Raw genomic sequence first — 41,395 nt, forward strand, 5'->3', positions numbered from 1 at the left:
GGGAGGTGTTCCGCAGCGGCTGCGCGTGGCGGCGCGGGCTGGGTCGCATCTTCTACTTCCGCCCGGGGCACGAGACGTTCCCCACCTACCACCACCCCGGCGTCCGGCGCGTGATCCTGAACGCCGTGCGCTGGGCCGCCCCGCCGGCCGGCCTCCAGCCGCCGGTGCGCGGAAAGCGGGAGCCGCTCGAACCGTTGAGTTGAGGGCCGGATGCAACACGGGCGCGGTCTGCGGCGTTAGTTAGATCCCAAAACAATTTGCCAAAACAACACCGCCACCATGAAGCGCCCGGCCGAAGACGACGGCCAGACATCGCCGCAGGATGCCCTCCAGGCCAGCCTGCGGCACCAGCGCCTCCTGACGGAGTTCGGCACGCGGGCTCTGGCGGAAAGCCGCGTGCCCCTCCTGCTCGACGAGGCGACGCACCGGGCGGCGAGCGGCATCGGCTCCGTCCGCTCGAAGGTCATGCGCCACCGCCCGGAGATGGACGACCTGCTCATCGTCGCCGGCGTCGGCTGGCGCGACGGGGTGGTCGGCCACGCCACGGTGGCCGCCGACCGGCAGTCGCCGGCCGGCCGGGCGCTGCACACGCGCCAGCCGGTCGCGGTTCCCGACCTGCGCGCGGCCGGGGACTTGCGCATCCCGCCGGTGCTGGCGCAGCACGGCGTCGTCGCCGTCCTCAACGTGCCCATCGGCACCGACGGCGCGACGTGGGGCGTGCTGGAGGTGGACGGCGACCAGCCCCGCCGCTTTTCCGAAAGCGACGTGCTGTACCTGCAAGGCCTCGCCCACCTGCTGGGCGCCGCCCTCCAGCGCGCGGGGGCGGAGCAGCGGGCGGGGCTGGAGCGCGCGCAGCTCGACGCCGTGCTGGCGCAGATGCCCTCCGGCGTCGCCGTCGCCGAGGCGCCGTCCGGCCGGCTGCTGATGCACAACGCCAGGGCCGTCGCGCTGCTCGGCCACCCGCTCCTCGAATCCGACAGCTACCAGGGCTACGTGCGCTATGGGGCGCTGAACGAGGACGGCACGCCGCTGCCGCCCGAGGACTACCCGATCGCCCGCGCCGCGGTGGCCGGGGAGACGGTGGTCCAGCAGCACATGCGCTACCGGCGCGGCGACGGCCGGATCACGCATTTCCTGGTCAGCGCCGCCCCGGTGCGCGACGCCGACGGCAACGTCGCGCTGGCCGTCAGCACCTTCGAGGACGTGGACGAGCGCGTGCGCATGGAGGCGGAGTTGCGCACCGTGCGCGACCGCCTCTCCCACGTCTTGGAGAGCACGACCGACTGCGTGGCGGTGCTCGACCGCGACTGGCGCATCCTCTACCAGAACCAGCGCACCCGCGACCTGCTCAACGGCGGGCGCGACGTCACCGGCGAAACCCTCTGGGAGACGTATCCGGCCGCCATCGGCACCGTCTTCGAAACGCGCTTCCGCGCCGCCATGGCCGACCAGGCGCCGGTGGAGTTCGAAGGGCACTACCCGCCGCTCGACCTCTGGCTGGAGTGCCATGCCCACCCCTCGCCCGACCGGCTGAGCGTCTTCTTCCGCGACGTCACCGGGCGCCGCCGCCAGCGCGAGGCCCAGGCCGAACGCGACGCCCGCTACCGCGCGACGTTCGAGCAGGCCGCCGTCGGCATGGCGCACGTCGACCTGGACGGCCACTGGATCCAGATCAACGAGCGGCTTTGCGAGATCACCGGCTACCCGCGCGAGGAGCTGTGCCGCATCAGCTACCGCGACATCACCGTGCCGGAGGACCTGCCCGCCGACATGGCGCACGGCCGGCGCCTGAAGGCCGGCGAGATCGACAGCTACACGCTGGAGAAGCGCTACCGCCGCAAGGACGGCACCATCGTCTGGGTGAACCTGACGGTGTCGCTGGTGCGCACCGCGGACGGCCAGCCGCTGCACTACATCGCCGTGATCGAGGACATCTCCACCCGCAAGCGCGCCGAGGCCGAGCGGGAGGAACTGCTGCGCCAGCAGGACCTGCTGATGCGGGAGATGAACCACCGCATCAAGAACTCGCTGCAGATGGTCGCCAACCTCGTCTACATGCAGTCCGTCGACCTGAACGACCCGGACGCCCGCTGGCGCTTCCAGGAGACGGCGAACCGCGTCACCACCATCGCCCGCGTGCACGAGCGTCTCTACCGCTTCAGCGACGTGACGGCGGTGGACTTCGGCCCCTACCTGCGCGACCTCTGCCACGACCTCGCGGGGTCGCTGGGACTGGGCGGCGTCCGGCTCACCGTCGACGCCGTCGGCGCGACCCTGCCGCCGGACACCGCCCTACCGCTCGGCCTGATCGTCAACGAGCTGGTGACCAACGCCGCCAAGTACGCCTACCCCACCGGCGCGCTCGGCCCGGTGCGCGTGACCCTCGACCGCACGGAGGGCGGCCGGCTGCGCCTGTCCGTCTCCGACGAGGGGGTGGGCCTGCCGCCGGGCTTCCGCCCGGAGGCGTCCAGCGGTCTGGGCATGCGCGTCCTCCAGGCGCTGACCGCCCAACTCGACGCCGACCTGCGCGTGGCCGAGGGCGGGCGCGGCACCTGCTTCCAGGTGATTCTGCCGACGGGGTGAGGGCGCGCCTGTTCACGTGGTGCGCCGGTCCCCGGCGCCGCGCCGAACCGTTTCGAGAACGACGATTTCCTCGCCATCCTCCAGGCTGATCCGGTATCGGATGTAGAACTGTTCATAACCGGCCACGGGAATTCTTCGCCTGCCGTTGGCTCGAGGCCGATGGCGCCGGACCATGGTCGCCAGTGAATTGCCGGTACGGATGATCGCGTCATAGACGCGCTCCGCCGCGAGTGGATCTCTTTCCCGAATCCAAAGGAAAAGCACCGCGGCAGATCGCAGAGCGGCGATCGTCCACTGCACACGCATCAGGCGCGCCGACGCACACCGGCAGGCCGGGAAGCCGGAGCCAGCTCCGGGTAATCCGCAAAATCGAAGGTGCCTGCGACGATCTTTTCGACGATTTCGCCGAGGTAGGCCTTCGCCTCCTCATGGCTCATGGTCCGCCCTTCGAGGAAGTCGCGTTCGGCCTCGTCGAGTTCGGCCTGCTCCTCAGGCGAGATATAATCGTCGTCGTCCTGGGGGAGCCGCCTGCCGTGCACCGCCATGTTTCCCTCCGCGCCAGCGTCCCATGGAATATGGCACGGCGGCGGTGGCGCTTGAAGCCCCGCCTTCGGATGCGCCTACACCCGCTCGCCGAAGCTTTCGGCCGCCGCGTCGATGACGGCGGGGTGGTTGCGCACGGCGTCCACCACCGCGTCCGGGTGGTCGTGCTCCACCCGGACCGTCACGATGGTGTCGGAGCCGCCGCCGCGCTCGGCGTCGCGCTCCTCCGTCTCCAGGGGCTCGGCGGAGCGGAAGCGGGCGCGCAGCAGGCCGAGGATCTCGGCCTGCACCGCCTCGCCCTGCTCGGTCGCGTAGGCATAGACCAGCTTCATGACACGCCCCTCACTCCTGCGGCGCGAAGACGACGCGCATGCAGTTGTCCTGCTTCTCCTTGAACATGCGGTAGCCGCGCGGCGCGTCGTCGAGCGACCATTTGTGCGTCAGCAGGTAGGAGGGGTCCAGTTCCCCCTTCTCGATGTGGGCGAACAGGCGGGCGGCGTAGCGCTGGCCGTGCTGCTGACCCATGCGGAAGGTCAGGGCCTTGTTCATCGCCGCCCCCATGGGGAACTTGTCGAGCCAGCCGCCGTAGACGCCGACGATGGACAGCGTGCCGCCCTTGCGGCAGCACTGGATCATCTGGCGCAGCACCGCCGGCCGGTCGCTCTCCAGCCCCACCGCCTGCTTGGCGCGGTCGTACCAGTACTCCACGCCGGTGTCGAAGCCGTCGGCCTCCATGCCCACCGCGTCGATGCACACGTCCGGTCCCCGCCCGCCGGTCATGGCGAGCAGCGCGTCGTAAACGTCGACGCGGGTGTAGTCCAGTGGCTCCGCCCCCGCCTTCATCTGCGCGGCGCGCAGCCGGTCCGGGTAGCGGTCGATGCCGATCACCCGCTCCGCCCCCATCAGGGCGGCGCTCTTCATCGCCATCTGGCCGACGCCGCCGCAGCCCCATACGGCGACGATGTCGCCCGGCCTGATGCCGCCCATGTCGGCGGCCATGTAGCCGGTCGGCACGGCGTCGGACACGAACACCGCCTGCTCGTCGCTCACCCCGTCCGGCACGCGGAAGCAGTTGTTGTCGGCGAACGGCACCCGGATGTACTCGGCGTGGCTGCCGGCGTAGCCGCCGAAGGCGTGGCTGTAGCCGAAGATCCCTGCGGTGCAGTGCCCGTACGCCGCCTCCTCGAAATGCGGGTGCGGGTTGGAGTTGTCGCACAGCGAGTACTGCTCGTTCTCGCAGTACCAGCACTTGCCGCAGCCGATGATGGAGATGGTGATGACCCGGTCGCCGCGGTTCAGCTTCAGGACCTCCGGCCCCTTCTCCACCACCTCGCCCAGGAACTCGTGGCCCAGGATGTCGCCGGGCTTCATGGTGGGGACGTAGCCGTCGATCAGGTGCAGGTCGGAGCCGCACACCGACGACAGCCGCACCTTGATGATCACGTCGTGCGGCGCCAGGATGCGCGGGTCGTCCACCCGCTCGACCCGCAGGTCGTTGACGCCGTTCCAGCACAGCGCTCTCATGGGGCAATATCTCCTGCCATCAGCTTCATCGTGCCGCGGCGCGCGCCGTGCGGCTGCCCGTCGATGGTGGGCACCTCGCCCGCCTCCATGACCTGTTTCAGCCGCCGCAGCGCCTCGCGCGCCTGCACGCCGGGCGACGCGCCGAGCATCCGGGCCACCATGCGCCCGCCCTGCCCGCCCGGCGGGTGGTAGGCGATGGTCAGCCGCACCTCGGTGCCGCGCCCGCCGGGGGCATCGCGGAACTGCACCTGCCCCCGGTGCGGCAGGTCGGCTCCTTCTTCCGTGTGCCAGGAGATCAGCTCGTTCTCCTGCTCCTTGTCGATTTCGGAATGCCAGACGACCTGCATGCCGCCGGGTCCCCGCGCCTTCCAGCAGGAGCGGGTGCGGTCCAGCACCTCCACCGTGTCCAGGTGGTCCATCAGCTTGGGCAGGTTGCCGAAGTTGCGCCAGTGGCGGAACAGCCGCTCGCGGTCGGCGCGGATGGTCACCACCGCCTGCACGGTGGTCGGCTCCTCGCTTGGCGAGGGGAGCAGGCTGGCGACGCGGGCGCCGCCCAGTTCGCGCACGCCCTGCACCACCGGCACGCCGGCCGCCCCGGCGAACAGCAGCCCGCCGCCCATGGCCGCGAGGCCGAGGCCCACCCAGTCGCCGCGCCGCAGCCCGGCGACGCCCAGCACCGTGCCCGCCATGATGGCGGCCCAGCGGTCGGCCGGGCCGGCGGTGCCGTGCCCGCCCGCCGGCCCGCCGCCCTGCCAGATCCGCTCCTCGCTCATGTCCGCTGCCCCGGCTGCTGCCCCGGCTGCTGGTCGCCGGGCATGAGGTCGAGCGCGAAGAGCCCCTTCATCAGATAGTCGTGCAGCTCGATCTTCTCGGCGATGTCGTCGTAGGCGGAGGCGTCCGGCGGGCTGGCGGCCCCGTCCAGCGCCTTGTCCCACTCGTTGCCGGCGTAATCGCCGCGGCCCACCAGCATGACGGCGCGCAGTTCCACCCGCTCCTCCGCCGTCAGGCCGGACAGCAGCTGCTGGAGCTGGTCCAGCGCCTCGCTGGCCTCGGCCGGCATGATGTTGAGCGCGTCGAGGTCGGTGGGGTTGCGCGAGCCGCGTTCCTGCTCCTGCTCGCCCAGGTCGATGTTGCGCATCCCGGCGACGTAGCGCTGGCGATCGGCCACCGCTTCGTACGCGAGGTCGGCGGCGCGCTTCACGGTGTCGACGGAGATCCGTTGGAGATTGGGCATGATCAACCTATGGATTGGTCGAAGAGTGTCTGGGAATGCCAACAGCGGAGGTGGGGCATCGTCGCACACGTTTTGCCCCGCTCCGGCCGTCCGCCTTTACGAACTCCCCCTCACGAACTGCGCCGCCGCGTCTCCTCCGACGCGCCGCGCGAGCCGCCGGAGCCGGCGCCGCGCTCGCGCCCGGCGGAACCGGACTGGTTCTGCTCCGGCTTGTTGCCGGCCTTGTCGGGGTCCACGTGGGCGCTCTTGGCCGCCTTGCCGGGGCCGCCGGACTGGTGCTTTTCCTGCTCGGTGTCGCGATTGTTGCGGCTCATGGCTTCGCTCCCGTCTGAGTTCCCGGTAATCTGGTTTTCAGCGGCCGCCGCCTCGGCGGCCGGCCGTGTCAGCGACAACAGGCCGGCGGCGGGAGCGTCCTGCCCGCCCTTGTCCGAATCCCGCCGCCCACCCTCGCAACCGCCCACCACCGCAACGGCCCCTCCCCGCGCGTGTTGAAGGGAGAACCGGAACGACGGGAAGCCTTCCATGCCGACTCAACCCGACCTCACCGCCGACGGCTTCACTTCCGACGGCTTCACCCCCGTCGTGCTGGACAGCGCCCGCGGCCCGGTGGAGGCGCACCACTACGTCGTGCCGAACGCGCGGCGCGCCGCGCTGTGGGTGGGCGGCGTGGGCGGCGGTTTCGACACGCCGGCGCGCGGCCTCTACCCGCGCCTGTGCCACAGTCTGCGGGACCAGGGCATCCAGTCGCTGCGCGTGCGCTTCCGCCGCTCCACCAGCCTGCCGGATGCTGTGGCCGACGTGCTGGAAGGGATCGAGCACCTGCGCCGGCACGGCGCGTCGGCGGTGGCGCTGACCGGCCATTCCTTCGGCGGCGCCGTGGTGGTCCAGGCGGCGCTGTCGGCACCGGACGTGGTGCGCACCGTGGTGACGCTCGCCTCCCAGGGGTTCGGCGCCGACGGCATCGTCAACCTGCACTGCCCGGTTCTGCTGATCCACGGCGAGGCGGACGAGGTGCTGGCGCCCAAGTGCTCGCTGCTGCTGCACCGGCTGGCGCCCGAGCCCAAGCGGCTGGTCCTGATGCCCGGTGCCGGACACTGCCTGGACGAAACCGCGGAGGCGGTATGCCGCGAGGTGGAGGATTGGATCGTGCGCCAGCTCGGCGCGCCGTAGTATGCACCGCAGCATCCACCGCCGCTCCACCGCCGGAGACCCTCCATGCTCGGTTCCCTCACCATCCTGCTTCTCTGCCAGCTGGCGGGGGAGCTGATCGCCCTTGCCCTGAAGCTGCCGGTGCCGGGGCCGGTGATCGGCATGCTTCTTCTGTTCATCGGCTTGGCGGTGCGCGGCGGCGTCCCGCGCGGGCTGCACGACACGGCCGGCGGGCTTCTGCGTCACCTGTCGCTGCTGTTCGTGCCGGCCGGCACGGGCGTGGTGGTGCACCTCGGGCTCCTCGGCAACGAGGCAATGCCCATCGCCGTGTCGCTGATCGGCAGCACCGTGCTCGCCATCGCCGTCACCGCCTGGATCATGGCCGCCCTGCTGCGCCGGGCCGGCGGGGAGGACCGGGCATGAACAACACGCTGCGCGACGTCTGGGTCTATCTGGCCGCCAACCCGCTGGCCGGGCTGACGGTGACGCTGGTCGCCTACCAGATCGGGCTGTGGCTGCACGAGCGCTGCGGGCGCACGCCGCTGGTCAACCCGGTGCTGATCGCCGTGCTGGTGCTGATCGCGCTGCTGACGGCGAGCGGGATCGAGTACCGCACCTATTTCGAGGGCGCGCAGTTCGTGCACTTCCTGCTGGGTCCGGCCACCGTGGCGCTGGCGGTGCCGCTGTACAACCAGATCAACCAGGTGCGCCGCTCGCTGGGTGCCTTGGCGGTGGCGCTGCTGACCGGGTCGGTGACCGCGGCGGGCAGCGCGGTGGCGCTCGGCTGGCTGCTCGGCGCGTCGGAAAAGACGCTGCTGTCGCTGGCGCCGAAGTCGGTGACGTCGCCGATCGCCATGGGCGTGTCCGAACAGCTGGGCGGCCTGCCGTCGCTGACGGCGGTCTTCGTCATGCTGTCGGGGATCGTCGGCGCCGCGCTGGGCACCTGGACGCTGAACCTCGTGCGGGTGAAGGACTGGCGGGCGCGCGGCCTGGGCATGGGCGTGGCGGCGCACGGCATCGGCACCGCGCGTGCCCTGCAGGTGAACGAGGTGGCCGGCGCCTTCTCCGGCCTCGCCATGGGCCTGAACGGCCTGGCGACGGCGGTGCTGCTGCCGCTGCTGTGGCGGCTGTTTTCCTGATGGCGGCCTTCTATGCCGTATCCCGGCTTGACAGGCGGGCGCGAGCCTTCCAGATTACGCCGCATGACGACCATCGACCGCACGAACGCGCTCCTGCGACTTATCGGCCCGGCGCTCTGACAGCGTCCGGGTTTTCGCGCGTTCCCTTTCCATATCCACAGGTCGCCGTCATTCCGTCATGAGCACCCACAGTACGATCGCCCGGCCGAGGCCGGGGCTGCGACTTACCTACGGCCGTTGAGCCCGCCCGGCGGCTCGGCGGCCGGACCGTCAGCCGGTTTCCTCCCAAGAAAACCTTCAGACGAGTTGCAGTCCATGACCCACATCGCCCGACCGAACCCGGCCCAGAAGTACACGCCCTTCCCGCCCGTCGTCCTGGCCGACCGCCAGTGGCCCGGCCGCACGCTCACCAAGGCGCCCATGTGGTGCTCGGTCGACCTGCGCGACGGCAACCAGGCGCTGATCGAGCCGATGGGCTCGGAGCGCAAGCGCGCCATGTTCGACCTGCTGCTGCGCATGGGCTTCAAGGAGATCGAGGTGGGCTTTCCCGCCGCCTCGCAGACCGACTTCGACTTCTGCCGCGAGATCATCGAGGGCGGCGCGCTGCCCGACGACGTCACCATCCAGGTGCTGACCCAGTCGCGCGAGGAGCTGATCCGCCGCACCTTCGAGGGGATCAAGGGGGCCAAGCGCGCCATCGTCCACCTGTACAACTCCACCTCGGAGCTGCAGCGCCGCGTGGTGTTCGGCCTGGACAAGGCCGGCATCATCGAGATCGCCGTGAACGGCGCCAAGCTGATCAAGCAGATGACGGCCGAGCACCCGGAGACCGAGGTCATCCTCCAGTACTCGCCGGAGAGCTTCACCGGCACCGAGCTGGACTTCGCGGTGGAGGTCTGCGAGGCGGTGGCCGAGGTGTGGGGGCCGACGGCCGACCGGCCGATGATCCTCAACCTGCCGGCGACGGTGGAGATGTCCACCCCCAACGTGCACGCCGACCAGATCGAGTGGTTCTGCCGCACCATCAAGGGCCGTGAGCGCTTCATCATCAGCCTGCACCCGCACAACGACCGCGGCACCGCCGTGGCCGCCGCCGAGCTGGGCATGCTGGCCGGCGCCGACCGCGTGGAAGGCACGCTGTTCGGCAACGGCGAGCGCACCGGCAACGTCGACATCGTCACGCTGGCCATGAACCTGTTCAGCCAGGGCGTCGATCCGGGGCTGGTGATCGACGACATCAACGAGGTCGTGCGGGTGTCGGAATACTGCACGCAGCTGCCCGTGCACCCGCGCCACCCCTACGCGGGCGAGCTGGTGTTCACCGCCTTCTCGGGCTCGCACCAGGACGCCATCAACAAGGGGCTGAAGGCGCTGTCCAAGTCGAACAGCGGCAAGTGGGAGGTGCCCTACCTGCCCATCGACCCGGCCGACCTGGGCCGCAGCTACGAGGCGGTAATCCGCATCAACAGCCAGTCGGGCAAGGGTGGCATCGCCTACATCCTGGAGTCCGAGTTCGGGCTGCAGATCCCGCGCCGGCTGCAGATGGAGTTCTCGAAGGTCGTGCAGCACATCGCCGACGAAACCGGCAAGGAGCTGACGCCCTCCGAGATCCACAAGGCCTTCAAGGCCGAGTACCTGGACGTGGAGAAGCCGCTGGCGCTGGTCGAGCACGGCACCGAGCCGCGCGGCCCGGGGTCGGGGCCGCGCACGCTGACCGCCGTGGTGCAGAAGGACGGCCGCCCGGTCACCATCCGCGGCAAGGGCACCGGCCCGATCGACGCCTTCCTGGCCGCGCTGCGCAACGACGCCGGCATCGACATGCACGTGATCGACTATCACGAGCACGCCGTGACCACCGGCGAGGATTCGCAGGCCGCCGCCTATGTCGAGGTGCGCACGGCCGACGGCCGCACGCTGCACGGTGCCGGCATCGATCCGGACATCGTCACCGCTTCGCTCCGCGCCCTGGTGAGCGCGGCCAACCGGGCAGCCCGCTGACGGTGCCGTGCCGCCAGAGCGGGCGTCGCTCCCCCTCCCCCGCCTCGCGCGGGGGAGGGCCCGGAGCGGCCCGGCTTCGGGTGGTCAGAAGCGTTCCCGGTCAGAAACGTCCGGTTAGCGCCAGGATCAGCACGACGATCAGCAGCAGGCCGAGGATCCCGCTCGGCCCATAGCCCCAGCCGCGGCTGTGCGGCCAGGCCGGGACCGCGCCGATCAGCAGAATGATCAGGATGATGAGCAGGATGGTGCTCATTCCGTCCTCCGAGAGGTCATTGCAAGCGTCTCGGAGAAACGGAAGCTAGACCGCTTTGTTCCCGCCCGGCTCAGGCTGCCCCCCACTCTTCCGGCGGGACTGCGGGCGCGACGGCGCCTTTTCCGGCAGCGGCGTCTGCGGGATCGTGCCGGGCGTGGTCTCGATGGACGGGATCTGCTGACCGTCCACGTCGTTGGCGAAGCTGGGCTCGTCGCGGTCGCGCGTCATGGGGGACCTCCGGTGCGGTGGTTCGTCCCCCGTCAACAGCGGATCAGACGAGCGCGTCGCGCTGGTCCCAGAACGCCTCGGCCTCGGCGACGAGACCGCCGTGGTCCTTGTCGGTGCGCCCGTCGGAGTCGCGGTGGCACATGCTGACCTTCCACTGTGCGTACTCACCGTCGTCCTCGCGCGGGTGGATGACCGGGATGGTCTTCGCCACGCCGTAGCTCAGCCCCTTGCCCCCCACGTCGCGCAGGTACTGGCCGTCTTCACCGGCGTAGACGCCCATGCGCCGGTAGCCGCCCACCATTTCCCACGTCTGCCGGCTGGTCAGCCAGCAACCGCCGGCGATGCCCGCCGCCCAGTCGGGATGCACGATCGTCTCCTCGCCGCCCAGGCAGCCGGGCACGATGACCGTGTGGTCGTGGATGCACGGGTTGTGCACGTTGCCCTCCAACTGGTCGGGCGCCAGCAGTCCGAACGGCTTGCCGACCAAGGCGGAGAAGCGTTCCGCCGCATCGACCAGCCGGTCGATCAGGCGCGGCCGGTCGAGCGGATAGGCGATGTCGGAATCGGCCAGCAGCAGGTAGCGCGTCTCCGGCATCCGCCCCTTCACGACGGTGTCGTACAGGTCGTTGACCACGTGCGCCTTGCCGAAGTTGCGCTCGTACAGGCGCACGACGGCGTCCGGGAAGCGGTCGGCGATCAGCCGCGCGATCTCCCCCACGAAGGGCTCGCGCCCCCAGCCGCCGAACACCGCGCGCAACGGCCGTTCGCACGGGTACGCGGCAAGGTAATCGGCGAAGCTCTCCAGCGATCGGCGGTTCCGTTCGAACTGGCGGGCATCGGGTGCGAAAATCGGCTGAATGTAGACCACACCGTCCATACCGGAACCTCGTCGCCTCTCGTGATCGTCCGCGGCCCAGACCATAGCCGCACTCCATCCTACAAAGGAGAGAAAGTTGGGACATGCCGGCCCGGCGGGAACCGGGTGACACCTCATTAACCATACCGGTCCAGGTTGACGCGAATTTTAGGCAAACCCCCGCGCCAGCCACGAGGGACCGATCATGGCTCACACCACCGCCGCCCCGCCCATTACGGCACCCGTTCCGGCCCTCACTGCGGCCAACGACCACGCCAGGCCGCACCGCACGCCGGAGATCTACCGCCGCGTGTTCCGCGAGGCGAAGCCGTTCCGCCTGCACCTGTCGGCGCTGCTGGCGCTTGGCCTGCTGGGCACGCCGATCGGCCTCTTGATGCCGCTGCCGGTGACCATCGCGGTGGACAGCGTGATCGGCGGCAAGCCGCTGCCGGCTGCCGTCGCGGCGGTGGTGCCGGAGGCGTTGACGGTCGGGCCGCAGGCCGCACTGCTGCTGGCGGCGTCGCTGGTGCTGCTGACCGCGCTGATCGTGCAGGTGCACGGGGTGGCCGACCGCTTCCTGCGCGACTGGACGGGGCAGCGCATGGTGGCGGCCTTCCGCGCCAAGATGTTCCTGCACGCCCAGCGCCTCGCCCTCCAGCGGCACGACAGCAAGGGCACGTCGGACTCGCTGAACCGGATCGAGGACGACGCCGGGGCCATCCAGTGGCAGGTCAGCCACGTCATCCTGCCGTTCGTCACGTCGCTCGCCTACTTCGTCGGCATGGTGTGGGTGACCTCGCTGCTCTCTCCCAAGCTGGCGCTGGTGGCGCTGGCGGTGTCGCCGCTGTTCGCGCTGCTGACGGCGCTGTCGCACACCCGCCTGCGCGACCGCTGGCAGGCGGTGTGCGAGCGCGACAGCGCCGCCAAGGCGGTGCTGCACGAGACGCTGTCGGCCCTGCGCGTGGTGCGCGCCTTCGGCCAGGAGCCGCGCGAGGTGAAGCGCTTCGCCGACCGCACCGACGCGCTGATCTCCGCCTTCTTCGGTGCGGTGCGGGCGGAGAGCCTTCTGGGTTTCTGCGTCTCCATCCTGCTGGCGTCGGGCACGGCGGCGGTGCTGTACATCGGCGTCGGCGACGTGGTGGCCGGGGCGCTGACGGTGGGTGAGCTGCTGCTGGCGCTCAGCTATCTGGCGCAACTGTACCAGCCGCTGCAGAACATGGGCCATCAGGTCGCCGCCCAGCAGAAGCTGATGGCCAACCTGCAGCGCAGCTTCGCCCTGCTGGACGAGACGCCGGACCCGGCGGAGCGGCCGAACGCGCTGTGCCTGAACCGCGCCCGGGGCGACGTCGAGTTCCGCAACGTCGCCTACGACCACGGCACCGGCCGCGACATCCTGGCCGGCATCGACTTCGCCATCCCGGCCGGCAGCCGCGTAGGCATCGTCGGCAAGTCCGGATCCGGCAAGACCTCGCTGATCGGCCTGTTGACGCGCCTCTACGACCCGCGCACGGGTTCGGTGCGGCTGGATGGCGAGGATCTGCGCGACTGGAAGCTGGCCGACCTGCGCCGCCAGTTCGCCATCGTCGGCCAGGACACCACGCTGTTCTCCACCACGGTGGCCGAAAACATCGCCTACGGCCGCCCCGGCGCCACGCGCGAGCAGATCGTCGCGGCCGCCAGGGCCGCCGACGCGCACGACTTCATCAGCCGCCTGCCCAATGGCTACGACACCCCGGTGGGCGAGCGCGGCATGTGCTTCTCCGGCGGCGAGCGCCAGCGCATCGCGCTCGCCCGCGCCTTCCTGTGCGACGCTCCGGTGCTGATCCTGGACGAGCCGACCAGTGCCCTGGACCAGCGCACCGAGAAGGTCATCATGGACGCCGTCGAGGAGTTGATGGAGGGCCGCACCACCTTCATGATCACGCACCGCCTCGCCACGCTGCGCGACTGCGACATGCTGATCGAGATGGAGGCGGGCCGCGTCGTCCGCGTGACCAGCGACGTGCACGGCCACGTCGCCGGGCTGACGGCGGCGGCCTGACGACGAGGGCGGCCTGACAGCGATGGCGGCGGCGGAATAGCAGCCTCCCGCCGCCGCGCCCTTGCCCTCCCCGCTTCGTCTGCGTCATGCTCGGCGCAACGAAAAATGGGAGGACGAGACATGCTGAAGCCCGACGCGGTGACGCGCGTCGCGGTCGTCGGCGCCGGCACCATCGGCGCCAGCTGGACGGCCCAGTTCCTGGCCCGCGGCCTGACCGTCGCGGTGACCGACCCGAACCCGCAAGCCGAAGCCTTCGTGCGCGCCTACGTCGAGAAGGCGTGGCCGGCGCTGGAACGCCTTGGTTTGGCTGCGAACGCCGACCCCGTCGCATGGCGCTTCCACGCCGACCCGCGCGCCGCGGTGGCCGGCGCGGAGTTCGTGCAGGAAAACGGCCCCGAGAACGCCGACATCAAGCGCATGCTCTACGCCGAGATCGAGGACGCGCTGGATGATTCGGCGATCCTCGCCTCCAGCACCTCCGGCCTCATCATGAGCGAGCTGCAGCAGGGTTGCAGGATGCCGGAGCGATTCGTCGTCGGCCACCCGTTCAACCCGCCGCACCTGATCCCGCTGGTCGAGGTGGTGGGCGGGGCGCAGACGGCGCCGGAGGTCATCGACCGGACCATGGCCTTCTACCACGCCATCGGCAAGCGGCCGATCCGGCTGAACCGGGAGGTGCCCGGCCACCTCGCCAACCGCCTCCAGGCGGCCTTGTGGCGGGAGGCGGTGCACGCCGTCGCCTCCGGCCTCGCCAGCGTCGAGGACGTGGACCTCGCCATCTCCGAAGGACCGGGGCTGCGCTGGGCGCTGATGGGGCCGCACATGATCTTCAACCTCGGCGGCGGGACCGGCGGGATGGAGCACTTCCTCCACCACCTCGGCCCCAACATCGAGACGTGGTGGCGGGATCTCGGCACCCCGTCGCTGACGCCCGACGTGGCGGAGACGCTGATCACCGGCTGCCGGGAGGCGGCGCACGGCCGCAGCAACGCCGAACTGGCGGCGGAACGCGACCGGCTGCTCATGGCGCTGCTGGAACTGCTGCAGCGCGAACGCGGAACACAGAACTGAAAACAGGGAGAAACGGAACCATGGCGAAGTCACCGCGCAAGGTCATCATCACCTGCGCCGTCACCGGCGGCGTGCACACCCCCACCATGTCACCCCACCTGCCGATCACGCCGGAGGAGATCGCCGAGCAGGCAATCGACGCCGCCAACGCCGGTGCGGCCATCGTGCACCTGCACGCCCGCGATCCGGAGACCGGCAAGCCGTCGCCCTCGCCCGACGTGTTCGCCCGCTTCCTCCAGCGCATCAAGGGCGAGTCGGACGCGGTCATCAACATCACCACCGGCGGCGGCCACGGCATGACGCTGGAGGAGCGCACCGCCGCCGCCCGCTGGGCCAAGCCGGAGATGGCGTCCCTCAACATGGGCTCGATGAACTTCGGCCTCTACGAGATGGCCGGCAAGTACACGACCTGGAAGTACGACTGGGAGCCCGCCTACCTGGAGATGACGCGGGATTTCATCTTCCGCAACACCTTCAAGGACATCGAGTGGGTGCTGAAGGAGATCGGCGAGGGCTGCGGCACCCGGTTCGAGTTCGAGTGCTACGACATCGGCCACCTGTACACGCTGGCCCACTTCCTGGACCGCGGGCTGATCAAGCCGCCGGTGTTCGTGCAGACGATCTTTGGCATCCGCGGCGGCATCGGCAACGACCCGGAAGACCTGATGCACATGCGCCGCACCGCCGACCGGCTGCTGGGTGACGACTACCAGTGGTCGATCCTGGCCGCCGGGCGCAGCCAGATGCCGCTGGCCACCATGGGCGCCATCATGGGCGGCAACGTCCGCGTCGGCCTTGAGGACAGCCTGTTCATCGGCAAGGGCCAGCTCGCCACCTCCAACGCCGAGCAGGTGGCGAAGATCCGCCGCATCGTCGAGGAACTGGGCCTGGACATCGCCACGCCGACCGAGGCGCGCGCGATGCTGGACCTGAAGGGCGGGAACCAGGTGGCGTTCTAGAACCGCACTGCCCCCTCCCGCCCTCTGCTGGCGCTCCGGGCACCCTCCCCCTCTACGAGGTGGAGGGTTCTGTGCCGAAGCGGCGGCAGTCCCCTCCACCGCCTCAGCGGGGGAGGGTTAGGGAGGGGGCAAAACCTTACCGCGCCAGCCGCCCCACCGCCGCCTTCGTCTCCTCCACCAGCCGCCCCATCAGCTCGGCCGCCGTCTGCCGGCGGGCCATGCGCACGCCCTGCCCGGCCCACAGCGACAGGAACTCCGCCCGCCCCTGCTTCGCCGCGGCGGCGCGCAGCGGGCGGGTCAGCGCGTTCTGCATGGGGAACGGCAGCGCCGCGTCCTCCACCGCCTCCATGAAGCGGTTGGCGATGCCGCGCGCCGGGCGGCCGGAAAAGGCACGCGTCAGCCGCGTTTCATCCTCCCGGGCCTCCAGGATCGCCTGTTTGTGGACCTCGGCGATGCCGGCCTCGGCGCAGGTCAGGAAGGCCGTGCCCAGCTGCACGCCGCAGGCACCCAGCGCCAGGGACGCCGCGATGCCGCGCCCGTCCATGATGCCGCCGGACGCGACCACCGGGACGGACACCGCGTCCGCGATCTGCGGCACCAGCGCCATGGTGCCGACCATCGCCGCCTCGAACGGGCCGCCGAAGGTGCCGCGGTGGCCGCCGGCCTCGGCCCCCTGCGCCACGACCAAGTCGACGCCCAGGCGCTCCAGCGCGACGGCTTCCTCGACCGTGGTCGCGGTGCCGGCCAGCAGCATGCCGCGCTCCTTCGCCGCGCGGACGGCGGCGTCGGGCAGCAGGCCGAAGGTGAAGCTGAGCACCGCCGCCCCGCTGTCCAGCGCCGTCGGGAACAGCGCGTCGAAGGAGGTCCCGGCCGGTACCGGCGCCTCGGGGGCCGGCAGCCCCAGTTCCGCGTAGAACGGCGCCACGCGCGCCAGCGCCGGGGCCATGTCCGCCGGTGCGGCGGGGGCCGGCAAGGGTGCGAACAGGTTGACGCCGAACGGCCGCGCCGTCTGCGCCCGCACCGCCTTCACCGTGTCACGCAGCTGCTCCGCCGTCAGGTAGGCCGCACCGATGGAGCCGAGCCCGCCCGCCTCGCTGACGGCGGCGACCAGGGCCGGCGTGTCGCCGCCGCCGGCCATCGGCGCCTGGATGATCGGGTGCGCCAAGCCAAGCCGCTGCGTCAGGGCCGTCTGAACGGGCATGTCGTCCTCCTCGTTGCCGTCTTGGTGACGACGCTAGGCCGCCGGGCCGATCGTGAAAAACGGTTTTGTCTGATAGGGGCTATCGGGCCGGGCGATAGGCGCCCTCACTCCGCCGCATCCGCGTGGCGCATCGTGGGACGCGCGTGCTCCAGGAAGGCCGACAGGGCGCTGGAGACGTAGGCGTCGCGGCGGCGGATGAACACCGTCTCCACGTGGGCCTGGGCCGGCGGCAGGTCGTGCAGGGTGACGAGGCCGTTCCAGGCCGGGCCGACCACGCCGCGCGGCAGCAGCGTCACGCCCACCCCCGCCGCGACGCTGCCGAGAATGCCTTCCAGCGAGCCGAACTCGATCTGCCGCACCCGCACGATGCCGCGCCCGGCCAGCAGGTTTTCCAGCATCTGGCGGTAGGTGCAGCCGGCGCGGAAGACGACGATGCGCGGGTCGCCGCGCCGGGCAAGGTCGTCGATGGAACGCACCGTGCGCGCGGTGACCAGCGTCAGCTCCTCGTGGAAGACCGTCTGTTCGGCCAGTTCCGGGTGGTTGACCGGCCCGCTGACGAAGGCGCCGTCCAGCCGGTGCTCCAGCACCTCGCCGATCAAACCGGCCGAGGTGTTCGTGCGCAGCACGAGGTCGACCTCCGGGCAGGCGGCGGCGTAGCCGGCCAGGATCGGCGGCAGGCGCAGCCCCGCCGTGGTCTCCAGGGAGCCGAGCGTCAGCGGCCCGCGCGGAACCCCGTCGTCCTCCACCGCCCGGCGCGCGTCCTCCAGCAGTTGGCGGACCCGCACGGCGTAGGGCAGCAGCCGCTGCCCGGCCGCGGTCAGCGCCACGCCGCGGCTGTGCCGGTGGAACAGCGGCGTGCCAAGCTGGTCCTCCAGCAGACGGATGCGGGTGGTGACGTTGGACTGCACGGTGTTCAGCTCGCCCGCCGCGCGGTTCATGCCGCCCAGCCGCGCCACCGCCTCGAACACCTTGAGGTCGCCCGCGTCCATGGACCTATCTCCCCAGGCGATTGCCGATCCCGAATTCCATCACCGTCCGGGATCGGCAATCAAGGGAGTTTATTTCACCAGCGGGCATCCTCCCTTGTCGAGCGGGCGGTAGGCCTGTTCGCCGGGAATGGTCGCCAGCACCTTGTAATAGTCCCACGGCCCCTTCGATTCGGCCGGGGTCTTCACCTGCATCAGGTACATGTCGTGCACCATGCGGCCGTCGGCGCGCAGCTTGCCGCCCTTGGCGAAGGCGTCGTTGACCGGCGTCTCGCGCATCTTCGCCATCACCGCCTTGGCCTCGTCGGTTCCGGCGGCCTCGATCGCCTTCAGGTAATGGCGCACGGCGGAGTAGTTGCCGACCTGGATCATGGTCGGCATCTTGCCGGTCTTCGCCATGTACTTCTTGGTGAAGGCCCGGCTCTCGTCGTCGCGCTCCGGGTTCCAGCCGTCCACCAGCACCAGCCCCTGCGCGGCCTGAAGCCCCAGCGCGTGCACGTCGGTGATGAACATCAGCAGGCTGGCCAGCGTCTGCCCGCTCTGCGTCAGGCCGAACTCCTGCGCCTGCTTGATGGCGTTGATGGTGTCGTTGCCGGCGTTCGCCAGCGCCACGACCTTGGCGCCCGATCCCTGCGCCTGCAACAGGAAGGACGAGAAGTCGGAGTTGTTGAGCGGGTGGCGCACCGCGCCCAACACGCGGGCGCCGTTGGCCTTCACCACGTCCGACACGTCCTTCTCCAGCGCGTGGCCGAAGGCGTAGTCGACGGTGAGGAAGTACCAGCTGTCGCCCAGCGTCTTCACGCCGGCCGTGCCCATGCCCTGCGCCTGGGAAAAGGTGTCGTAGGTCCAGTGCGCGGACGTGGGCGAGCAGGCGGCACCCGTCAGCTGCGCCGCACCGGCGCCGGAGATGAGGAAGACGCGGTTCTTCTGCTTGGTGATCTCCTGCACCGCCAGCGCCACCGACGAGGTCGGCACGTCGACCACCACGTCCACCTGCTCCACGTCGATCCACTTGTTCACCAGCGCCGAGCCGATGTCGGGCTTGTTCTGGTGGTCGCCGGAGATGAGTTCGATCGGCTTGCCGGCGACCTTGCCGCCCATCTCCTCGATGGCGATGCGCACCGCCTCGACCGAGCCCATGCCGGACGGCTCGGAATAGACGCCGCTCATGTCGTTCATCACGGCGATCTTCACCTTGTCGTCCGACACCTGTGCACCGGCGGTGCCCGCCATCAGGCCCAGCGCGCAGACTCCGGCCATGAGAAGCGATCGCTTCATGAACCCTATCCTCCCACATCGTTGTTCGTTGAGCGGCGCCGGCCGGCATTCCGATGGCGTCGCCGATGGTTGCGCATGCAACCATACGCAGCCTATCTTCGCAGGCAAAGCCGTCAAGGCCAAACGGGAGGGTGGACATGAAGATCGAAGCGGCCGGCAAGCGCGTGGTCATCACCGCCGGCGCCGCCGGCATCGGCCGCGTGATGGCCGAGCGGTTCAACGCCGAGGGTGCCCGCGTCTGGATCTGCGACATCGACCAGGCGGCGCTGACCGACTTCCGCGCCGCGAATCCGGCCATCGGCGCCGTCGCCGCCGACGTCGCCGGCGAATCGGACATGGACCGCTTCTTCGACGAGGCGCTGGCCGACCTGGGCGGGCTGGACGTGCTGGTCAACAACGCCGGCATCGCCGGCCCCACCAAGCCGGTGGAGGAGGTGACGCTGGAGGAATGGCGGCGCACGCTGTCGGTGAACCTGGACAGCATGTTCCTGGCCACCCGCCGCGCCGTGCCGGAGCTGAAGAAGGCCGGCGGCGGCGCCATCGTCAACCTGTCGTCCATCGCCGGCCGGCTGGGCTTTCCCAAGCGCTCGCCCTACAGCACGTCGAAGTTCGGCGTGGTGGGCTTCACCGAGACGCTGGCGATGGAGTTGGGCGCCTTCAACATCTCGGTCAACGCCATCCAGCCCGGCGTGGTGGAAGGCGAGCGCGGCCGGCGCGTGATCGAGGCGAAGGCCCAGGCGCTGGGCAAGAGCTACGACGAGATGGAGGCGTTCTTCCTGCGCCACGTGTCGATGCACACCAAGGTGTCGCCCGACGAGATCGCCGACATGGCGATCTACCTCAGCTGCGGCCCCGGCCGGCGCATCTCCGGCCAGAGCATCAGCATCTGCGGCAACTTCGAAACCTTCAGCGAAGCCTGAGCGGGGCCGGCACTTTTTCCCGGCGCGGCGGCGAAAGCGTTGCGCTATGCTGCCGCGCAACGGGGGAGCACGGCCCCGCCCGAGAAGGGCGCGGCTGAACGGTATGGATCGTTTTGGGAGGTCTCAGGATATGGAAACCCCGCTTTGGCGCCCGTCGGACGAGCGTGTGCGCGCCGCCAACATCACCACCTTCTGCGAGGCGGTGAACGCGCGTTTCGGCACGCACCTCGCCGGTTATGACGACCTGTGGGACTGGTCGGTCGCCCGCAAGGAGGACTTCTGGCGCTTCCTGTGGGATTGGGCCGGCATCAAGGGCGAACCGGGCGACACCGTGCTGCGCGACGGCGACAAGATGCCCGGCGCCCAGTGGTTCCCGGACGCGAAGCTGAACTACGCCGAGAACATGCTGGCCCGGACCGGCGACGGCGACGCCGTCGTCTTCTGGGGCGAGGACAAGGTGAAGCGCCGGTGGAGCCACGCCGAGCTGCGCGCCGAGGTGTCGCGCCTGCAGCAGGCGCTCAAGGCCGCCGGTGTCGGCGTGGGCGACCGCGTCGCCGCCTGCATGCCGAACCTGCCGGAAACGCTGGCCGCCATGCTGGCGACCGCCAGCCTGGGCGCGGTGTGGTCGTCCTGTTCGCCGGACTTCGGCGTGCAGGGCATCGTCGACCGCTTCGGCCAGATCGAGCCGAAGGTGTTCTTCGCACCCGACGCCTACTGGTACAACGGCAAGGCGCACGACGTGCGCGCCAAGGCGAAGGAGGTGCTGGAGCAGCTGCCCACCGTCACCACCGCCGTCATCGTGCCCTACGTCGCGGAGGACGCCGACCTGTCCGGCATCCGCAACGGCGTCGGCTACCGCGACTTCCTGAAGCCGCACCAGCCGGCCGAGCTGACGTTCGAGCCGCTGCCCTTCAACCACCCGCTGTTCATCCTCTATTCGTCGGGCACCACCGGCAAGCCGAAGTGCATCGTGCACGGCGCCGGCGGCACGCTGCTCCAGCACGTGAAGGAGCACCGGCTGCACTGCGACATGCGGCCGGGGGACCGGTTCTTCTACTTCACCACCTGCGGGTGGATGATGTGGAACTGGCTGATGACGGGTCTGGCCAGCGGCGCCACGCTGCTGCTGTACGACGGCTCGCCCTTCGCGCCGGACGGCAACATCCTGTTCGACTACGCCGACGCCGAGGGCATGACGCTGTTCGGCACATCGGCCAAGTACATCCAGTCGCTGGAGAAGTTCGGGCTGGAGCCGGCGAAGACGCACAAGCTGACGACCGTGCGCGCCATGACCTCCACCGGTTCGCCGCTGATGCCGGAGAACTTCGACTTCGTCTACCGGTCGATCAAGCAGGACCTGCACCTCGCCTCGATCAGCGGCGGCACGGACATCGTGTCGTGCTTCGTGCTGGGCAACCCGACCGCTCCGGTGTGGAAGGGCGAGATCCAGTGCCGCGGCCTCGGCCTCGCGGTCGCCGCCTTCGACGACGAGGGGCGGCCGGTGCAGGGCGAGAAGGGCGAGCTGGTGTGCACCAAGCCGTTCCCGTCGATGCCCGTCGGCTTCTGGAACGACCCGGACGGGGCCAAGTACCGCGCGGCCTACTTCGACCGCTTCCCCAACGTCTGGACGCACGGCGACTTCATCGAACAGACCACGCACGGCGGCTGGGTGATCTACGGCCGCTCCGACGCGGTGCTGAACCCCGGCGGCGTGCGCATCGGCACCGCCGAGATCTACCGCCAGGTCGAGCAGTTGCCCGAGATCATGGAAGCGGTGTGCATCGGCCAGGACTGGGACGGCGACGTCCGCGTCGTGCTGTTCGTGGTTCTGCGCGAGGGGATGAAGCTCGACAAGGCGCTGGAAGACACCATCAAGAAGCGCATCAAGGACAACTGCTCGCCGCGCCACGTGCCGGCGAAGATCGTCCAGGTGACGGACATCCCGCGCACCCGCTCGGGCAAGATCACCGAACTGGCGGTGCGCGACGTGGTGCACGGCCGGCCGGTGAAGAACACCGAGGCGCTGTCCAACCCCATGGCGCTCGACGAGTTCCGCGACCGGCCGGAACTGTCGGGGGCGTGATCTTGCATCGGCAGGTTGGGTTGAGCGTAGCGAAAACCCAACCTGCCGGCCCTGCCGATGACGAAATCCAAGCTCTTCCTCGATCTGGACGGCGTGCTGGCTGACTTCGACCGCGGCGTGAAGGCGGTGACCGGCAAGCGGCCGGAAGACCTGCCCATGAAGGTCATGTGGCGCGAGCTGTCGCGCCACCCCGACTTCTTCGGCACGCTGGAGTTCATGCACGACGCGCAGGAACTGTGGGCCTTCTGCGCGCCGCACGAGCCGGTCATCCTCACCGGCCTGCCGCTGGGGTCCTGGGCGCCGGAGCAGAAGCGGCGCTGGGTCGCGCATATGCTGGGCCCGCACGTGCGCGTCATCACCTGTATGGCGCGCGACAAGCACCGCCACGCCGGCCCCGGCACGGTGCTGGTGGACGACCGCGAGAAGGCGCGCGCCCCCTGGGTGGCGGCCGGCGGCATCTTCATCCTGCACACCAGCGCCAAGAACAGCATTGCCGAGTTGAAGAAGCTGGGCTTCTAACGCGCGGTGATTCGGCGCGATTCGCCTGGACGAACCCGACATTCACGAAACGGCCGGCCCAAACGCCGCAGCCAAGGGGCTGCTGCGCCGCAAAACGCATAAAATGCCGCCAAGCATTGATGCATCCAGGCCACACGTGAGCCAAGAACACGGCCACGGGAATAAATTGTCAGTTGCCTCGGAGCCATTGGCTCTTGTGCAGATGGTTTCCTTCTGCCAATAACTCGGTAAAGCCGTAATCGTTTGCTTACCATAAAGGGAGTCCTTCATGAACCAGGCCGAGTTGATCGAATCCGTCGCCAATGCCGCCGGCATCAAGAAGACCGAGGCGGCCAAGGTCGTCCAATCGGTGTTCGAGGGCATCTCCTCGGCGCTGGGCAAGGGCGAGGAAGTCCGTCTGGCCGGCTTCGGCATCTTCGAGGTGGCCGAGCGCGCCGCCCGTGAAGGCCGTAACCCGCGCACCGGCGAGGTCGTGAAGATCGCCGCCTCCAAGGCGCCGAAGTTCAAGCCTGCCAAGCAGCTTCGCGACGCCGTGAACGGCTGAGCCAACGCCGTCGACAGCGGAGAGCCGTCATGCCCATCGAGCAGTCCGAGTTGCAGGTCCTGACCGCCAAGGTCGTCGCGGCCTATGTCGGCAACAACATGGTGTCGGTCAACGACCTGCCCACGCTCATCAACAACGTCCAGACGGCCTTCCGTGGCCTCGGCGAAGAGAAGTCCGCACCGACCAAGTCGGAACAGGCCCCGGCCGTTCCGATCAAGAAGTCGGTGACGCCGGACTACATCGTCTGCCTGGAAGACGGGAAGAAGCTGAAGATGCTGAAGCGGCATCTGAAGACCGTCTACGACATGTCGCCCGACGAATACCGGGCGAAGTGGTCTCTCCCGCCCGAGTACCCGATGGTCGCCCCGAACTACGCCAAGGCGCGTTCGGAGATGGCCACCAAGCTGGGTCTCGGCCGCAAGCGCGCCGTCCTGGGCTGATCCGCCGGCCGCTTCGTGCGGCGGTGATCTGAAAGCGCAAGCAGGCGCGCCCTCACAGGCGCGCCTGTTTTGCGTTTCGCGCTACCCGGCGCCCAACATTAGAAGATGAACATATGTGACATTTGCATGGCACATGCGACAAACCGCCTGTGGTGTCGTTGTGCGCTGCGAAATAAACTTTGGGCATACGCCTTTGGAGCGTTTCCTCCCTAACCTCGGGCCGTCGGCGACCGCCGACGGCCTTTCTTTCATTCGGGAAGCGTGCCGTCGCCGGGACCCAACGGGCGCTGCATCAGCACGCAATCCACCCAGCGCCCGAACTTGAAGCCGACGGAGTGCAGCAGCCCCGCCTGCGTGAAGCCGAGGCTGGCGTGCACCCCGATGGACGCCGCGTTGCCGCTGTCGCCGATGACGGCGATCATCTGCCGGCACCCGGCCGCCGTGGTGCGCTCGACCAGCGCCGACAGCAGCGCCCGGCCGACACCCATCCCGCGGCAGTCGTCGGCCACGTAGATCGAATCCTCCACCGTGAAGCGGTACGCCCGCCGTAGGCGGTACGGCCCGGCGTAGGCGAAGCCCAGCACCTGGCCGTCCCGCTCCGCCACCAGATGCGGCATGCCGCGGCCGAGCACGTCGGCGCGCCGCCGGCCGAGTTCCTCCATATCCGGCGGCTCCTCCTCGAAAGAGGCGAGCCCGTGCAGAACGTGGTGCGCGTAGATCGCCTGGATGCGCGCCAGATCGTCCGGCCGGGAGTCGCGAATGAGCATGTCAGCCCTCCATGGCTCCAAAGACTAGTACCGAAAGGCTAGCACGCGTCATCCCCCCTTCAAAAGCCGGACGGACACCCCATGTCTTCCGTTGTGCCGGTGGTGAGGACAGACATCGCGCCGAAGACCCCGGCCAAAGCGGAAGAAGGCCTTAGGGCAGAGCCTTCTCCGAAAAGTAAAGTACGGTACACTGCCTCTACCGAAGGTAAGTCGGCCGTATCCGCCCAGCAGAGCCAAAGGTTCACCTCCACCGGGCCGCCCCGGTGTTGAGAGAATAGCCCGGACATACGCCGAAAAACCTTAGAGCCTGACGGTTTAAGGGGTTGATTCCGCGCCTCTGCGGGACCACATTTGGTCTTGTCTGTTGGGCACATCTCAGACAATTTCGGCAACTCCCCATACAACAACCAAACAGCCGAAGCGGTGGAAACCGTGGGTGCACCTGTGCGCCTGCAGTCCTCACCCTGGGAATGCGCCACCGGATCTTGGGGGTTAGTGAGAGGAGGCATTGGAGTGCTCAAGAAATTACTGACGGGCGAAAACGCCAGCCTGACCCGCTATGTCGAAGAGTCGAAGCGCTATCCCATCCTGGCGCCCGACGATGAGCGCGAACTGGCCGTCGCCTGGCGGCAGCGCGGCAACCCGCGCGCGCTGGAACAGCTGGTGGGCAGCCACCTGCGCCTGGTCATCAAGATCGCCCGCGGCTTCGCCGGCTACGGCCTGCCGCTTCCCGATCTGGTGGCGGAGGGCAACGTCGGCCTGATGCAGGCCGCCCAGAAATTCGATCCGGAGCGCGGCTTCCGCTTCGCGACCTACGCCACGTGGTGGATCCGCGCCGCGATCCAGGAATACATCCTGCATTCCTGGTCGCTGGTGAAGATGGGCACCACCGCCGCGCAGAAGAAGCTGTTCTTCAACCTGCGCCGGCTGAAGAGCCAGATGGAGGAGTTGGAGCAGGGCGACCTGTCGCCGGAGACGGTGGCGGCCATCGCCACCGAACTGGACGTGCCGGAGACCGAGGTGGTCGAGATGAACCGCCGCCTGGCGTCCTCCGACAGCTCGCTCGACGCGACGCTCAGCGCGGACGGCGAAACGAATTGGCTGGAGTTGCTGGCGGACGACCGTCCCTCGCAGGAAAGCCTGATCGCCGACGCGGATGAGCTGGCGCTGCGGCGCAAGCTGGTCGGGCAGGCGCTGGAGCGCCTGGACGACCGCGAGCGGCGCATCCTGTTCGAGCGCCGGCTGAAGGACAACCCGTCCACGCTGGAGGCGCTGAGCCAGCAGTTCTCCGTGTCGCGCGAGCGCGTCCGGCAGATCGAGGTCCGCGCCTTCGAGAAGCTTCAGAAGGCGGTGCTGAGCGCCGCGCAGGCGCTGCGCCGCCCGGCGACGGCGGCGGCCGCCTGACGGCCGCGACCGACTCCAGCAAGCCTCCAACACGCCTCACGGCCGGCGGCCGCCCGAAAGGGTGCCGCCGGCCTTATTTTTTGTCGCGGCCACCTGCCGAAGGCGCGCCGGAAGCGTGCCGGCGCGCGCAATCTCATATCCCCGTATGCGGCCAACCGATCCGCGTGTGCGACAATTTGTTGCGTTTGCGAGTAACGCCGCCGTGTGCACTATCGCGCACCCGGTGGTATTTTTCTTTGAAAAAGCCTAAAATTGTAAATAACCTGCCGCCGACGCCCTGCCGGAGCACGCACCACCCATGTCGAACGCCGCCCAGTCGCAATCGATCGCCGAGCGTATCCGCTTCCTGCGCATCGACGAACCCACCAAGGCTGCCCTGCGTGAGTTCCAGCCGCACCTCGCCGTGCGTATCGACTCGATTCTGGAAGACTTCTACAGCTACCTGCGCACGGTGCCGGAAACCGCCGCGCTGGTGTCCAACCCCTCGGCGGTGTCGCGGGCGCGGGACGCGCAGAAGCAGCACTGGCTGCGCAACGTCTTCACCGGCACCTTCGACGAAACCTACATGGCGCAGGTGCTGCGCATCGGCCAGAGCCACCAGCGCATCGGACTGGAGCCGCGCTGGTACACGGGCGCCTACTGCTTCACGCTGAACCGGCTGATCGAGGTCGCCGCGCAGATCTACCGCAAGAAGCCGGAACGGCTGGCGCAGGTGCTGCAGGCCATCAACAAGGCCGTGTTCCTCGACATGGACCTCGCCACCTCGGTCTACGTCGACCTGAACACCGCGGCCATCATCTCGCGCGAGTTGGGCAGCACCGCCGATTCGTTCGAACGCGAGGTGAAGGGCGTGGTGCAGGCCGTCGCCTCGGCCGCCACCCAGCTCCAGGGCACGGCGCAGACGATGTCCCGCACCGCCGAGGAGACGAGCAGCCGCTCCACCCAGGTGGCCGCCGCCGCCGAGGAGGCCTCGGTCAACATCCAGACGGTCGCCGCCGCGGCCGAGGAGCTGACCGCGTCGATCGGCGAGATCAGCCATCAGGTCACGCAGTCCGCCCGCATCGCCAACGACGCCATGGCGGAGGCCGAGCGCACCAACGCCACCGTGCAGGGCCTTGCCGACGCGGCCAGCAAGATCGGGCAGGTGGTCAAGCTCATCCACGACATCGCCAGCCAGACCAACCTGCTGGCGCTGAACGCCACCATCGAGGCGGCGCGCGCGGGCGAGGCCGGCAAGGGCTTCGCCGTCGTGGCGTCGGAGGTCAAGTCGCTGGCCAACCAGACGGCCAAGGCGACCGAGGAGATCAACGCGCAGATCGGCGCCGTCCAGGGCGCCACGCAGGAGGCCGTCGGCGCCATCCGCAGCATCACGGAGACGATCTCGCGCATCAACGGCATCTCGACCAGCATCGCCACCGCGATGGACGCACAGGGCGCCGCCACCAACGAAATCGCCCGCAACGTCCAGCAGGCGTCCATCGGCACGCGCGAGGTGAGCGAGACGATCGTGCGCGTCAACGCGTCGGCCACGGACACCGGCCAGGAAGCCCGCAACGTCCTGCAGGCGACCGGCGACCTGACCCGTCAGGCCGACACCCTGCGCAACGAGGTCGACCGCTTCCTGGCCCGCGTGCGCGCCTGCTGATCCGGCGCGCCCACGACGTCGCGGGGAGCGCCGTCAGGCGTCCGGGATCAGTGCACCGTATGGAGAACGTGGTCGGCGACGGCCGCGTTCTCTTTTTTTGCGGCCGCGCGCAGTTCGTCCAGGCTGTTCCACCAGCTCCGGCCACCCAGCGACGCCAGCGTGCCGCCGTTCATCACCACATACAGGCCGGTCCGCCCCAGGTTGACGATGCGCAGCATGACTTTCCCCTTCCATCCCGAAAACAGTGCATAAAACTTTACGCAAAGGCCGGCGTTCTTTTGTCCGGCATCAATTGCTTGTTTAGTGTCTTACCAAAGGACTGCCGCCGGAGTCAATTCATGTCTTCGACATAGGGATTCGCCCTTTGATCTATCATTTGCAGCGGCATGGCGCGGCTTCCATAAAGGCAATTGAAGACACGGGCATATCGGCGCAATCATCGGGCTCCTTCGCCCCAGGGCGCCCCAGGGCGCCCCAGGGGCCTCCCGCCAACCGGATCGCCAGCATGAAAGCACGCACCACCGCCATCAGCATGACGCCGCTGGGTCGCGACCGGCTGCGCGGGCTGCTGGCGACGATGGCGGTGGCGGTGGCGGCGAGCGCGGCCGGCGTGGCCGGCGGCGCCGCGTGGCGGGATCACCATCCCTCCTTCCCCGGCGCGGCGCTGCTGGCCGCCATCGCGGTGGCCGTGCTGGCAGCGGTGCTGGTCCTATGGATGCGCCGGCTGGAAGCGGCCGAGGTCGCCCGCCGCGCCGCTGAGGACGCCAGCCGCGCCAAGTCCGACTTCCTGGCGCTGATGAGCCACGAGCTGCGCACGCCGCTCAACACCGTGCTGGGCTTCGCCGAGATGATCCGCGACCGTGCCTGGGGCACCGGCCCGCAGGCGGAGGAGCGCTACGTCGAATACGCCGGCGACATCCACGCAGCCGGCGTCCACCTGCTGGACGTCCTCAACGACGTTCTCGACCTCGCCAAGATCGAGGCCGGGCGGATGAGCCTGTCGCCCGAGCCGATGGACGCGGCCGACCTCGCCCAGGCCTGCCTGCGCCTGAACAGCGGCCAAGCCCGCGCCTCGGGCGTGACCGTGTGCTTCGAGGTGGCGCCGGGCACCGGCGCGCTGCACGCCGATCCGCGCGCCGCCAAGCAGATGCTGGTGAACCTGCTGTCCAACGCCTGCAAGTTCACCCCGCGCGGCGGCACGGTCCGGCTGGAGATCCGCGGCCTGCCCGGCGGCGGCACCCAGGTCGCCGTCAGCGACACCGGCGTCGGCATGACGGCCGCGGAGATCACCACGGCGCTGCAGCGCTTCGGTCAGGTGGACAACCTCCACACGCGCCAGCACGCCGGCACCGGCCTCGGCCTGCCGCTGGTCAAGGGGCTGATCGAGCTGCACGGCGGCACACTCGCCGTCGCCAGCATTCCCGGCACTGGAACGACCGTGACGCTCACCTTCCCACGCGGCCCGCACGCGGCCTGACCCCGGGCAGCTTGACGCCGGGCAGCTTGACGCCGGGCAGGGCCGCCGCCACGGCCTCGACCACCGACGCCCAGTCGCCGGGGTCCGGCTGGCGGAACAGGCGCATGGTCGGGTACCAGGGGCTGTCGTCGCGGCCCAGCATCCAGCGCCAGTCGGCCTCATGGCTCAGCAGCGTCCACACCGGCACGGCCAGCGCCCCGGCGAGGTGCGCCACCATGGTGTCCACCGACACCACGAGGTCCAGCGCCTGCATCATCGCCGCGGTGTCCAGCACGTCGTCGGTGCGCGGGCCATGGTCGCTGAAGGTCATGCCCGCGCCCGCCTCGGCCAGCGCCGGGCCGCGCTGCAGGCACACCCAGTCGACGCCCGGCACCGCCATCAGCGCGCCCAGCCGTTCCGGCGGCAGCGACCGGTGCCCGCCGTCCCACGCCCCCGCCGCCCAGGCGATGCCGACGCGCAGCCGCCCGGCGCCGCCCAGCCGCGCCGCCTGCACCGCGACCCGCTCCGGCTCCACGGTCAGGTACGGCACCGCGGCGGGCAGCGTGGCGAGCGTGCTGCGGAACGCGTGCGGCAGCTCCATCAACTCCGCGTCCACGTCGAAGTCCGGCAGCGCCACATCGTCGCCGAGCGGGAACACGGCCCGCACGCCCGGCAGGCAGGCCAGCAGCGCGTGCATCGCGTCCGGCGCCTGCACGGCCACGCCACGCGCGATGCCGGCCAGCAGCGGCAGGTAGCGGCAAAAGTGGATGATGTCGCCCAGCCCGTGGTAGCAGCGGACCAGCACCCGCCGGCCGGCCAGGGGCGTGCCGTTCCACACGGCGCGCCGATGGAAGGGACAGTCGCGGCGGTTGAAGCTCGCCGGGTCGGCGCGGGCCAGCACGGCGTCGCTCACCGCCCACGCCCCGGCGAAATCGCCCAGCAGCATGCAGGCCTGCCATCGCGCTCCGCCGGTGTCCAGCGGATCGGCGCCCAGCGCCTCGGCGCGGTCGAGGAGGTCCAGGCACTCCCGCACCCGGCGCCGGCGCAGCCGCTCCCCCGCCCGCTCCAGCAGGATCGCCACGCCTTCCGCCGCGTTCCACCGCGCATCCACCCGCCGCCTCCGTGCCCGTTGGCCCCGGGGATGAACGCCCCGCCCGGCCCCCGGGGTCCCGACGCGGAACGCACGCCGCCGGAACCCGTTGAGCGCTCAGGACAAAGCGGGAGGGCGGCATGGACGGGTGGAACAACGACGGCGTGATCGCCCGCACGACGATCGGCATGCCGGTGACCATCCGCCGCTGCCGCGCCGACGACCTGCCGGCCCTGGAGTGGTACGGCCTCTACACCCCGCACCGCGAGATCATCCAGACCACCTTCCAGGCGCAGGAGAGCGGGAACGCGGTCATGCTCGTCGCCGACGTGCGCGGCTTCCCGGCCGGGCAGGCGTGGCTGGACTTCGCGCGTAAGCGCGCAATGGGGCTCGCCACGCTGTGGGCGCTGCGCGTCTTCCCGCCGTTCCGGCGCGCCGGACTTGGCCAGGCGCTGATGCGGGCGGCCGAGCGCACGGTACTGGACCAGGGCGTGGGCGCCATGGAACTCGGCGTCGACCGCGACAACACCGGCGTCATGCGCTTCTACGAACGGCTGGGCTACACGCGGGCGGGCCGCGAGCGCGGCCAGTACAGCTACCGCACGCCGGACGGCGACCTGATCGAGGTGCCCATCGACCAGCTTCTGCTGCGCAAGACCCTGGCCGCCGCCCTCCCGCGCCGCGCGGCGCGCTGAACTTTTACTCGGCGGCCATCGCCGGACGGTACGCGGCACCCCGCCGGAAGGGCAGGAACACGCCCGCCCCCGCCAGCGCACGCCCGAAGTCGCGCGCGGAGGCGGAGACCATGCACAGCGCCACCAGCGGCAGCCAGTTGTCCAGCAGCATCATGCCGTCGGCGTCCTCGCCGTGCTGGAAGGCGCCCAGCGCCTCCAGGAACGCCATCTCGTCCGACGCCACGCGCACCGTCGCGGGCGCCTCGACGCGCATCGCGCGGGAGCTGTCCGCCGCCAGCACGCCCAGCATGGCGAACAGCGGCAGCAGCGCCTCCCCCGGAATGCCCGCACGGCTGAGCGCCGTGCGGATCGCCGGCATGGTGCGCGCCGTGCCCGACCGGAACCACAGCCGCACCGCGGCGAGCACCGCCCCTTCCCCCTCCGTCAGGTCGTCCACGGTCCACACGATCGATCCGGGCATGTCCTCGCCTCCCCTGCCAGTCCGAGGCGACCCTAGCGCACTTCGGCACAAATTGCGAGTCATTCTCATTCGCACGTTTCTGCGGCGGACTGCCGCAGCGCGCCCAGCCATGCTCCCCTCCCGCCCCCCTGCCATGCCAAGGCTGTGAACTGTGACATTTCCCGGACCCGCGGCGGCCGGCAAGCTTGCGTTAACCTCGATCTAAAATCCTGGGCCTCGCCCGAACGCGGTACCCCCGGGCGCGGAGCGTGGAAGGATGATGCGCAAGCTTGGCATAGGTTTTCTGGGTCTGCTGATCGCCGGTACGCTGGCCTGCGCGGCCATACCGGCCGCCGCGCAGATCCGCCTCAACCCCGCCTATGGCGAGGCGTCGCTGCAAGGCCCGGCGAAGGCGATGGGCGCCGTGGTGTGGAGCCACGGCCGCTCGGTGGAGGTCGAGGATTCCAACGCCCCCACGCCGCTCTACATGCAGGTCCTGCGCGAGGCGGGCTGGGACGTCTACCGGCTGGATCGCATGCGGGTCAGCGACACGCTGCCCAACAGCTCGCGGGCACTCGCCGCCCAGGTCGACCAGTTGAAGGACCGCGGCTACAAGCGCGTGGTGACGACGGGCCAGTCGTTCGGCGCCTTCATCTCGCTGCTCGCCGCCGGGCTGACCGACAGGCTGGACGCGGTGATCGGCACCGCCCCCGCCGCGTTCGGCAACTTCTCCGAGGCGTACGACAGCTACCGCGAGAACGCCACCCAGCTCTGGCCGATCCTGCGCAACGTGCGCTCGGCCCGGGTGATGCTCTTCTTCTTCCACGGCGACGACTTCGATCCGGGGGGACGCGGCGAGAACGCGCGCGCCATCCTGGCCAGCCGGGGTCTGGAGCACACCATCATCGACCAGCCGGCCAACCTGACCGGCCATGGCGCCTCCACCACCGGCCTGTTCGTCCGCCGCTTCGGCGCCTGCATCCTGCGCTTCGCCGAGACGGCGCCGCGCCCGACCGACCCGCCGTGCGACGACTCCTGGGGCCGCAGCCCGAGCCCCAGCCTGATGCGCGCCGCGATGACGGGCAGCCAGCGGTCCGCCACCGACACCGTCGCCGGCGCCCGCCCGTTCTTCGGCGCGTGGTACGGCACCTACGTCAACGGCCGCGAGCTGGTGCTGAACGTCGACCGGGTGGAGGGCGACGCCGTCTATGCCGACTACGTGCTCGGCCCCGGCGTGGAGCCCGGCGACGACATGGAGCGCGTGCGCCGCAGGGGCCGCATCGAGGGCGACACGCTGGTCTTCGACGAGAAGGGCCGCAACGTGCTGCGCTACCGCCTGCGCCCCGACGGCAAGCTGGCCGCCGCCTGGATCGACAAGGCCGGCAAGGGCCGCCTGGACACCGTGCTGCGCAAGGTGGAGTAGGCTTCCGGAGCAGGCTCCCGACGTTGGGTTTTCGCTGCGCTCAACCCAACCTACGACGCATCCGTAGGTTGGGTTGAGGCGTCAGCCGCAAAACCCAACGACCAGCCCGTCACGCCCCGTCGCTCTGCCCCTCCCAACGCGCCGCCGCGTCGTCGTCGCTGTCCTTGGCCTCCACCCAGTGCTCGCCCCCGGGCGTCTCTTCCAGCTTCCAGAAGGGCGCCCTGGTCTTCAGCCAGTCGATCAGGAAGTGGCAGCTCTCGAACGCCGCCTGGCGGTGGGCGGAGGCGGTGGCGACCAGCACGATGCGGTCGCCCGGCTCCAGCCGGCCGTAGCGGTGGATGACCAGCACGTCGTCCAGCGGCCAGCGCTTCCGCGCCTCCGCCTCGATGGCCTCCAGCTGGCGTTCGGTCATGCCGGGGTAGTGTTCCAGCGTCATCGCCCGCACGGCCTCGCCGCCGGCCCCGTCCTTCCCGACATAGTCCCGGACGTAGCCGATGAAGGTCGTGACGCCGCCGATGGACGTCTTGCCGCGCGTCAGCGCGTCCAGCTCGGCGCCGGGGTCGAAGTCCTCGCGCTGCACCTTCACGGTCATGGTATACGGTCCTCTCCCTGAACGGTGCCGGTTGTCAGAACATGGGCGCGGAAACCGCGCGGCGGTAGAGCATCAGGCGCGTCACGGGCACGCCGGCCAGCGTCGCGGCCACGCCGCCCGCCACCGCCGAATGCGGGACCACCTGAACATACACCGACAGGAACAGCCCCCAGAGGATGGCGACCTCGGCGTAGAAGGAGCCCTTGAGGATCGGGTTGTGGGCGTCGGCCCGAAACACGTCGCGCAGCATGGCCCCCAGGCTGGCGTTCATCATCGCCAGGATCGGCCCCCACAGGGCCAGCGGCTGACAGTTGAACTGGATGGCGGTGAACACGCCGGTCACGGTGAAGCTGGCGAGCCCGATCGCGTCGAACAGGACGAGCGCCGTCCGCGGCGGCAGGCGCCGGGCCACCATCAGGTACCAGCGCACCACGTCGAAGAAGAAGACCAGCCGCCCGCGCGCATGGTCCACCGCCCACAGCCCCAGCCGCGCCGCCAGCACGGTCACCAGGATGGCGTACATATAGGCCGGCTGGGCGAGGATGGCCGGCGGCGTGCGCCCGACGATGAGGTCCATCACCAGCCCGCCGCCCAGCGCCGGCAGCCACGCCAGCACCAGGGCACCGAAGATGGAGTAGCGCTCCGAACGCGCGATGGTGATGCCGGACAGCGCGAAGGCGACGGTGCCGGCCATGTCGACCGCGAGAAACCACGGCGTGTCGACCACCTCGCCGAAGGCTTGCGAAATCAGGGATTGAGGCATGGGCGCTCAGGATGGAAAAGGCACCCCTTTCTGGCAAGACACGCGCCGGCCCGTCAAGGCGCCCTCAGCCGCCGGTCACCGGCGGGAATAGGGCCACCTCGTCGTTGGCCGACAGCGGGTGGTCGTAGGGCACGTATTCCTGGTTCACCGCCACCTTGACCACGGCGGTGTTGGCCAGCGCCTCGGCGTGCTTCGGGCTGCGGGCCTTCAGCCAGTCGACGAGCGACCCGACGTCGCGCACCTCGGCCGGCGGCGCCACCTCTTCCTGGGCGACGCCGATCTTGCTGCGCAGCCACGCGAAATAGAGAACCTTCATCACCGCACCTCGCTGAAGGGCAGGAAATCCACCACCGCCCCGGGTTCCAGACGCGTCAGATCCTCGGGCAGTTCGACCAGCCCATCGGACTCAACCATCGACGACAGGATGCCGGCACCATCGCGCGGGTGCTTGAGCGCGGTCAAGACACCGTCCTCGCCGCGGGCCAGCTGGGCGCGCACGTACTCCCGGCGCCCCGGCTTCTTCTTGTAGGCGAAGCCCGCGCGCACGGGGAACAGCGGCGGCGCCTTCTCCTCCGCCCCCATCAGGCGCAGCAGCAGCGGCCGGGCCACGCGCAGGAAGGTGATCATCACCGCCACCGGGTTGCCCGGCAGGCCGATGAAGGCGGTGCCGCGCACCTGCCCCAGCGCCACCGGCCGCCCCGGCTTGATGGCGAGGCGCCAGAAATGCAGGGAGCCCTGCGCCTCCACCGCCGCCTTGACGTGGTCCTCCTCCCCGGTCGAGACGCCGCCCGAGGTGACCAGCACGTCGTGCGACGCGGCGGCCTCGGCCAGCGCGTCGCGGATGGCGTCGCGGCGGTCGGGCAGGATGCCGAGGTCGGTGACCGCGCAGCCGAGCTGCGCCAGCGCCGCCATCAGGGAGAAGCGGTTGGCGTCGTAGATGCACCCCTGCGGCAGCGGCGCGCCCGGTTCCCGCACCTCGTCGCCGGTGGAGAAGACGGCGGCGCGCAGCGGCCGGCGCACCGCCAGCTCGCGCCGGCCGACGGAGGCGGCGAGCCCGATGTCCTCCGGCCGCAGTCGGCGCCCGGACGCGAGGATGACGGCGCCCGCCGTGACGTCCTCGCCCGCCTCGCGGCGGTTGGAGCCGCGCTTGATGCCGGACGGGATGGTGACGGCGCCGCCCCGGCCCGGCTCGCCCTCCGCCCGGCAGTCCTCCTGCATCAGGACGGTGTCGAAGCCCGCGGGCATCGGCGCGCCGGTGAAGATGCGCACCGCCTCCCCCCGCACGCCCGGCCGGCCGAGCGTCTGGCCGGCGGCGACGCGGGCGGTGACCGGCAGCACGGTTTCCGCCCCCGGCGTCAGGTCGTCGAAGAAGACGGCGTAGCCGTCGACGGCCGAGTTGGCGTGCGGCGGCACGTCGAAGGGGGCCACCACATCCTCCGCCAGGATGCGGCCGAGGGATTGGGCCAGCGGCACCGTCCCGGCCTCGGTCACCGCGTGCAGGCGGCCGCGCAGCGCGTCGAGCGCGGCGTCCACGGGCATCAAGTCGCCGCCGAAGGCGAAGCAGTCGTCACTGAGCTGGGCCATGAGGAGGATCGCAACCTGTTCTTGCGCCACGATTTTGCCGGTTCGGTGCCGCGCGATGCAAGCCCTGCGAAGGTACCGGACGACGGACGGATGTTACGGGATGATACGCGGTGATACACCCCATAGCCCCGCGTCACATCGGCCGGCTTGACCAAAATCAGGTTCCGGACCGCGCCTGCGTCAGCAAGTCGCAAGACAGACGCAGAATTGCGCCCAATCTATTAACCCGCCAACGGCAATCTAATATCACAATAGAACTCCCAAACTTCTTAGAACGCATAAAAAGACACGAGGAAACGCCATGAACATCATGCTGTCCGATTCGCACGCAATGTTCCGCGACGGCGTTCGCCCGTTTCTTTCATCGCTGAATTCCGGAGCCTTGATTGCCGAGGCAGGAACGTTCCAGGAAACAGTGGCGATTGTTGCCAGCAGAGATAACATTGATATCGCCGTCGTTGCCAACACGCTTCCGGACCTGGACCTGCCCGCGCTGATGGGGCTGCTGCGCAAACGCCACCCCTGCGCCCGGGCCGCCCTGCTGACCACCGGCGAATGCCAGCGGGAAGCCGTGGAAGCCGTCGGCCTGGGATTTTCCGGCTATATCCCCAAGCGGCTGCCGATGAGCGCGTTCCTCGCCGCGCTCAACCTGATCCACTCCGGCGAAATCTTCGTACCGGCCGCGCTGTTGGCACCGCGCGCCAAGCACCCCGACCGCGCGCCGGCTCGGCCCGAGGTCGACCTGACCCCGCGTGAGTCGGAGGTGATGGAACTGCTGCGCCAGGGCCTGCCGAACAAGGCCATCGCCCGCACGCTGAACATCAGCGACGTCACGGTCAAATGCCACCTTGGCCACATCTTCGACAAGCTGGGCGTCAAGAACCGGGTGCAGGCGGCGCGCTTCTCGTTCGGGGACGATTGAGGGGGCGAAAGCCGACATCGGTCCGCCCCTTGCGGCCGGCGGTGGCGTCTCCTATAGTCCGGTTCCGCGACGTCATGCCTCGCCGAGGCCGTGAACTGGATGAATTACTCAGCGCGCGCCCTGGCACCCACAGTCGATCCACGCCCGTCCTCTTGCGCAGCCCTTAAGGAACTGCGCGAAGGCGCGCGCCGCCTCGCCGCGAGTCGCCATACCGACTTGGATCGTCTGCGCTTTTCCCAAGGTTTCATGACCTTCGTGGCCGAGCATTACTGGAACACGCTGGCCCCGGATCTTGAATGCCCGGCCCGCCCCGCGCGCGCCGGCCGCGCGGCGGTGAGCAAGGCCGAACAGCGCGTCGCCGCCGAGATCGCCGCCAAGGCGGCGGAGATGCCGCCGCTGGAGGCCGGCTACGCCGTCGGCACCATCTACACCGCCATGCTGCCGGAGGCGCACCGCGGCGACTTCGGCGTCTTCTACACCCCGCCCGCGCTGACCGAGCGGCTGCTGGATCAGGCCGAGGCGGCGGGGGTGGACTGGCGGACGGCGCGGGTGCTGGACCCGGCGTGCGGCGGCGGCGCGTTCCTGGCGCCGGTGGCGGCGCGCATGGCCGCCGCGCTGGCGGGCGCGCCCGGAGAACAGGTGCTGGCGCATGTCGAAGCGCACCTGTCAGGCATCGACATCGACGCGCTCGGCGCCTGGATGTCGCAGGTGTTCGTCGAGGCGGCGCTGCTGGACGCCGCGCGCGCCGCCGGACGGCGGCTGGCGCGGCTGGTGGAGGTGCGCGACAGCTTGGCCATCGACGATTTGGAGATCGCGGAGCGCGGCGGCTACGACCTCGTGGTCGGCAACCCGCCGTACGGGCGCGTCACGCTGGACAAGGAGGTGCGGGCGCGCTGGGCGCGCAGCCTGTACGGGCACGCCAACGTGTACGGCCTGTTCACCGACCTCGCCGTGCGGATGGCGCGGCCGGGGGGCGTCATCGCCTACGTGACACCCGCCGGCTTCCTCGGCGGCGAGTACTTCAAGAACCTGCGCCGGCTGCTGGGCGAGCGGGCGCCGCCCGTCTCCATCGACTTCGTCGACGCCCGCAAGGGCGTCTTCGCCGACGTGCTGCAGGAGGCGCTGCTGGCCGTCTACCGCGCGGATTCGCCACGCGTTTCCGTATCCTTCCTGGGGGCGCGCGAGACCGGGGACGTGGCGGTGACGCCGGGCGGCGGCTTCGCCCTGCCGGCGGATCCGTCGCGGCCGTGGCTGCTGCCCCGCCACGCCCGCAACGTCGATCTCGCGCACCGGCTGCGCGCCATGCCCGGCCGGCTGGCCGACATCGGCTACGAGGTGTCGACCGGCCCGCTGGTGTGGAACCGCCACAAGGCGAAGCTGCACGATCACAAGGTGCGCGGCGCCGTCCCGCTGATCTGGGCGGAGTGCGTGGCCGCCGACGGCTCCGGCCGGTTCGCCTTCAAGGCGGTGACGCGCAACCACAAGGCATGGTTCGTGCCCGGCCCGGCGGACGAGCCGAACATCGTGCGCACCGCCTGCGTCCTGGTGCAGCGGACCACCGCGCTGGAACAGGCCCGCCGCCTGATCGCCGCCGAGCTGCCACAGGACTTTATCGACGAACACGGCGGCGCCGTGTCGGTGGAGAACCACCTGAACATGGTGAAGCCCATGCGGGGCTCCGTGCCGCTGATCTCCGCCCAGACGGTGGCGGCGCTGCTGAACAGCGCGGCGATGGACGAGGCGTTCCGCTGCATCAACGGCACGCCCGCCGTGTCGGCCTACGAGATCGAGGCGACGCCGCTGCCGCCGGTGGCGGAGTTGAAGGCTCTGGACCGGATGATCGCGCGCAAGGCGGGCAAGGACACGATCGAGAAGCGGATCTGGGAGATGTACGGGGTACAGGTCCGCGAATCATGACCCAGCCCGACCTCTTCGGCTTCACCGCTGCCCCCGCCCCGCCGCCGGAGCCGCCGCCCGCCGCCGTCATCACCCCGGCCGAAGGCACGCTGCCGCCGCTGGCCGACGTGGTGACCATCAAGCGTCGGCTGGCCGAGGTCTTCCCGGAAGGGTTGGCCGACCGCAACTACGTCGTGCGCGAGATGGCGGCGCGCACCGTCTTCGCCCTGCTCTACGTCGGCGCGGTCGAGGGCAGCGGCGTCTGGCTGGCGCCCACCCAGGTCTGCCGGATGAGCGACGCCCAGGCGGCGCTGACCGACTCCGCATCCCGGCTGGCCTTCCGCACCGCCTCGACCCGGCCCGGCTTCGCGCCGCCGGGCGAGCCCTGGTACAAGGACAACACGCGCGAGCCCATCCGCGACGAGACGCTGCGCCAGGGCCTGATCACCTACAACGCCGTGGCGCTGCGCGAGGGAATCGCCACCACCAGCAGCCTCGGCCGCTACGCGCTGAAGCGCAGCTTCGCCGCGCTGATCACGGCGCCCGAGGAGGGATTCGCCGGCGCGGCGCAAACATGGGCGGCGACGCACCTGAGCGCCGACCAGCTGGCCCGCACCGCCATCCTGCGCGACCGCGTCGCCGGGCGCGAGGCGGTGGAGGTGCGGCTGCCCAAGGGCGGCTCGCGCGTCATGAGCCCCGGCACCAGCTCGGTCCTGACCAAGGCGGTGGTGGAGGAGTTCGCCCCCCGCCACCTGATCGAGCCGGCCGTGCTGTGGATCAGCGAGAGCGCCACCAAGATCGTGGCGCAGGACGACGCGCTGATGCGCCGCATCGGCCTGCCCATCGACCAGCAGAAGCTGCTGCCCGACGTCGTGCTGGCCGACCTGGGCGGGGAGCGCATGCGGCTGGTCTTCGTCGAGATCGTCGCCACCGACGGCCCCTTCACCGAGGATCGCAAGGCGGAGCTGCTGGCGACCACGCGCGCGGCCGGCTTCCCCGACGATCAGGTGGCCTTCGTCAGCGTGTTCGAGCACCGGGGGGCGGCACCGGCCAAGGCGCGCTTCCCCAGCATCGCCGTGAACTCCTACCTGTGGTTCATGGCGGAGCCGGATCTGTTGGTGTGGCTGAAGGCGGGCAAGGGGTTGTAGTGCCGATGCCCCCTCCCGGCCTGCGCTGACGCTCGGCCACCCTCCCCCTCTTCGAGGTGGAGGGTTTTCAGGCTGGCGGAGCCAATCCCCTCCACCGCAACGCGGGGGAGGGTGCCCGCGAAGCGGGCGGGAGGGGGCCTACGCCCTCAGCCCGCAGAACTCCACCACGAACGCCGCCATGGCCTCGGCGTCGTCGATGTGGAAGACCGGCACCCGGGCGTCCGGCACCGGGCCGTCGCTGGCGATGGCCACGACGGTGGGGTCCTCGGCGGCGATCAGCGGCTTGCCGACGCTGGGGCGCCAAACCTCCAGCTTGGGATGCCGGTCGCGCTTGAACCCCTCGATCAGCAGCAGGTCGACCGGCTGGAGCTTGCGCACCAGCTCCTCCAGCGTCGGTTCCGGCTCGTCGCGCAGTTCGTGCATCAGGGCCCAGCGCTTGGGCGAGCTGACCAGCACCTCGGTGGCGCCGGCCATGCGGTGGTTGTGGCTGTCCTTGCCGGGGTGGTCGATGTCGAAGCCCTTGTGCGCGTGCTTGATGGTGGACACGCGCAGGCCCCGGCCGATCAGCGCCGGCAGCAGCTTCACCGCCAGCGTCGTCTTGCCGCTGCCGCTCCACCCGGTCAGCCCGAAGATCTTCATGCGGGCCCCTTCATGCGGATCGGGCCTGTTTGGCGGACGCGGGCGGGCGGGCGGGTTCCGCGGTCATGTGCTTCAGGCCGGCGCGCATGTAGTCCCAACCGGTGACGAAGGTGAGGATGGCGGCCGCCCACAGGCCGGTGATGCCGATGACCGTCACCGGGATCTCCCGCGGGCCGTAGTCGCCGACGATCAGGAAGCCCAGCGCCACCATCTGGATGGTCGTCTTCCACTTGGCCAGCCGCGTGACCGGCACGCCGACGTTGAGGCCGGCCAGATACTCGCGCAGGCCCGACACCAGCACCTCGCGCAGCAGGATCACCACGGCGGCCAGGATCGACAGGCCGGTCAGCCGGCCGAATCCGACCAGCATGATCAGCGTCGCCGCAACCAGAAGCTTGTCGGCGATGGGGTCGAGGAACTTGCCGATCACCGATTCCTGCTCCCACGCGCGGGCGAGGTAGCCGTCGAAGTAGTCGGTGATGCAGGCCGCCGCGAACAGCGAGCACGCGCTGTACGCGGCCCACGCTTCGGGCACGTAGAAAAGCCCGACCACCAGCGGGATCACCGCGATGCGCGACAGGGTCAGCAGGTTCGGAAGGCTGGTCATCATGGCTTGTGAGGCTCGCAACGGCGGGCCCATTCTAACCATCCGGATGGAAATGATCGTAGATCTTTTTCGCCACCGTACGATTGATCCCCTCAACGGCCTCCAGGTCGGCCAGCCCGGCGCGCGCCACCGCCTTGCCGCTGCCGAAATGGTGCAGCAGCGCCTTCTTGCGCGCCGGGCCGATGCCGGGGATCTCGTCGATGGGCGACTTGGTGATGGCCTTGGCGCGGCGCGCCCGGTGGGTGCCGATGGCGAAGCGGTGCGCCTCGTCGCGCAGGCGCTGGAGGAAGTACAGCACCGGGTCGCGCGACTCCATCTGGAACGGCGCCCGGTCGGGCATGAAGAAGTGCTCCCGCCCGGCGTTGCGGTCCGGCCCCTTGGCGATGGCGACCAGCGGCACGTCGGTGATGCCCAGCTCGTCGAACACCTGCCGCGCGATGGAGAGCTGCCCCTGCCCGCCGTCGATCAGGACGAGGTCGGGCCAAGTGCCGCCCGTGCGCTCCGGATCCTCCTTCAGGGCGCGGCCGAAGCGGCGGGTCAGCACCTCGCGCATCATGGCGTAGTCGTCGCCGGCCGCCTCTTCGGAGCGGATGTTGAACTTGCGGTAGGCGTTCTTCATGTAGCCCTCGGGCCCGGCGACGATCATGCCGCCGATGGCGAAGGCGCCCTGCACGTGGCTGTTGTCGTAGACCTCGATCCGCTCCGGCGGGGCGTCCAGCCCGAACACCTCGGCGACGCCCTCCAGCAGGCGCTGCTGGGAGGAGTGCTCGGCGAGG

46 protein-coding genes are annotated in these 41,395 nt (G+C 70.0%); 22 read left to right on the forward strand and 24 right to left on the reverse strand.

What is annotated here, in order from left to right; translation table 11 throughout:
• Nucleotides 1-203, forward strand: a 203-nt coding sequence (locus VED21_RS13145; RefSeq protein ID WP_324882821.1) for a ThuA domain-containing protein, incomplete at its 5' end; no start/stop codon positions are given.
• Nucleotides 204-279: 76 nt separating this feature from the next.
• Nucleotides 280-2,583, forward strand: a complete 2,304-nt coding sequence (locus VED21_RS13150; RefSeq protein ID WP_324882822.1) for a PAS domain S-box protein — start codon at nt 280-282, stop codon at nt 2,581-2,583.
• 12 nt (nt 2,584-2,595) lie between these two features.
• Here the strand turns inward: VED21_RS13150 and VED21_RS13155 are convergent, their stop codons facing one another.
• From VED21_RS13155 to VED21_RS13185, 7 genes are all read right to left on the reverse strand, one after another.
• The gene (locus tag VED21_RS13155; protein ID WP_324882823.1) at nt 2,596-2,889 is read right to left on the reverse strand and encodes a type II toxin-antitoxin system RelE/ParE family toxin; all 294 of its coding nucleotides are present in this window, start codon (nt 2,887-2,889) and stop codon (nt 2,596-2,598) included.
• The gene (locus VED21_RS13160; protein WP_324882824.1) at nt 2,889-3,128 is read right to left on the reverse strand and encodes a hypothetical protein; all 240 of its coding nucleotides are present in this window, start codon (nt 3,126-3,128) and stop codon (nt 2,889-2,891) included. Before VED21_RS13160 ends, VED21_RS13155 begins: the two co-directional genes overlap by 1 nt.
• 75 nt (nt 3,129-3,203) lie before the next feature.
• A complete protein-coding gene (locus tag VED21_RS13165; RefSeq protein ID WP_324882825.1) occupies nt 3,204-3,458 on the reverse strand; it encodes a hypothetical protein in 255 nt (84 codons plus the stop codon).
• 10 nt (nt 3,459-3,468) lie between these two features.
• Nucleotides 3,469-4,650, reverse strand: coding sequence for a zinc-dependent alcohol dehydrogenase (locus tag VED21_RS13170; RefSeq protein WP_324882826.1), 1,182 nt, complete (start codon nt 4,648-4,650; stop codon nt 3,469-3,471).
• Entirely contained in the window at nt 4,647-5,423 is a 777-nt protein-coding gene (locus tag VED21_RS13175) for an SRPBCC family protein (protein ID WP_324882827.1), read from the reverse strand. Before VED21_RS13175 ends, VED21_RS13170 begins: the two co-directional genes overlap by 4 nt.
• A complete protein-coding gene (locus VED21_RS13180; RefSeq protein ID WP_324882828.1) occupies nt 5,420-5,884 on the reverse strand; it encodes a DUF3775 domain-containing protein in 465 nt (154 codons plus the stop codon). The genes VED21_RS13175 and VED21_RS13180 overlap by 4 nt, the downstream gene beginning before the upstream one ends.
• A 110-nt stretch (nt 5,885-5,994) precedes the next feature.
• Nucleotides 5,995-6,198 carry a hypothetical protein gene (locus tag VED21_RS13185; RefSeq protein ID WP_324882829.1) on the reverse strand — a complete coding sequence of 68 codons (204 nt, stop codon included), beginning with the start codon at nt 6,196-6,198 and terminating at the stop codon, nt 5,995-5,997.
• Nucleotides 6,199-6,406: 208 nt separating this feature from the next.
• On the opposite strand from VED21_RS13185, the gene VED21_RS13190 reads away from it, so the two are divergent.
• From VED21_RS13190 to leuA, 4 genes are all read left to right on the forward strand, one after another.
• Nucleotides 6,407-7,054, forward strand: coding sequence for an alpha/beta hydrolase (locus VED21_RS13190; protein ID WP_324882830.1), 648 nt, complete (start codon nt 6,407-6,409; stop codon nt 7,052-7,054).
• A 45-nt stretch (nt 7,055-7,099) separates the two neighbouring features.
• Nucleotides 7,100-7,456 (forward strand): CidA/LrgA family protein, encoded by a 357-nt coding sequence (locus VED21_RS13195; RefSeq protein ID WP_324882831.1) that lies wholly within the window; start codon nt 7,100-7,102, stop codon nt 7,454-7,456.
• Nucleotides 7,453-8,172, forward strand: coding sequence for an LrgB family protein (locus tag VED21_RS13200; protein ID WP_324882832.1), 720 nt, complete (start codon nt 7,453-7,455; stop codon nt 8,170-8,172). The genes VED21_RS13195 and VED21_RS13200 overlap by 4 nt, the downstream gene beginning before the upstream one ends.
• A gap of 315 nt (nt 8,173-8,487) precedes the next feature.
• Entirely contained in the window at nt 8,488-10,170 is a 1,683-nt protein-coding gene (leuA, locus tag VED21_RS13205; RefSeq protein ID WP_324882833.1) for a 2-isopropylmalate synthase, read from the forward strand.
• 100 nt (nt 10,171-10,270) lie between these two features.
• Here the strand turns inward: leuA and VED21_RS13210 are convergent, their stop codons facing one another.
• The 3 genes from VED21_RS13210 to VED21_RS13220 are packed head-to-tail and all read right to left on the reverse strand — an operon-like array spanning nt 10,271 to nt 11,528.
• Entirely contained in the window at nt 10,271-10,423 is a 153-nt protein-coding gene (locus VED21_RS13210) for a DUF3309 family protein (protein WP_324882834.1), read from the reverse strand.
• Between the two features lie 45 nt (nt 10,424-10,468).
• The gene (locus VED21_RS13215) at nt 10,469-10,651 is read right to left on the reverse strand and encodes a hypothetical protein (RefSeq protein ID WP_324882835.1); all 183 of its coding nucleotides are present in this window, start codon (nt 10,649-10,651) and stop codon (nt 10,469-10,471) included.
• A gap of 43 nt (nt 10,652-10,694) precedes the next feature.
• Nucleotides 10,695-11,528 (reverse strand): hypothetical protein, encoded by an 834-nt coding sequence (locus tag VED21_RS13220; protein WP_324882836.1) that lies wholly within the window; start codon nt 11,526-11,528, stop codon nt 10,695-10,697.
• 184 nt (nt 11,529-11,712) lie between these two features.
• Between VED21_RS13220 and VED21_RS13225 the strand changes: the two genes are divergently transcribed.
• From VED21_RS13225 to VED21_RS13235, 3 genes are all read left to right on the forward strand, one after another.
• Nucleotides 11,713-13,548 carry an ABC transporter ATP-binding protein gene (locus VED21_RS13225; RefSeq protein WP_324882837.1) on the forward strand — a complete coding sequence of 612 codons (1,836 nt, stop codon included), beginning with the start codon at nt 11,713-11,715 and terminating at the stop codon, nt 13,546-13,548.
• Nucleotides 13,549-13,668: 120 nt separating this feature from the next.
• Nucleotides 13,669-14,619, forward strand: a complete 951-nt coding sequence (locus VED21_RS13230) for a 3-hydroxyacyl-CoA dehydrogenase NAD-binding domain-containing protein (RefSeq protein ID WP_324882838.1) — start codon at nt 13,669-13,671, stop codon at nt 14,617-14,619.
• A 20-nt stretch (nt 14,620-14,639) separates the two neighbouring features.
• The gene (locus VED21_RS13235; protein ID WP_324882839.1) at nt 14,640-15,578 is read left to right on the forward strand and encodes a 3-keto-5-aminohexanoate cleavage protein; all 939 of its coding nucleotides are present in this window, start codon (nt 14,640-14,642) and stop codon (nt 15,576-15,578) included.
• Nucleotides 15,579-15,714: 136 nt separating this feature from the next.
• Here the strand turns inward: VED21_RS13235 and VED21_RS13240 are convergent, their stop codons facing one another.
• The 3 genes from VED21_RS13240 to VED21_RS13250 form a co-directional block, all read right to left on the reverse strand.
• A complete protein-coding gene (locus VED21_RS13240; protein WP_324882840.1) occupies nt 15,715-16,779 on the reverse strand; it encodes an NAD(P)H-dependent flavin oxidoreductase in 1,065 nt (354 codons plus the stop codon).
• A 104-nt stretch (nt 16,780-16,883) separates the two neighbouring features.
• On the reverse strand, nt 16,884-17,768 hold the full coding sequence (locus VED21_RS13245; protein WP_324882841.1) for a LysR family transcriptional regulator: 885 nt from the start codon (nt 17,766-17,768) through the stop codon (nt 16,884-16,886).
• 69 nt (nt 17,769-17,837) lie between these two features.
• Nucleotides 17,838-19,043, reverse strand: coding sequence for an ABC transporter substrate-binding protein (locus VED21_RS13250; RefSeq protein ID WP_324882842.1), 1,206 nt, complete (start codon nt 19,041-19,043; stop codon nt 17,838-17,840).
• A 137-nt stretch (nt 19,044-19,180) separates the two neighbouring features.
• Between VED21_RS13250 and VED21_RS13255 the strand changes: the two genes are divergently transcribed.
• The 5 genes from VED21_RS13255 (at nt 19,181) to VED21_RS13275 (ending at nt 23,549) form a co-directional block, all read left to right on the forward strand.
• Nucleotides 19,181-19,963, forward strand: a complete 783-nt coding sequence (locus VED21_RS13255) for an SDR family oxidoreductase (RefSeq protein ID WP_324882843.1) — start codon at nt 19,181-19,183, stop codon at nt 19,961-19,963.
• Between the two features lie 130 nt (nt 19,964-20,093).
• On the forward strand, nt 20,094-22,046 hold the full coding sequence (locus VED21_RS13260; RefSeq protein ID WP_324882844.1) for an acetoacetate--CoA ligase: 1,953 nt from the start codon (nt 20,094-20,096) through the stop codon (nt 22,044-22,046).
• A 57-nt stretch (nt 22,047-22,103) separates the two neighbouring features.
• Nucleotides 22,104-22,565 carry a hypothetical protein gene (locus VED21_RS13265; RefSeq protein ID WP_324882845.1) on the forward strand — a complete coding sequence of 154 codons (462 nt, stop codon included), beginning with the start codon at nt 22,104-22,106 and terminating at the stop codon, nt 22,563-22,565.
• 268 nt (nt 22,566-22,833) lie between these two features.
• Nucleotides 22,834-23,109 carry an HU family DNA-binding protein gene (locus VED21_RS13270; RefSeq protein WP_324882846.1) on the forward strand — a complete coding sequence of 92 codons (276 nt, stop codon included), beginning with the start codon at nt 22,834-22,836 and terminating at the stop codon, nt 23,107-23,109.
• Between the two features lie 29 nt (nt 23,110-23,138).
• Complete coding sequence (locus tag VED21_RS13275) at nt 23,139-23,549, forward strand: MucR family transcriptional regulator (RefSeq protein ID WP_324882847.1); 411 nt, start codon at nt 23,139-23,141, stop codon at nt 23,547-23,549.
• A 248-nt stretch (nt 23,550-23,797) separates the two neighbouring features.
• Here VED21_RS13275 and VED21_RS13280 read toward each other — a convergent pair whose 3' ends face one another.
• Nucleotides 23,798-24,316: a GNAT family N-acetyltransferase gene (locus VED21_RS13280; RefSeq protein WP_324882848.1), complete on the reverse strand. Its 519-nt coding sequence runs from the start codon at nt 24,314-24,316 to the stop codon at nt 23,798-23,800.
• A gap of 513 nt (nt 24,317-24,829) precedes the next feature.
• Between VED21_RS13280 and rpoH the strand changes: the two genes are divergently transcribed.
• Complete coding sequence (gene rpoH / locus VED21_RS13285) at nt 24,830-25,720, forward strand: RNA polymerase sigma factor RpoH (RefSeq protein WP_324882849.1); 891 nt, start codon at nt 24,830-24,832, stop codon at nt 25,718-25,720.
• Between the two features lie 298 nt (nt 25,721-26,018).
• Nucleotides 26,019-27,365, forward strand: a complete 1,347-nt coding sequence (locus tag VED21_RS13290) for a globin-coupled sensor protein (RefSeq protein ID WP_324882850.1) — start codon at nt 26,019-26,021, stop codon at nt 27,363-27,365.
• A 47-nt stretch (nt 27,366-27,412) separates the two neighbouring features.
• Here the strand turns inward: VED21_RS13290 and VED21_RS13295 are convergent, their stop codons facing one another.
• Nucleotides 27,413-27,583, reverse strand: a complete 171-nt coding sequence (locus tag VED21_RS13295) for a hypothetical protein (RefSeq protein WP_324882851.1) — start codon at nt 27,581-27,583, stop codon at nt 27,413-27,415.
• A 287-nt stretch (nt 27,584-27,870) separates the two neighbouring features.
• On the opposite strand from VED21_RS13295, the gene VED21_RS13300 reads away from it, so the two are divergent.
• Nucleotides 27,871-28,842 carry a HAMP domain-containing sensor histidine kinase gene (locus tag VED21_RS13300; protein ID WP_324882852.1) on the forward strand — a complete coding sequence of 324 codons (972 nt, stop codon included), beginning with the start codon at nt 27,871-27,873 and terminating at the stop codon, nt 28,840-28,842.
• Here the strand turns inward: VED21_RS13300 and VED21_RS13305 are convergent.
• On the reverse strand, nt 28,811-29,932 hold the full coding sequence (locus tag VED21_RS13305) for a hypothetical protein (protein ID WP_324882853.1): 1,122 nt from the start codon (nt 29,930-29,932) through the stop codon (nt 28,811-28,813). The genes VED21_RS13300 and VED21_RS13305 overlap by 32 nt on opposite strands.
• Nucleotides 29,933-30,051: 119 nt before the next feature.
• Between VED21_RS13305 and VED21_RS13310 the strand changes: the two genes are divergently transcribed.
• A complete protein-coding gene (locus VED21_RS13310; protein WP_324882854.1) occupies nt 30,052-30,606 on the forward strand; it encodes a GNAT family N-acetyltransferase in 555 nt (184 codons plus the stop codon).
• 4 nt (nt 30,607-30,610) lie between these two features.
• On the opposite strand, the gene VED21_RS13315 is transcribed toward VED21_RS13310, so the two are convergent.
• The gene (locus VED21_RS13315; RefSeq protein ID WP_324882855.1) at nt 30,611-31,066 is read right to left on the reverse strand and encodes a hypothetical protein; all 456 of its coding nucleotides are present in this window, start codon (nt 31,064-31,066) and stop codon (nt 30,611-30,613) included.
• A 256-nt stretch (nt 31,067-31,322) separates the two neighbouring features.
• Between VED21_RS13315 and VED21_RS13320 the strand changes: the two genes are divergently transcribed.
• Complete coding sequence (locus VED21_RS13320) at nt 31,323-32,468, forward strand: alpha/beta hydrolase (protein WP_324882856.1); 1,146 nt, start codon at nt 31,323-31,325, stop codon at nt 32,466-32,468.
• 109 nt (nt 32,469-32,577) lie between these two features.
• Here VED21_RS13320 and VED21_RS13325 read toward each other — a convergent pair whose 3' ends face one another.
• The 4 genes from VED21_RS13325 to glp form a co-directional block, all read right to left on the reverse strand.
• Nucleotides 32,578-33,060 (reverse strand): molybdenum cofactor biosynthesis protein MoaE, encoded by a 483-nt coding sequence (locus tag VED21_RS13325; protein WP_324882857.1) that lies wholly within the window; start codon nt 33,058-33,060, stop codon nt 32,578-32,580.
• Between the two features lie 34 nt (nt 33,061-33,094).
• Nucleotides 33,095-33,823 (reverse strand): trimeric intracellular cation channel family protein, encoded by a 729-nt coding sequence (locus VED21_RS13330; protein WP_324882858.1) that lies wholly within the window; start codon nt 33,821-33,823, stop codon nt 33,095-33,097.
• A 64-nt stretch (nt 33,824-33,887) separates the two neighbouring features.
• Complete coding sequence (gene moaD / locus VED21_RS13335) at nt 33,888-34,139, reverse strand: molybdopterin converting factor subunit 1 (RefSeq protein WP_324882859.1); 252 nt, start codon at nt 34,137-34,139, stop codon at nt 33,888-33,890.
• Nucleotides 34,139-35,407, reverse strand: a complete 1,269-nt coding sequence (glp, locus tag VED21_RS13340) for a gephyrin-like molybdotransferase Glp (RefSeq protein ID WP_324882860.1) — start codon at nt 35,405-35,407, stop codon at nt 34,139-34,141. Before glp ends, moaD begins: the two co-directional genes overlap by 1 nt.
• Nucleotides 35,408-35,708: 301 nt before the next feature.
• Between glp and VED21_RS13345 the strand changes: the two genes are divergently transcribed.
• From VED21_RS13345 to VED21_RS13355, 3 genes are all read left to right on the forward strand, one after another.
• Nucleotides 35,709-36,329 carry a response regulator transcription factor gene (locus VED21_RS13345; protein WP_324882861.1) on the forward strand — a complete coding sequence of 207 codons (621 nt, stop codon included), beginning with the start codon at nt 35,709-35,711 and terminating at the stop codon, nt 36,327-36,329.
• Nucleotides 36,330-36,575: 246 nt separating this feature from the next.
• Nucleotides 36,576-38,246, forward strand: coding sequence for an HsdM family class I SAM-dependent methyltransferase (locus VED21_RS13350; protein WP_324882862.1), 1,671 nt, complete (start codon nt 36,576-36,578; stop codon nt 38,244-38,246).
• On the forward strand, nt 38,243-39,373 hold the full coding sequence (locus VED21_RS13355; protein ID WP_324882863.1) for a BsuBI/PstI family type II restriction endonuclease: 1,131 nt from the start codon (nt 38,243-38,245) through the stop codon (nt 39,371-39,373). The genes VED21_RS13350 and VED21_RS13355 overlap by 4 nt, the downstream gene beginning before the upstream one ends.
• Before the next feature lie 138 nt (nt 39,374-39,511).
• Here VED21_RS13355 and mobB read toward each other — a convergent pair whose 3' ends face one another.
• From mobB to VED21_RS13370, 3 genes are all read right to left on the reverse strand, one after another.
• Entirely contained in the window at nt 39,512-40,012 is a 501-nt protein-coding gene (gene mobB, locus VED21_RS13360; protein WP_324882864.1) for a molybdopterin-guanine dinucleotide biosynthesis protein B, read from the reverse strand.
• A 10-nt stretch (nt 40,013-40,022) separates the two neighbouring features.
• Nucleotides 40,023-40,622, reverse strand: a complete 600-nt coding sequence (pgsA, locus tag VED21_RS13365) for a CDP-diacylglycerol--glycerol-3-phosphate 3-phosphatidyltransferase (RefSeq protein ID WP_324882865.1) — start codon at nt 40,620-40,622, stop codon at nt 40,023-40,025.
• Nucleotides 40,623-40,653: 31 nt separating this feature from the next.
• The coding region (locus tag VED21_RS13370) for a helix-hairpin-helix domain-containing protein (protein ID WP_324882866.1) at nt 40,654-41,395 on the reverse strand (742 nt) is incomplete at its 5' end.

The organism is Azospirillum sp., from assembly GCF_035627195.1.
Classification (GTDB): domain Bacteria; phylum Pseudomonadota; class Alphaproteobacteria; order Azospirillales; family Azospirillaceae; genus Azospirillum.

Excerpts from the sequence above, each read along its gene's own strand:
- VED21_RS13315 (WP_324882855.1), bottom strand. The coding sequence starts at position 31,066 with ATGCCCGGATCGATCGTGTGGACCGTGGACGACCTGACGGAGGGGGAA.
- VED21_RS13185 (WP_324882829.1), bottom strand. The coding sequence starts at position 6,198 with ATGAGCCGCAACAATCGCGACACCGAGCAGGAAAAGCACCAGTCCGGC.
- VED21_RS13150 (WP_324882822.1), top strand. The coding sequence starts at position 280 with ATGAAGCGCCCGGCCGAAGACGACGGCCAGACATCGCCGCAGGATGCC.
- VED21_RS13270 (WP_324882846.1), top strand. The coding sequence starts at position 22,834 with ATGAACCAGGCCGAGTTGATCGAATCCGTCGCCAATGCCGCCGGCATC.
- VED21_RS13230 (WP_324882838.1), top strand. The coding sequence starts at position 13,669 with ATGCTGAAGCCCGACGCGGTGACGCGCGTCGCGGTCGTCGGCGCCGGC.
- VED21_RS13170 (WP_324882826.1), bottom strand. The coding sequence starts at position 4,650 with ATGAGAGCGCTGTGCTGGAACGGCGTCAACGACCTGCGGGTCGAGCGG.
- VED21_RS13165 (WP_324882825.1), bottom strand. The coding sequence starts at position 3,458 with ATGAAGCTGGTCTATGCCTACGCGACCGAGCAGGGCGAGGCGGTGCAG.
- VED21_RS13350 (WP_324882862.1), top strand. The coding sequence starts at position 36,576 with ATGACCTTCGTGGCCGAGCATTACTGGAACACGCTGGCCCCGGATCTT.
- pgsA (WP_324882865.1), bottom strand. The coding sequence starts at position 40,622 with ATGATGACCAGCCTTCCGAACCTGCTGACCCTGTCGCGCATCGCGGTG.
- VED21_RS13300 (WP_324882852.1), top strand. The coding sequence starts at position 27,871 with ATGAAAGCACGCACCACCGCCATCAGCATGACGCCGCTGGGTCGCGAC.
- VED21_RS13220 (WP_324882836.1), bottom strand. The coding sequence starts at position 11,528 with ATGGACGGTGTGGTCTACATTCAGCCGATTTTCGCACCCGATGCCCGC.
- VED21_RS13210 (WP_324882834.1), bottom strand. The coding sequence starts at position 10,423 with ATGAGCACCATCCTGCTCATCATCCTGATCATTCTGCTGATCGGCGCG.
- VED21_RS13160 (WP_324882824.1), bottom strand. The coding sequence starts at position 3,128 with ATGGCGGTGCACGGCAGGCGGCTCCCCCAGGACGACGACGATTATATC.
- VED21_RS13310 (WP_324882854.1), top strand. The coding sequence starts at position 30,052 with ATGGACGGGTGGAACAACGACGGCGTGATCGCCCGCACGACGATCGGC.
- VED21_RS13325 (WP_324882857.1), bottom strand. The coding sequence starts at position 33,060 with ATGACCGTGAAGGTGCAGCGCGAGGACTTCGACCCCGGCGCCGAGCTG.
- VED21_RS13190 (WP_324882830.1), top strand. The coding sequence starts at position 6,407 with ATGCCGACTCAACCCGACCTCACCGCCGACGGCTTCACTTCCGACGGC.
- VED21_RS13275 (WP_324882847.1), top strand. The coding sequence starts at position 23,139 with ATGCCCATCGAGCAGTCCGAGTTGCAGGTCCTGACCGCCAAGGTCGTC.
- VED21_RS13195 (WP_324882831.1), top strand. The coding sequence starts at position 7,100 with ATGCTCGGTTCCCTCACCATCCTGCTTCTCTGCCAGCTGGCGGGGGAG.
- VED21_RS13345 (WP_324882861.1), top strand. The coding sequence starts at position 35,709 with ATGAACATCATGCTGTCCGATTCGCACGCAATGTTCCGCGACGGCGTT.
- VED21_RS13215 (WP_324882835.1), bottom strand. The coding sequence starts at position 10,651 with ATGACGCGCGACCGCGACGAGCCCAGCTTCGCCAACGACGTGGACGGT.
- leuA (WP_324882833.1), top strand. The coding sequence starts at position 8,488 with ATGACCCACATCGCCCGACCGAACCCGGCCCAGAAGTACACGCCCTTC.
- VED21_RS13355 (WP_324882863.1), top strand. The coding sequence starts at position 38,243 with ATGACCCAGCCCGACCTCTTCGGCTTCACCGCTGCCCCCGCCCCGCCG.
- moaD (WP_324882859.1), bottom strand. The coding sequence starts at position 34,139 with ATGAAGGTTCTCTATTTCGCGTGGCTGCGCAGCAAGATCGGCGTCGCC.
- VED21_RS13295 (WP_324882851.1), bottom strand. The coding sequence starts at position 27,583 with ATGCTGCGCATCGTCAACCTGGGGCGGACCGGCCTGTATGTGGTGATG.
- VED21_RS13250 (WP_324882842.1), bottom strand. The coding sequence starts at position 19,043 with ATGAAGCGATCGCTTCTCATGGCCGGAGTCTGCGCGCTGGGCCTGATG.
- VED21_RS13180 (WP_324882828.1), bottom strand. The coding sequence starts at position 5,884 with ATGCCCAATCTCCAACGGATCTCCGTCGACACCGTGAAGCGCGCCGCC.
- VED21_RS13260 (WP_324882844.1), top strand. The coding sequence starts at position 20,094 with ATGGAAACCCCGCTTTGGCGCCCGTCGGACGAGCGTGTGCGCGCCGCC.
- VED21_RS13290 (WP_324882850.1), top strand. The coding sequence starts at position 26,019 with ATGTCGAACGCCGCCCAGTCGCAATCGATCGCCGAGCGTATCCGCTTC.
- VED21_RS13240 (WP_324882840.1), bottom strand. The coding sequence starts at position 16,779 with ATGCCCGTTCAGACGGCCCTGACGCAGCGGCTTGGCTTGGCGCACCCG.
- VED21_RS13330 (WP_324882858.1), bottom strand. The coding sequence starts at position 33,823 with ATGCCTCAATCCCTGATTTCGCAAGCCTTCGGCGAGGTGGTCGACACG.
- VED21_RS13245 (WP_324882841.1), bottom strand. The coding sequence starts at position 17,768 with ATGGACGCGGGCGACCTCAAGGTGTTCGAGGCGGTGGCGCGGCTGGGC.
- VED21_RS13235 (WP_324882839.1), top strand. The coding sequence starts at position 14,640 with ATGGCGAAGTCACCGCGCAAGGTCATCATCACCTGCGCCGTCACCGGC.
- VED21_RS13200 (WP_324882832.1), top strand. The coding sequence starts at position 7,453 with ATGAACAACACGCTGCGCGACGTCTGGGTCTATCTGGCCGCCAACCCG.
- glp (WP_324882860.1), bottom strand. The coding sequence starts at position 35,407 with ATGGCCCAGCTCAGTGACGACTGCTTCGCCTTCGGCGGCGACTTGATG.
- VED21_RS13320 (WP_324882856.1), top strand. The coding sequence starts at position 31,323 with ATGATGCGCAAGCTTGGCATAGGTTTTCTGGGTCTGCTGATCGCCGGT.
- VED21_RS13265 (WP_324882845.1), top strand. The coding sequence starts at position 22,104 with ATGACGAAATCCAAGCTCTTCCTCGATCTGGACGGCGTGCTGGCTGAC.
- VED21_RS13280 (WP_324882848.1), bottom strand. The coding sequence starts at position 24,316 with ATGCTCATTCGCGACTCCCGGCCGGACGATCTGGCGCGCATCCAGGCG.
- VED21_RS13255 (WP_324882843.1), top strand. The coding sequence starts at position 19,181 with ATGAAGATCGAAGCGGCCGGCAAGCGCGTGGTCATCACCGCCGGCGCC.
- mobB (WP_324882864.1), bottom strand. The coding sequence starts at position 40,012 with ATGAAGATCTTCGGGCTGACCGGGTGGAGCGGCAGCGGCAAGACGACG.
- VED21_RS13155 (WP_324882823.1), bottom strand. The coding sequence starts at position 2,889 with ATGCGTGTGCAGTGGACGATCGCCGCTCTGCGATCTGCCGCGGTGCTT.
- VED21_RS13175 (WP_324882827.1), bottom strand. The coding sequence starts at position 5,423 with ATGAGCGAGGAGCGGATCTGGCAGGGCGGCGGGCCGGCGGGCGGGCAC.
- VED21_RS13225 (WP_324882837.1), top strand. The coding sequence starts at position 11,713 with ATGGCTCACACCACCGCCGCCCCGCCCATTACGGCACCCGTTCCGGCC.